This window comes from Pseudonocardia alaniniphila, from assembly GCF_022524485.1.
Classification (GTDB): domain Bacteria; phylum Actinomycetota; class Actinomycetes; order Mycobacteriales; family Pseudonocardiaceae; genus Pseudonocardia; species Pseudonocardia alaniniphila.
The window spans coordinates 1-57671 of the sequence record NZ_JAKXMK010000007.1; the positions used below are offsets into that span (position 1 = coordinate 1).

Consider the following 57671-nt stretch of genomic DNA (forward strand, 5'->3'; position numbering starts at 1 on the left):
GTGCCGCGCGGACCACACGGGAGTCCGTCATCGCCCAACCTCCGCCGTACTCGCCCATGAGGGGAAGTGGACACCTTCGAACGCCGAAGGGGCCTGTCGCAAGACCCGTTCCGGGTCGTCACCACCTCGTCGCATACCGCTTCCGGGTGCCCCCTACCCCTGGACGGTATAGATCGGCAGGCCGTTCCTCACCTAACGTCATGCCTCGATCGGGTGCGCTGCCGACGGCAGGAGAACGCGCATGGGGTGGGGTTCCGGAGTGCTGGCGATGGCCTGCCTCGCTGTCGGTGTGCTGCACGCCGTGCGGCTCGCCGTGGTGCGGCGCGACGTCGTCGGCGAGGCCTCCCACGTGGCGATGGCGCTGGGCATGGCGGCCATGGCGTCGCCGTTCGGCAACCCGGTGCCGGAACCGGTCTGGACCATGGTGTTCGTGGTCATCGCCACCTGGTTCGCCCTGCTCGTGGTGCGTTCCGGCGGCCTCGGCGGCGAGCGCGGGCACCATGTCGTGGGCAGTGTGGCGATGCTGTTCATGCTCGCCGTCGAGCACGGGAGCGCCTCCTCGGCAGGAGGGCACATGGCCGGCATGGGAGGCGCATCTCACGGCTCGGGCTCCGTGGTCGTCATCGCTTCGGCGGTCGCCATCGCATTGGCCGGGTATTTCGGCTGGCACACGCTCCGATGTGCCGATCGGTGCCGGCGGACGGAGTGCGCCGACCAGCCGCCCTCCGTCACGGTCGGGAACGCGACATCCGGCGCATCCGTCGCCGTGCGTCCTGTCTGGTCGCTCCGCACTCCGCAGACCGCCGCTGCGGGGCACCTGGTGCTGGCCGTGTCGATGTCGGCCATGCTCCTGACGATGGTGTGAGCCCTGCTCGTCGAGGTGTCACTCGACGGCGTCGAGGCGGTCGGACCAGTTGCTGCGGGTGCGCTCGATCCACGCGCCCGCCTCGGCCAGCGGTGTGATGTCGAGCCGGTACAGCCGCCGCTGGGCCTCACCCCGCCAGACGACGAGTCCCGCGTCCCGCAGCACCCGAAGGTGGCGGGACACCGCGGGCCGCGACGTCGAGAACTCAGCGGCCAGTTCGCCTGCCGTGCGCTCGCCGGAGGCGACCAACTCGAGGATGCGTCGCCGGGTGGAGTCGGCGAGTGCCTCGAAAACGGCGTTCGACATGAGAATCCGCAACTGCTCCCGTACGTGACCGTCGACTGACGAAGGCGGACCAGCCCGGGCGCGAGGGGGGTACGCCCGGGCCGGTCCTGGACGGGCGGCGCGGTGGCCGCCCTGGTCGGACGGGTCAGCCCCCGCTGCCCGTGCTCTGTTTGTCGGCCACCACCGCGCCGGTGGCCGCGTCGAGCGTCAACGGGCGTGCCCTGTCCTGGCCCGTGAAGTCGAACATGTTCGACAGGTCGCCTGCGCGGTCGTCGTACGAGGAGTCACCGATCCGGCCCGTCGACCAGTTGTCCTCGATGAACTTCAGGATCGAGGTCTGGTCGGTGCGGGTGTGGTCGACGAAGTTCACCTTGCTGAAGGGCGAGATCACCTCGAGCGGGAGCCGCGGGCCGTAACCACAGCGGTCGGCGTACCCACCCGGCCCTGCCGCCGCCGCGGTGCAGATTTCCGAGTCCTGCCCCGGGTCGTTCGAGCCGCTGACGACGGCGTGGGCGTGGTCGTACCAGCCGTCGGAGTCGTCGTAGGCCAGCACGATGGCGGTCGAGTTCCACTCCGGCGACCGCTGGATCTTGTTGACCTCCTCCACGACGAACCGCTGCTCGTCGATCGGGTCGGAGTTGGCAGCATGCCCGTCCTCGTAGGCCGGGGCCTTCAGGAAGCTGACCGCCGGCATGCTGCCCGCCTTCAGCGCGTCGTCGAAGTCGGCCGTGTCGTACTGGTGGTTGGCCTGGTCGGTCCGCCCGATCGCATCCACGGAGGACGGCGGGAGGTGCTTCGGGTTGGCCGTCGACTCGTAGTACTGGAACGGCTCATGGTGCGGGCTGTAGTCGGTGACGCTGACGCCCCCGACGTTCTGGTGCGACTGGCCGCACACCGCGAACCCGTTGGCGTTGCCGGTGGGGCGGAAGCCGCCCTGGAACCAGCCCCAGGTGACGCCCTTGTCGTTCAGCAGGTCACCGATGTTCTTGCCGTCCTGGAACGCGAGGTTGTCGGTGGCCGTGTGGTTCTTGTCGGAGCAGTCGTCGTACGCCGGGTCGGGATCGGTGGTCACGGTGCCGACCCCCTTCGCGTCCGGGGAATTGACGAAGGAGTCCGACGCCGGGTCGTGCGTCACCGACGTGACCGCGTGCGTCCCGTGCGTCTGGCCGGAGATGAGGTTGATCGCCCCGGGCGTGGACGGACCGAACGTCGTGTTGTACGAGTTGTCGCTCATCGCGTAGTGCTGCGCGTAGTTCCACATCGCGGTGACGGTGTTGCCGTCGTAGTAGTCCATCACCAGGCCCGGCTGGCCGAACAGGATCGGCTGGCCCGTGCACTTGTCGGCCTCGGTCTTCTCGACGAACTGATCCATCTTCCCGCCGTCGAACGCCGCTTGCTCGGCGTCGTACCCGTGGTTCTGGTCGCAGGTCAGAGCCTGCGACGGCGAGAGGCGCTGCGGGTTGTAGGCGTTGGGGTTGTGCTCCAGGAGATCGGGTGTGAGCTCGTCGACCTTCGGGGTTTTCTCGTCGGCCGTGAAAGGAGTGCCGTCGGCGTTGGTGGCATGGGGGTAGGTGCCGAAGTAGTGGTCGAACGAGATGTTCTCACCGAAGATCACCACGACGTGCTTGATCGGGGTGGCCGTGTCGTGCTGATCGCCGTGGTCGCCGGCCGGTGGTGGCGTGTCATTGGCGTTCGCCGTGGTCCCGCCGCACGCGGCGAGCACGGTGACCATGGCCAGCGCGCACGCAGCGAGTAGTGAACGCTGTAGGCGCCACCTACTGGCTCTGCTTCCCACTTGTCCTCCTGTTTCGAGAATTCTCCTGAGGGGAGAATCAGGCGAGCAATGCACGGCCGTAGTGATCCGTCGGGCCGGTCACGCCGGGCAACGCGAAGAAATAGCCACCGCCGAACGGCGAGATGTAGTCGACGAGAGGTTCGTCAGCCAGCCTTTCCTGCACGGCCTCGAACTGGCGCCGGAGATCCTGCTGGTAACAGGAGAAGACCAGGCCCATGTCGAGGTTCCCGTTGCTGTCGATTCCGCGGTCGTAGTTCGTCGCGCGGCGCAGTATTCGGCTCGCATCGGTTTCCTGCGTGCGTGGGTTCGCCCGGCGGATATGGCTCGTCAACGGGATCACGGTGCCCACCGGATCGTCCGCGTACTTGGGGATGTCGGTCTCCGCCGCGCCGTCGAGCGGGGCGCCGGTGTCGCGACGGCGGCCGAACATGTTCTCCTGCTCGCCCAGCGACACGCGATCCCAGAACTCCACGAGCATGCGGATCACGCGGACCACCTGATAGCTGCCGCCGGCGGTCCAGGCCGGCTCGCGCGGTTGCCCACTGCCCACCCACACCAGCCGGTCCATCTCGGCCGCGTCCTCCACGTCGGGGTTCGCGATGCCGTCCTTGAAACCCATGAGGTTGCGGGGGGTGCCGGACGGGCGGGGCGGCGAGGTGAATCCGTCGACGCGCCAGCGCAGCTGCATGCCCCCGCGGGTGGCGCGGGCGATGTCGCGCAGGGCGTGCGCCACCGTGTCGCGCGAGGACGCCGAGAGCGTCAGGCTCAGGTCGCCGTGGCACTGGGCCTGGTCGAGCGCGTCGTTGGGGAACGTCGGCATCGTCGTCAGCCGCGCAGGCTTGCCGGCGGCGAGCCCGAAGCGGTCGTCGAAGAGCGACGCCCCGACACCGACGATCACGGCCAGGTCGCCGGGTGGCACCACCGGTCCGAGCACGCCGGAGTCCGGCGGGGGTGCCGTGATGCCCACTGCAGGCGGGTCGCCGCCCGCGGTCAGGAACCGGGCCCGATCGGTGACGGCGCGCAGCAGGTCGGTCAGCTCGGCGCGGTTCGCGGCGATGACGTCGAACGCCGCGACGGTTCCCGCGTCGGCAGGCGGACGCAGGATCGCCGCCTGACGGGGGCCGTGGAACGGCACCGCTGGGGTCCCGCTGCCGCCATCGGCGGCTGCGGCCACTCCGCCTCCGGCCACGGCGGCAGCCGTGAACCCGGCCCCGACCAGCGCCCGGCGCAGGAACGAGCGGCGCGGCAGCCCCGCGCTCACGAGACGCGCCTCGGCGCGAGGATGTCGGCGATCGGTGCGAGCTGTTCGGTCAGCTCCGCGATCGTGCCGTCGATCTTCTCCCGCTCGCCGCGGTCGAGCGCGCCGACCGGCGTCCAGGTCCCGTCGGGACGGCGGGCGGCCTGCACGGCCGCGGTGGCGCGGTCCAGCCACGAGTCCACTGTGGGGAGCGCGGGCATCCGCGGCTGGAGCACGGGCCGCAGTACGTCCAGCACGGTCCGGGTGCCCTCGATGTTGGCGAGGGTGGTGGCGAGGCTGGTGCCGCTGCCGTAGTCGGTGCGGCCGGTGACCTCGAACTGGAGCGCGTCCTCCATGATCTCGTGGGCACGCAGCGCCATGTCGTTCGGATCGATCTGCGCGGCGGGAAAGGTCTGCTGGAGGTCGCGTACGTCGGCGTCGAGCCGGTCGGCCACCGCGGCCAGCGCGCCCATCGGTTCGTCGTGCCAGAGCCCGAACTCGAGGCGGTGGAAGCCGGTGAACCCGGGATCCGCCGTGCCGCCCGCGAGACCGGCGGCGGTGCCGTCGATCGCTGTGGCGGCGTCGTCGAAGGCGCCGTAGGCGGCACCGAGACGTTCGTAGGACAGGTGGGCCGTCAGCCAGGCCGTCTCGCTCGCTTCGCGATCCCCGCGGCGCACAGCTGCGGCGAGCCGGCCGGAGTCGCGGACGAGCGCGTCGATCCCGGTCAGAACCCGCGTCTCGTAGGCCTTCGTGGGGCCGTAGAGGTCCTCTTGCGTCACCGGCACGACGGCAGGGTTCGACGGCAGGCCGCTCCCGCTGATCCGGACCGTCGGTCCCACCACGGCGTCGGCCTCGTCCGGGATGCAGCGGAAGGCGTACTCGCCGTCGCCGAGGCTCACCGGCAGGGCCCGGGTGGTGCCGGAACCGACCCCCTCGACCTCGCCGACGACCGCGCCCGTGGCCGGTTCGATCAGGTCGACGGTGGTCGTGACCGCGCCGGTGTTGTGCACCTGGAACGTCTGCGGCCCCGGCCGGGGACGGGTCCAGTCCCGGCCGCACGACGACCGCGACACGGAGACCACCGGATCGGACGTCGGAGGCTGGGCAGGCGAGGCGGAGGGTGCGGGCCACAGCGTGGCTGCCCCGGTCACGACGAGTGCGACCACTGCGAGCCCGGCGAGTGGCCAGCGGGCCTCTCGTGAGGCAGGCACCGTCTCTGCCCTGCTACGCGTTCGGTGCGGCGAGAGCGGTATGGAACGGAAGAGTGCGCGAAGCGAACCCGCCGAGTGTCCAGCGGGCCTCTCGTGAGGCGGGCACGGTCGTTCTCCTGCTACTCGTTCGGTCCGACGAGAGCAGTATGGAACGGAAAAGAGCGGGAAAACGGAGAGAATAAGCCGCTTTCCCTGTGAGTTCATCAATCATTCGACTGAATGTCGGCGAGGGTTGGCGATCTACGGTGCGATTGCCTGCAATATGGTATTTCGTCCGTATCGAGTATTTACTCCGCTTTTTCTGTCGTCATCCGAAGCGGTTCACCAGGTCCATCACCAGAAGTACGAAGAACAGCGCTGACGCTGCGGTGAGCATGATGTTCGACAGCCATCCGGAGCGGCCCTCAGGGGTGACGAGCTTCGAGTTGAGCAGCAGGATCAGGGTGACGCCGAGGAACGGCATGAAGGCGGCCCCCATCACGCCGTAGACCAGCGTCAGGGTGAAGGGCCGGTCGAAGAACAGCAGCGCCATCGGCGGCAGGGTGAGCCAGAGCAGGTACGCGCGGAACGGGAGGCTCTTCTCGGCCGCGGCGGCCTGGTAGCCCGTGGAGGTGACACTGGCGGCGGCCGCGCCGGGAGAGTCCGCGCTCGCGCCGATCCGGGCCTTCGCCCCGTGTGGCAGCCGGATCGTGCGCGTCCAGTCGGTGAACAGCAGGCTGACCCCGTTCCACGTGCCCAGCAGCGACGTGCTGGTGACGGCCAGGAAGCCGACGAGGAACAGGATCCGCGCCCACTCGCCGTACCGGGCGCCGAGTTCCGTGCCGAGGGTGAGCAGCCCCGTGTCGCTCTCGGTGAGATCCTGGCCGAGCAGGATCTCCGCTCCCACGATGAGCATGGCGATCACGAAGATCGCCGTCATGATGTAGCCGATCGCGTTGTCCAGCCGCATCGTCGCGAGCCAGCCGGTGCCCTTCCAGCCCTTCGCGATCATCCAGTAGCCGTAGGCCGCCATCGTGATCGTGCCGCCGACCCCGCCGATGAGGCCGAGCACGTAGATCAGCGAGCCCTCGGGAAGGCGGGGGACCAGCCCGTTCGCGAGCTCGCCCAGGTCGGGGGAGACGAGGAAGGCGATCGACACCACGGAGACGAACTTGATCAGGACGAGGACGGTCATGAACTTCTCGAAGACGTGGTAGCGCTGCGCCCACACGAGAACGAGGCCGACGACACCGGCGATCATCGCCCAGTACCGCACCGACAGCCCACCGAACAGGGCGTTGAGCGGCAGGCCGACCGCGGACATCGCCGTGGCGCCGTAGACGAAGCCCCAGATGACGATGTAGATGCCGAAGAAGACGGTGGCCCAGTACCCGAGGCGCCGCCAGCCGTCGAGCAGGGTTGCTCCCGAGGCGAGGTTCCAGCGGCCCACACCCTCTCCGAGCGCGAGCTTCAGCGCCGCCCCCAGGACGGCGGCCCAGAGCAGTACCGTGCCGAAGCGGGCGCCTGCCACCATCGTGGCCACCAGATCACCGGCACCGACACCTGTGGCCGCTGCGAGCAGACCCGGTCCGACCTGTTTGACCCTGGCCCCGAATCCAGTAGGCGGCGTCGTCGTTGTGGCGATGTCGGATGCCATGCGCGTCTCGCCCTCTCCATGCCGGAACTTCTCGTCAGGAGGTTTTGGGACGACCGTACGGGTCCGAAGCGATCGCGACCAGGGCCGAGACCGGTCACAGCCCGCACGCGCCCGGTAGCGGCCGCGCGACTAGATTTCTCGGTGTACAAGCAGTACAGGCACGACGGGGAGTGCGGTCATGGCGAGCATCGAAGAGGTCCGAGCCGGCATTGCGCTGGCCAACGACAAGGCCTCGGAGAGTCTCGGTGCACTGCAACAGGCGCATTCCTCGCTGGAACAGGCACAAGGCGCGCTGCTGCGGGTCACCGAGGGCAGCGCGCAGGCCGATGTGTCGGAGGCGAACGGGCTGCTGGCCCAGGCCGTCGGCAGCATCAGCGACGTGCAGCAAGCAGTTCACGCAGCGATCCAGGCCTCCGAGGGCGTTGCGAACCGTCTGTGACGATGCCGTGAGTAGAACGCCGTGAACGAGATGACGCCCGACATCGGGGCCGATCGCGATGAGTGAGCTCGGCGAGATCCGTGCCGCCCTGGCAGGCGTGGCTGCGCAGATGACGAGCGCCTACGAGCAGGCAGGCATCGCACGCACCCGGATCGCCGACGCCGTCGCTGTGCTCTCGGAACTCGGTGAGCAGCACTCCGAGCCGTTGGTCCCCGACGAGCTCCGGCGCGCTGCCGACGAGCTGGAGCGCGGGCTCGGGCTGATCTCCACGGGTGCTGCGGTCGTCGCCGACATCGACGCACGGCTGTAGGCCGGCGTGGCACGTGGGCTGAACCGGCGCCAGCAGCGGATCACCGAGGCCTTCGACGCGCTGTGCGAGGCGGTGGCGGCTGCACTCGGCGCGGCTGAGGGCCGTCGCGACTCCACCATCCGGGCGCACGCCGAGGCCATCGTGGAGATGTGGCTGCGCACCGACGGCCTCGACGCCGTGCAAGCCGACGCGGGGATGCGACCGCTGCTCACCAACCCCGCTTTGTCCGGACCCCTGGAACGTGTCCGGGCCGACCGCAGGGAGGCGTTCGCCGGGTGGCTCGAGGACGGGCCGCGGCGGCTCGCCGACATCCTCCAGGAGGCCGCGCCCGGTGCGGCCGGTCTCGCGCCCGAGCACTGGCTCGCCCGGGTCGGTGCGGTGGACGGCTCGGGGCCGGTGCCCTCCCTGTGGTCGATCGGTACCGGCCGGATCGAGGACGCGGCGCCCGTCGACTTCCCCGTGGCGGTTCCGCTGCTCGACGAGTCGCACCTGCAGGTCAGCTCCGGCCATGAGGGCCGTGCGCGAGCGGAGGCGCTGGTCGAGGGCCTGCTGCTGCGCGTCATGAGCTACTTCCGGCCCGGGATCGTTCAGCTGCACGTCTGGGACGTCGGGCAGTTCACCGGCGCCCTGCCGGGGCTGTACCCGCTGACCCGCACCGGACTGCTCACGGTGCACGACCCGGCCATGCTGCCGCAGCTGCTCGACGAGCTCTCCGACCGCATCCGGCGGGTGCACACCCGTCTGCTCGTCGACGGTCACCCCTCGCTGCGGGCCCTCGCCGAGTCGACGGGCGCGCGCAACGAGCCCTGGATCGTCGCGGTGCTCGTCGGCAACCGGGCACCGCTGAAGGACGACGAGCACCGCCAGCTGCAGCGTGTGGCCCGTGGCGGGCTCGCCTGCGGAGTGCAGCTGGTGCTGCTCGACGTGCCGATGACGATCAACGCGCCCGTCGAGAGCGTGCGCGTGGACGACGCCGGCACGGCGGTGTCGTCGATGACGGGGCCGCACGTCACCGTGGATCTGGAGCCGCCGCTGCCGCCTGCCGAGGTCACGCGCGCGAGTCACGCCATCGCCGACGCCTACGAGAGCTGGCGCAGCCGGATCGGCACCTTCGCCGACGTGCTTCCGCGGCCCGCGCAGTGGGGGAAGGTCCGCTCGGTGTCGAGCCTGCACGCGCCGGTCGGGTTCGCCGACGGGCTGCCCGTGGAGATCGCGCTCGCCGACGCCTCGCCGCACGCGCTGATCGGCGGTCCGAGCGGCTCGGGCAAGACGAACCTGCTGCTCACGATGATCAGCGCGCTCGCTACCCGGTACGACCCTGACGAGCTGGAGTTCTACCTGCTCGACTTCAAGGAGGGCGTGTCCTTCGCCCAGTTCGCGCCCGGTCGGCGCGACCGCACCTGGCTGCCGCACGCCCGGCTCGTCGGCGTCAACATCAACACCGACCGCGAGTTCGGTCTGGCGTTGCTGCAGTTCCTCGCCGACGAGATGCGCCGCCGTGCTGAAGCCGCGAAGGCGTACGAGGTCACCAAGCTGGAGGAGCTGCGCGCGGCCGATCCCGAGGGGCGTTGGCCGCGGATCGTCGCCGTGATCGACGAGTTCCAGTACCTGTTCGCCGAGCGCGATGCCGTGACGCGGGCGGCGACGCTCCTGCTGGAGGACGTCGCCCGGCGTGGGCGATCTCAGGGGATCCATCTGGTGCTGGCGAGCCAGGACGTGTCGGGCATCGAGGCGTTCTGGGGCCGCCCCGCGATCTTCGAGCAGTTCGTGCTGCGGATCGCCCTGCCGCGGGCCCGCCGGGTGCTCGCCGAACTCAACGACGCCAGCCTCGACTTGCCGCGCTGGCACGCGGTGATCAACCACGAGTCCGGGATCAAGCACGGCAACGAGATCGTCCGGCTCCCCGACGCCTCCGGGCAGGGCGCTTCGGGCGACGAGGCCGCCACGTCGAGCGTCGGAGCGGTGCAGCGCGTGCTGCACGAGCGGTACGCCGAGGGCCGCCCGCAGCCGCGTCTGTTCGACGGGAGCAGCTCGCCGCGGTTCAACGACCTCGCGGCGGGGCTCCCGCGCGACGGCGTTCCCCGTGCACTCGTCGGGCAGAACATCGACGTCGCCGGCAGCGCGGCCGCGGTCGGGCTGCCGGACGCACCGGGCCGCAACCTGGGCGTACTCGCGGCCGTCGGACGCGAGGCGGTGCGGGTGCTCGGGGCGGCGGCGGCCTCGCTGGCGGGGCAGTACCCGGCGGGCGGGGTGGACGTCGTGGTGGCCCCGCTGGTCGCGGAGGCGGCGGAGCCGGCAGCCCGGTTGGCCGACCGGATCGCCGCCACCGGCACGCCCGTCGAGATCGTCGGTCTCGACGGCGTGCGCGCTCGGGTCGAGGAGCTCGCGAAGGGCGTCACCGATCGGCTGAGCGGCCCGGCACCCGGCCGTCCCGTCGTGCTGGTGCTCTACGGCGCCGACGCGGCCGACACCGTGCTGGAACGGGAGGGCACCGAGGCGATGCGCAAGCTGATGCGCTTCGGGCCGGAGACCGGTGTGCACGTGCTGGGGTGGTGGCGCAGCGTGCAGCGGTTGCGGGCGCTGCTGATGATGAGCGCGTCCGTCGACGACCTCGGGGCGTGGGTGGCGCTCGACGTCCAGGGTTCCGAGGTACAGGCCCTCGTCCCCGGGATGCTGGTCAACTGGTCACCCCGGCCCGGCCGTGGGCTGTTCTTCGACCGCGCCCAGCACGCTGCGCCCGAGGTGGTCATCGTCCCGTCCCTTCCGGAGGCCGAGTGAGCGCCGCTCGCGAGTACAAGGAGGTCGTCGCCGGGATCACCGCCGCCGCGGCGGCCCTGCACGAGCGGGACCGGGGGCGGGCAACGGATCTGGCCCGGGAACGCATCCGCCTTCACACCGAGATGCTGGGGGCGGGGGAGCGTGCCGCGCTGACCAGGTTCGCGGTGGAGCTGCACTGGGAGGCGGCGCTCGAGGCGTTGTGGATGGAGTCGTGGATGAAGCTGCGGCCACGCCCGGGCCCCGACCCGGACGCCGACCCGGCCGATCTCGACCGGTTCGACGCCGAACTCGAGCGGCGTTCCGCCGATCTGCTCGACGCGGTCCGGCGCCGCCGCTTCGGCCTACCTCCCCTGCGCTGAGCTCTCAGCTCGCGAGGATCACCAGCACTTCGCCGTCGTCGACGGATTGCAGCAGCACGAGGCGGTTGTCGCCCGAGGCGACGAGCCTGGCGGCGGTGTCGGCGTCGACCGTCCGCTTTGCCTGGACCTCGAACTCCGAGGGGTCACCCGAGGCGTCGGTGAGCTGGATCGTGCCGCCGCGGGAAAGGCCGACCGTGCCCGCGGCCTGAGGCAGCGTGATCGCGGTGGTGCCGCCGGTGCGCGTCACCGACGCCGTCCCTGCCCCCGTCGGCGCGGCCACCGGCCCTCCCGCCTTCGCGGCGACGAGATCCAGCGTCGTGCCGTCCGGCAGGCCGACGGTGTTGGGCGGGAGAGTGTCGGCGGCCCCGGCGGTGTCGTCGTCACCGGGCGGCGTGGTGGCCTGCGCCGGTGTGCTGGTGGGTGGCGGGGTGGTGGTGCGGTCGGCGGTCTCGCGCGGCCGGGTGGTCGAGGCGTCGGCACGCGGTGCGCGCGTCGGCGGAGCGGTCGTGGCCTGCGCCGGTGCGCTGCTCGCCGGTGGCGTGGTGGCTCGGACGTCCGACTCCTCGGGCGCGGCGCTCGGGCTGCTCGCGGGTGGTGTGGTGGTGGCCTGCGCCGGTGCGCTGCCTGCGCGGTCGCCGGTTGCCGGCGCCGTGGATTCCGGCGGCGTGGTCGTTCCACCGCCCGTTTGTGGGTCGGCGGCCTGCCCGGTCGTGGTCGACGCATCGCCTGCCGGCGGGGCGGCACTCCCGGACGTCGTCGCGGGGCCGGCTGTGCCCTGCTCCGCGGCCGGACCGGTCGGCGGCGCCTGCGACACGGAACCGTCCGGGGCAGCAGCGGATGTCGGGGCGTCCGGGGCCGGGGCGGCGACGACGCTGGACGGAGCGGGCGCCTGTGTGCCGGGCGCGGGAGTCACCGGGACGTCGTCCGGTGCGGGTGGGGCGGGGAACTCGGCGGGGCCGGGAGGCGCGTCCGGTGCGGGCTCGGGCGGGACGTCGAACGGGAGGTCCGGCGCCTCCAGCAGCCCGGGCGCGTCACGGCCCGCGGCAGGACGGGTGGCGCCGAGGTAGTCGTCCCCCGGATAGCGCACGAAGGCCGTGCGGACCGGCTTGCCGAAGGTCGGGGCGTTGATCATCCGGCCGTTGCCGAGGTAGAGCCCGACGTGGTGCACGCGCTCCGGCACTCCGTAGAACACCAGGTCACCCGGCTCCAGCGGCGCGTCCGCCGGCACGTGCGGGCCGGCGTAGTACTGCGTGTGCGCGGTGCGGGGCAGGGAGATGCCTGCCCAGTCGTAGGCGGCCGTGGTGAGCCCCGAACAGTCGAAACCCGCCTCGCCGGAGAGCGGTCCGTCCCCGCCCCATACGTAGGGCAGACCGCGTTGCACCATCGCGAAGGCGATCGCGACCGCAGCCGCGGTGCCGGGCTTGGCCGTGGTGGTGATCCTCGGTACGTCAGGAATGCGGGCCGGGGGCGGCAGTGCTGCGGTGGGCACGGCGAGGGTCGCCGGATCGCCCAGGTCGGCGATCGTCAGGCCGAGAACGATCGGGCCCGTGCGGCCGGGGTTGGCCCCGCCGAGCTTCCGGCCGAAGGATGCGGGCCGCACCGGTGCGGTGACCTGCTCCGGCACGACCTCCTCGGCCGCTGCCGGGGCTGCGTCGACGTCCTGGGCCGGGAGAGTCACCAGGACGACACCGACCAACGCGAGGACGGCGACGGCGACCGCGGGCCACCGGGGAATGCGGTGGCGCTCGTTCGTCACGTCGGCACCTCCTCGCCCGGTAGGTAGCCCGATCGTGCCTCTCGTCGCATCCGGACGCTAGACGAGCGGGACGAACCACCCGGGCGTTCGCCCGGCCGTCACCGGCGCGAAAGGAGGACCATGGAGCCGTGATCTTCACCGACGCGCGCGAAATCGCCAGGATGCTGAGGGCCAAGGAAGTGTCGGCCCGTGAGGTGCTCGCGGCGCACCTCGCACAGATCGAGCGCTGCAACCCCGAGGTCAATGCGGTCGTCACGCTCGTCGCCGACCGCGCAGCCGAGGAGGCCGCGGCCGCTGACGAGCGGCTGGTCCACGGCGAGGAGATCGGGCCGCTGCACGGCCTGCCCATCGCGCACAAGGACACCCACGACACCGCTGGGATCCGCACCACGTACGGGTCACCGCTGCTGGCCGACAACGTGCCCGCGCGCGACGCCCTGGTGGTGGAGCGGATCCGGTCCGCGGGTGCGATCACGATCGGCAAGACGAACGTTCCGGAGTTCGCCGCAGGGAGCCACACCGTCAACCCCGTCTTCGGAGCGACGCACAACCCCTATGACCTGGGGCGATCGGCCGGTGGGAGCAGCGGCGGCGCCGCGGCGGCGCTCGCCTGCGGGATGCATGTGCTCGCCGACGGCAGCGACATGGGCGGGTCGTTGCGCAATCCGGCCTCGTTCTGCAACGTGGTCGGGCTGCGCCCCTCACCCGGACGTGTGCCGGTGTGGCCGACCGCGGCGCCGTGGTCGAGCCTCTCGGTGACGGGGCCGATGGCCCGCACGGTCTCCGACGTGGGGCTCCTGCTCAGCGTGCTGGCCGGACCGGACCCGCGCGACCGCTCGGCCCTCGACACTCCCGGATCGGAGTTCGCCGCCGAGCCGCCCACCGACGTCCGTGGCCTGCGCGTGGCCCTGGCGCCCGACCTCGGTGGGAGGGTGCCGGTGGATCCGGACGTCCGCGCCGTGATCGAGAAGACCGCAAGTGTGTTCGAGGGGCTCGGTTGCGCGGTCGAACCCGCCTGCCCTGATCTCACCGGCGCCGACGAGGCGTTCCGGACGTTGCGGGCGTGGCTGTTCGAGCTCGGTTTCTCGGCGTTGCTCGACGAGCATCCCGACTCCCTCAAGGCGACGCTTCGCGAGAACATCCTCATCGGTCGGGGGCTCACCGGTCCGGACGTCAGCCGTGCCCACGCCGTCCAGGCGGCGCTCCACGAGCGCATGCGGGAGTTCTTCGACCGCTACGACGTGCTGCTCGCACCGGTGAGCCAGGTGCCGCCGTTCCCGGTCGAGTCGGAGTACCCCACGGAGGTGGCAGGCGTGCCGATGCGCGACTACCTCGAGTGGATGGGCTCGGCCTACCTGATCTCGGTGACGGGCTGCCCGGCGCTGTCCGTGCCCGCGGGGTTCACGCCGGGCGGTCTGCCCGTCGGCGTGCAGATGGTCGGTCCCTACCGGGGAGAGGCGGGGCTGCTGCGGATCGGGCGGGCGTTCGAGCAGGCCACGGGTCACGGGCTGGTCCGGCCCGCGCTCGCCGTTCCCGCCGCCTGACGCTTTATTACCGGGTCGCGGAACCGCGCGTCACGGTTCCGCGACCCGGAGGGTCGGGGAGCGGACATCTCAGGCTGAGAAACGGCGTTGTCGAGGCCGAACGCCCTCTCGGAGCCGCGCGACCTTCGCCCGCGAACCGGGCGGCTCGCGCACTCAGGCCGGGCGACTCGCGGGCGTCAGGCGTAGCAGGTCGCGGTGGGCGTGCAGGGCGGCGAGCAGCGTCTCCAGGTCCCCGGCCGTGTTGTAGCAATGCGGCGAGACCCGTAGGTTGCCGGCGCGCGACGAGGTGACGATGCCGTCGTTCTCCAGCCGCGCCACGAGCTGCTCGACATCCGTGGACGCAATCGCAACCATCGGGCCGCGGCGGGCCGGGTCCTTCGGTGTGGCGACCACACCGCCCATGGCGACGACCTCGTCGATCAGCCGGTCGTTGAGCCCGCGGACGTGCGCGGCGGTCGCCTCGATGCCGATCTCCAGCATCAGCTCGACTCCCGCGATGGCCGCGTACACCGAGGGGATCGGCGGCGTACCCGCCTCGAACCGCCGCGCGTTCGCCGCCGGGCGGTAGCGGTCGACGCGCATCGCGAAGATGTCCTCGTCCGCGAACCACCCCGTCGAGGTCGGGACGACGTCAGCGGTGGTCGCGGGGTTCGCGTAGAGGAACCCGATCCCGGGCGAGCCGAGCAGGTACTTCAGCGCGCCCCCGGTCACGAAGTCGACGCCCAGCGCGCCGACGTCGATCGGTACCGCGCCCACGGACTGGTAGGTGTCCAGCAGGACGAGCGCGCCGCGTTCGTGGGCGAGCCGCGTGATCGCCTCGACGTCCAGCAGGCTTCCGTTGAGATAGCAGACGTGCGTGATCGACACGATCGCCGTGCGCTCGTCGATCACCTCCGCGAACCGGTCGAGCGAGAGCGTGTTGTCGCCCTCCGCGGAAACGTGCACCACCCGCGCGCCCCGCCGCTCCTGGGCGTGCCAGATCTGCCCGATCGTCGGGAACTCGAGCTCGGTGGTGACCACGGTGTCGCGCTCGCCGAAGTCGAGCGCCGACGCCAACGCGCTGACGCCTGCTGAGGCCGAGGCCGTGACCGCAATGCTGTTCGGGTCGGCGTGCAGCACCCGGGCGAACGCGCTGCGTGCCTGCTCGCTGCGCTCGACCCAGTGGCTCCACAGCGACCCCTCGGCCTCGAGCCCGGCCAGGTAATCGCCGTACGCGGCTCGCACCGCGTCCGAGAGCGCTCCCTGCGAGCAGCTGTTGAGGTACACCCGGTTCTCGAAGATCGGGAACCGGTGCCGGATCGTCTCCGCGAGGGTTCCCCCGCCGGTCACACTGCTCATCTCGTGCCTTTCCACTGCCGGCCTCAGCCGATCCGCCCCGAGCCGACCACCAGCTGCCTGCGCACCGAGAGCGCAGCCTCCCGGTGTCCCTCGCGCTCCGCCGCGAGGTTGCGCTCGGGGCACCAGTGCAGCCGGCCTGCCGCGAGCGTGCAGGCGGGCCGGTGCAGGACGTCGATGCTCTCGGTGGGGTCGCCGGGGACCGCGACGACGTCGGCTGCCAGCCCGGTGGCGAGCTGCCCGGTCACCGCGTCGAGTCCGCACGCCGCCGCCGCTCGGTGCGTGGCCGCTGCGATGATCTCGCGGGTGGACATCCCGGCGTCGGCGAGCACGTCGAGCCCGTCCGCGTAGTTCTCGAACGGGACGAGGCCGATGCCGGCGTCCGTGCCGGCAACCAGCTCGATGCCCGCCTCCCGCATCGCACGCAGGTTCGCGATCAGGGCGTCGCGCTCGTCCCACGGGCAGAAGTAGGGGTCGGGCAGGCATGCGGTGTTCATCGTGGGACAGACGACGATCCCGCGCTCGACGATCCGCCGCGCGATCTCCGGGTCGAACCGGGAGCCGCTCTCGGTGACCCAGCCGCAGTGCTCGATCATGTCGACCCCGGCTTCAACGGCGCGGCGGATGCCTTCCACCCCGAGCGCGTGCGTGGTGACGGGCATGCCGAGCCGATGCGCCTCCTCGACGCAGGCCTGCAGCTCCTCGACGGTGTAGCGGGCGTGCCAGGGGCGGCTGCCTGCGGTCATGAACCCGCCGGTGGACATGATCTTGATGACGTCGGTGCGCTGCTTTGCCCGGATCCGGACCTCCCGCACCACCTCGAGCGCGCTGTCGGCCTCCCCGCCCATCGTCCACGCGTGCCCGGCGGTGACGGTGATCGGCGCGTTGGCCACCTGCAGTCGCGGGCCGGGGACGAGGCCGTCACGCACGGCGTCGCGGATCGTGGTGGCCAGGGCGCCGCGACAGCCCAGGTCGCGGGCGGTGGTGACTCCGGCGTCCAGCAGCCGGCCGGCGCTGTTGACCATCCGGCACGCCAGTTCGGCGTCGGTGGCGGTCAGCTCGCTGACCGTGGACGTCTCGCTTCCGTCCATCGCCAGGTGGACGTGGCAGTCGATCAGGCCTGGCATCAGTGTGTGGTCACCGAGCTCAACCAGGCGGACGTCCGGCGCGGCTTGGAGGGAGACCTCGGCCCACGGGCCGACCGCGGCGATCCGGCCGTCCATGGCCAGCACCGCACCGTCCTCGAGAACGGGGGCGTCCGCATGCGGCAGCAACCGGTCCGCTCGCAGGAGGACAGCTGCGGATCCGCTCCCAAAGTTGCTCATCGAGGGTCGACGGTAGAGCTGGATTTAACCTCAGTCAACGATGTTCAAGCACATTGACAAGTCCGGATCTTGGTTGCAGTGTGTTCACGATCACCGCCAGTGGCGTGCCAGCGCGTGACCGAGGGAGACCACCGTGGCCAGTACGTCGGACGGGCCGCCACCTACGGCCGGCACGGTGCCGGAACCGGGGCGTCGCTGGTACCGCCTGCTCCTCGTGTTGCCGTTCCTATGGTGCATCGCCGCGGTGCCGTGGGCAGGGCACGTGCCCTATGCGTTCGGGCATGTGCCGTTCCTGCTGGTGTGGATGGTGGCGGGCGTGTTGATCGGGAGCGCCGCGATCGGCGTCGTCTACCTGTTGGACGCTCGCCACGGCTGCCTCGACGAGGCGTAGGAGCCACGCATGACGTACCTCATCGCGCTGCTGGTGGGCGTCGGATCGATCGTGGTCGGAGCCGTGCTCGCCGCCCGCGGCAAGCAGCTCGACATCGCCGAGTGGGCGGTCGGTGGCCGCAGCTTCGGCAGCTTCCTCTTCTGGTTCATCCTGGCCGGGGAAACGTTCACGACCTTCGCGCTGCTGGGTGCGTCCCAGAGCGTCTACGTCGACGGTGCGGCCGGCTACTACGTGCTGGGCACCGTGGTGCTGACCTCCGCGATCGGCTACTGGGTGGTGCCCAAGATCTGGCGGGCCGGCAAGACCCACGGCCTGATGACCGAAGGCGACTACTTCACCGCACGGTTCGACGCGCCCTGGCTGGGCGCGGTCCTGGCGTTGTTCGGCATCGTCGGGCTGCTGCTCTACTCCGAGGTACAGCTGACCGGGCTCTCACTGGTGCTGCAGACCCTCTTCGGCCAGGGCCTCTCGGCCACCTGGTACGTCGTGATCGCCGGGCTCGCCGTCGTCGTGTTCATCTTCACGGGCGGAATGCGCAGCGCCGCGTTCGGCGCCGTGGTCAAGGACATCCTGCTGCTGGTGGTTCTCCTCGCCATCGCGTTCACCGCCGCCGAGGCGGCCGGCGTGAACGGCTGGGGCGGGATCTTCGACGCCGTCGCTCGCGAGCACCCGGCCGCGGCGACGCTGCCCGGGATGACGACGGGCACGGCGAGCAACGACTGGTGGTGGATGAGCTTCCTGCTGCTCACCCCCATCGGGGCCTTCGTACTGCCGCACTCGTTCCAGGTGTCCTTCAGCGCGAGGAACGTGGCGACGGTGCGGCGCAACCAGATCGTCCAGCCGCTGTACTCGTTGTTCTACATCCTGATCATCGTGATCGCGCTGGCCGCGCTGCTGACACACCCCGGGCTGAAGGGGTCGCAGGCCAACGGCTCGCTCCTGATCTTCGTCCGGGAGCATTCCCCCGACTGGCTGGTCGGCCTGCTCGCAGGCGCCGGCATCCTCGTGGCGCTCGTACCCACCGCGGTGCTGCTCCTGACCTGCAGCACCCTGTTCACCCGCAACGTCTACGCGCTGGCCCGGCGCACCGCGACCGACCGGGAGCAGCTGCAGGTCAGCCGGATCGGCGTGGTCGTGCTCGCTGCTGTCGCCGTCGCCGTCACCACGACCCAGAACACCGCGCTGGTCAACATCATGGTGAACGTCTACAACGCGATCGGGCAGCTCGCCCCGGCCCTGTTCCTCTCGCTGCTGTGGCGGCGGGTCACGGCGGTCGGCGCGCTGTGTGGCGTGGTCGTCGGAGCGGCCGCCATCGTGTTCCCACCGCTCAACGCCGCCCTGCTGGCTTTGTGCCCGACGGGCACCGTGATCGGGCTGCCCGCCCTCGTCCTCAACATCGTGGTGACCGTGCTGGTGAGCCTCGTGACCCGGCCACCGGGTCGGGCGGCGATCGCCGTCGGCATGCCGGAGGCGGCGCCGGTGGCCGAGGTGCCGGCCGGCAGCAGCCCGCTGCGAGGATGAGGCGGTGATAGGCACCCGGATCCGTGCGCTGCGCACCGCACGCGGTATCACCGTCACCGAGCTCGCGCGCCGTGCCGAGGTGTCCACGGCGCTGATCAGCCAGGTCGAACGGGAGCTCGCCGACCCCAGCCTCGTCACCGTGCGCAAGATCGCCCGCGCACTGGACGTGCCGCTGTTCAGCCTCTTCGAGGAGTCCGAACCCGAGGACGTCGCCGTGGTGAGGCGCGAGAGCCGGATGCAGGTGCAGTCGCCGGGCGGCGTCGCCTACTCCCGCATCTCCCCGGGACGCGGCCGCCTCGAGATGATGCAGGGCGTGCTCTCACCAGGTGGCGCGTCGTCGGCGGAACCGTGGTCGCACCCCAGCGAGGAATGCGCGCTCGTGACGGCCGGCAGGCTGGTGGTCGAGGTGGCCGGCACCGAGCACGCACTCAGCGAGGGCGACAGCTGCTACTTCGACTCCCGGCTCCCGCACCGCTACGTCAACCCCTACGACGAGCCCGCCGAGTTCGTCATCTCGGTCACTCCACCGGGCTACTGACCTCGCCACGCGGGCCGCGAATCGTACGTGGTGCGATCCACGGCCCGCACGGCGGTTCAGTCGTCGAGGTCGTCGGCGTCGTCGCGGGCGAGGAAGCTCGCCAACCGCTCCACGGCGTCCTCGAACGCCGGGTTCTGGTCGACGAACGCCCGCAGCCGGTCGGCCAGCCACTCGACGCTGATCTGCTCCTCGCCCCGGCGCTCGGAGAGCTCCTCGATGCCGCGGTCGGTGAAGTACACGCTCGGTCCTGTTCCGGTGCTCAGTCGGTGAGGGCCTCGTTGATCAGGGCCGTCTGCTCCACCTCGTGCACCTTCGACGACCCGGCCGCGGGGGCGGCCATCCGGCGTCGCGACACCCGCTTGAACCCGACGAGCCGCGGCAGCATCTCCGGCAGCACCAGGCCGAAGAACGGCCAGGCGCCCTGGTTGGCCGGCTCCTCCTGCACCCACCGGATGTCCTCGGCGTTGGGGTAGCGATCCAGCACCGCGGCGAGCTGGCGGTCGGGCACCGGGTAGAGCTGCTCGATGCGCACGATCGCGGTGTCGTCGATCTCCCGCTTGTCACGCGCGGCCGCCAGCTCGTAGTAGATCTTGCCGCTGCACATGAGCACCTTGCGGACGCCAGCGGCAGGCCCGTCGGTCTCGCGGTAGCGCGGGTCGTCGATCACCGACCGGAACCGGCCGCCCGTGAAGTCGGACAGCGGGCTCACCACGGCGCGGTTGCGCAGCATCGACTTCGGCGTGAAGACCACCAGCGGGCGGCGCACCCCGTCCATCGCGTGCCGGCGCAGCAGGTGGAAGTAGTTGGCGGGCTCCGACGGAAGCGCCACCGTCATCGACCCCTCCGCGCACAGCTGCAGGAACCGTTCGATGCGCCCGGACGAGTGGTCCGGGCCCTGGCCCTCCAGGCCGTGCGGCAGCAGCAGGACGACGTCGGCGGTCTGGCCCCACTTGGCCTCACCGGACGAGATGAACTCGTCGATGATCGACTGCGCGCCGTTGACGAAGTCGCCGAACTGCGCCTCCCACGCCACGAACGCGTTGGGGTTGGCCACCGAGTAGCCGTACTCGAAGCCGACGGCCGCGAACTCCGAGAGCGCCGAGTCGTAGGGCAGGAACCGGTCCTGGTCCTCGGCGAGGTTGCGCAGCGGGTAGTACTCCTCACCCGTCTTGCGGTCGATCACCACGGAGTGGCGCTGCACGAACGTGCCGCGCCGGGTGTCCTGGCCCGAGAGCCGCACCAGCTTGCCATCCATCGCGAGCGAGCCCAGCGCGATCAGCTCGCCGAACGCCCAGTCGACGCCGCCCTCGCGCGACATCTGGTAACGCCGCTGCAGCACCGGCTTGACCCGCTGGTGCACGGTGAAGCCCTCGGGGAGCTCGACGTGCACGTCGCCGAGGCGGTGGACCACCTCGAGCGACACCGAGGTGTCGAGGTCGACGGGAACGGACTGCTCCTGCTCGACCGAGGGACTCGGCGCGGCCGGCGTCTTCTCCAGCTCCCTGACCTCGTTGAACACGTGCTCGAGCTGGTTGGAGAAGTCGCGAAGCGCGTGCTCGGCCTCCTCCATCGAGATGTCGCCACGGCCGATCAGCGACTCGGTGTAGATCTTGCGAACGCTGCGCTTGGCGTCGATCACGTCGTACATCGCCGGCTGCGTCATCGAGGGGTCGTCGCCCTCGTTGTGGCCGCGCCTGCGGTAGCAGATCATGTCGATCACGACGTCGTTGTTCCACCGCTCGCGGTAGTCGACGGCCAGCTTGGCCACCCACACACACGCCTCGGGGTCGTCGCCGTTCACGTGGAAGACCGGCGCGTCGATCATCTTCGCCACGTCGGTGGAGTACTGCGACGAGCGCGAGTGCTCCGGGGCGGTGGTGAAGCCGACCTGGTTGTTGATCACGACGTGGACCGTGCCGCCGGTGCGGTAGCCACGCAGCTTCGCGAGGTTCAGCGTCTCGGCCACCACGCCCTGCCCGGCGAACGCGGCGTCGCCGTGGAGCATCAGCGGGAGCACGGTGAACCCGCCCTCGCCCTTGTCGAGCAGGTCCTGCTTGGCGCGGACGATGCCTTCGAGCACAGGGTCGACGGCCTCGAGGTGCGAGGGATTGGACGCCAGCGAGACGACGGTCTCGCCGTCGCCGAACATGCGGAAGTACTTGCCCTCGGCGCCCAGGTGGTACTTGACGTCGCCGGAACCGTGGGCCTGGCCGGGGTCGAGGTTGCCCTCGAACTCGCGGAAGATCTGGCTGATCGGCTTGCCGACGATGTTGGCCAGCACGTTGAGCCTGCCGCGGTGCGGCATGCCGATGACGACCTCGTCGAGCTCGTGCTCGGCGGCCTTGTCCAGCACGGCGTCCAGCAGCGGGATGACGGTCTCGCCGCCTTCCAGGGAGAACCGCTTCTGCCCGACGTACTTGGTCTGCAGGAACGTCTCGAACGCCTCGGCCGCGTTGAGCTTGCTCAGCACGTACTTCTGCTCGGCAGAGTTCGGCTTCTGGTGCGGGACCTCGATGCGCTCCTGCAGCCAGGCGCGCTGCTCGGGGTCGGCGATGTGCATGTACTCGGTGCCGATCGTGCGGCAGTAGGCGTCGCGCAGGACGCCGAGCACGTCGCGCAGCTTCATCCGCTCCGAGCCCGCGAAGCCCCCGACGGCGAACTCGCGGTCGAGGTCCCACAGCGTGAGGCCGTGCGAGAGCACGTCGAGGTCGGGGTGGCGGCGCTGGCGGTAGTTCAGCGGGTCGGTGTCGGCCATCAGGTGGCCGCGCGTGCGGTAGGCGTCGATCAGCTCGATCACCCGGGCCGTCTTGTCGACGGCGCCGTCGGGGATGTCCTGCACCCAGCGGACGGGCTCGTACGGCACCCGCAGCGAGCGGAAGATGTCGTCGTAGAAGCCGTCCTCGCCCAGGAGCAGCGCGTGCACCCGGCGCAGGAAGTCGCCGGACTCCGCGCCCTGGATGATGCGGTGGTCGTAGGTGGAGGTCAGCGTGATGATCTTGCTGACGCCGATCTCGGCCAGCCGCTCCGCGCTGGCGCCCTGGAACTCGGCCGGGTACTCCATGGCCCCGACGCCGATGATCGCGCCCTGGCCCTGCATGAGCCGCGGCACCGAGTGGTTGGTGCCCAGCGTGCCTGGGTTGGTGAGGGTGATCGTGGTGCCACCGAAGTCCTCGGCCTGCAGGTTGCCACCCCGTGCCTTGCGGACCATGTCCTCGTAGGCCGACCAGAACTGGGCGAAGTTCATCGCCTCGCAGCCCTTGATCGAGACGACCACGAGGGACCGCTGCCCGTTCTTGCCGGCCAGGTCGATCGCGAGCCCGAGGTTGACGTGGTCGGGCTGGACGACGGTGGGCTTGCCGTCCTCCTCGAGGAAGTGCCGGTTCATGACCGGGAAGTCGGCGATCGCCTTCACCAGTGCGTACCCGATGAGGTGGGTGAAGGAGATCTTCCCGCCCCGGGTGCGCTGGAGCTGGTTGTTGATCACCACGCGGTTGTCGGCGAGCAGCTTCGCCGGCACCGCACGCACGCTCGTGGCCGTGGGGACCGTGAGCGAGGCGTTCATGTTCTTGACCACGGCACCGGCGGCACCGCGTAGCGGCGAGACGCTGCCCTCGCCGCCCGTCGGGCTGGGCTTCGCGGCCTGGGAGGTGGTGCCGGCCGCAGGCTTGTCGCCGCCCGTGGTCGCGGCCGCGCTCGTGGCAGGGGTCCTCTCGGCGGAGGTCCCGCCGCCCTTCGCCGGAGCCGTGGCCTTCGTGGGCGGGGCGCTCTTGGTGGGGCTGCTCGTGGCGGCCGAACCCTTGGTGGCAACGCCGTTGGGGGAGCTCTTCGTGGTGGCGGGCGGGGTCATCGCCTTGCGGTCGCCGAGACGACCACGCTCGCTGGGCTCGGCGGGCTCGGCGCTGGGAGCGGGCGCGGGGGCGACGGTGGTGGCCGATCGCGCGGCGGGACGGGCCTGCGCGCCGTTGCCGTCGGGGCTGGTCTTCTCGTCAGCGGGACGGTAGTCAGCGAAGAACTCGTGCCACGCGGAGTCCACCGAGCTGGGGTCGTCGAGGAAGCGCTGGTACATCTCCTCGACGAGCCATTCGTTGGGCCCGAACTGGCCTGCTGTATTCGAGGTACTACTGCTGGACACGCTGAAGACCGCCTTGATCGGATCGCTTCGTCATCGCCGAGGACTGCACCCCAGGTTAGTCCTCCTGGATGAGGACCGGGTACCGCGCGCCCGGGGGAGGCGGTGTTCGAGTCGCCACTGCCTGTGATCAGCTGCGGGGGATGTCGCCGGGCGCGTCGACCAGGGCTGTGCGTACGGCGGTGGTGCTGATGACGGTGCCCTCGCGCAGTCCGCAGCGCGAGTCGGTGCGGAGGGTGTCGCGTTCGCCTGCGAACTGGCCGTCGGCCGGGTCGATCAACAGCTCGGTGCGGGTCCGGCCCGCGTCATGGACGATGGCGAGGCACTGCACGCCGTCCACGTTCAGCACGTGCTCCTTCAGCGTGACCTCGGGTAGGCACGTGAGGGCGCGGTAGAACGCGGCCCGCAGCTCGGCGGGCACCAGCGCCGTGCGCAGTGTGGTGACGGCGGCGGCGAACGGGCCGAACCAGCTCCCGGGGTTGTCCTCCTGCAGGCGTGCGAGCAGGGCGGCCGGGTCGGTCGGGAGGCCGAGGATGAACTGCGGTGTGGGGGACTGCCAACTGCCCCGCCGCGGCGTGACCGGGCCGCAGAACTGGTCGAACTCCGCGGGCTCGTCGGTGCGGAACTCGCCGTAGCGCGCACGGAACCGGCCGACGGGCGCGACGTCCCGCAGATCGAAGCCGTCCTCCGCGGCCTCCTGGGCGGAGCCCATCAGCCAGGTCTGCGCGCCGGTGAGCTCGCGGTCCAGCACCCACTCGCGCTCCGGACGAGCCGGCACCCACTGCCGGACCCGGTGCTCGGTGAGGTGCTGATGCAGGCCGAAGGTTCCGAGCCACCATGCGTGCGTCTCGACATACCTGTACTGGTCAGGTGCCATCGATCGGTCGGACACGGCGATGGCTAGGTCGAGCACGCGCGCTCCTGCGGTCGTTAGGGAGTGTCGACACAGAGTGTGGCTTGGTGACGGTCCGTGGAACGAATCGGCCCCCCTCGGTCAGGAGATCCATTCCTTGACCTGGGCGAGCAGCTTGAGTGGTTCGGTGCCGACCGGATTCACGTGCAGGTGCGTGACGCCGGCCTCGCCCAGGGCGGCGATCCGCTCCCGCACGTGCGACGGCGACCCGATGAGCGTGACCTTGTCGACGAACTCGTCCGGCAGTGCCGCGGCGGCCTCCTCCTTGTGGCCGTCGAGGTAGAGGTCCTGCACGAGCTTCGCCTCGTCGGCGAAGCCCTGGCGGCGGAAGACCGTGTTGTAGAAGTTGCGGCTGCGCGCGCCCATCCCACCGATGTAGAGGGCGAGCATCCCGCGGGCGAGCCGGCGAGCGGGCTCGAACATCTCCTCCTCGAGGGCCAGGATCCCGCCCCCGGTGATCTGCAGCGGGCCCAGCTCGGGAGCGCGCTTGGCATACCCGGCGTCCAGCGCGGGGCCGAAGACCTCACGCAGCTTCTCCGGCATCAGCACGGTCGGCAGCCAGCCGTCCGCGAGCTCGGCCGTCATCTCGACGTTCTTGTCACCCAGTGCGGCCACCCAGACGGGGATGTCGGCCCGGCGCGGGTGGTTGATCAGCTTGAGCGGCTTGCCCAGCCCGGTGCCCTGGTCCTCCGGAAGCGGGATCGGGTACAGACCCTCGTTGGTGAGCCGCTCCCGGCGCCACACCTTCCGGCAGATCTCGATGATCTCCCGCGTGCGGGCGACGGGCTTGTCGTACGGAACGCCGTGGAAGCCCTCGATCACCTGCGGCCCGGACGCGCCGAGGCCCAGGATCATGCGCCCGCCCGACAGCGCGTCCAGACCGGCCGCGGTCATCGCCGTCAGTGTGGGGGTGCGGCTGTAGATGGGAAGGATCCCGGAGCCGATCTGCACCCGCTCCGTCGTGGCAGCGAGGTACCCCATGAGCGACACAGCGTCGAAGCTGTAAGCCTCTGCGACCCAGACGACGTCGAGACCCACCTGCTCCATCGCGACCACGGATTCCGCGTTGCGGATCGGGTCGTCGCCGTACTGGAGTTGAGTCGACAGCAGCATAGGAGTACCCAACACAGGGGTTACTGGGCAGTCAAGAAGCCCGTTCCGATCACACTGCCCGGACTGTCCGTGATGGGGCAATCGACGCACGGCAACGCGCCACGTTGCGAGTCGCCCTTCCCCGCCCGCGAGTTGCCGACCACCCATCGGTGAGATGCCGGTTGATCGTTGGTTGCGGACCGGGGACCGGGCCAGACGCGGTTGTGGGGCCCGAAACGCTGATCATGGCCGCGCGCGGGTCGGGTGCCGGCCGGTTCCCTCGAGCTCGTGTTCCGGCTTTCGGGTCCTGATCGTTGGTTGGGGGCCAGGGGCTGCTCCAGGCGCGGCGCAGGCGCCCGAGGCGGTGATCATGGCCGCCGGCGGCGTGTGCCGGCCGGCGTCCCCATGCGGGTGGGCCCAGGTCTCGGGTCGTGATCACTGGTCGGGGACCCGGGACCGCGCCAGGTGACGTTGCGCGTCCCGAACCGTTGATCACTTCCGATGTGAGCTGCCCGTCGCGGATGCCGGGCAGCCGGGCCCGGCCGCGTGATGACGGCCTCGGTCAGGCGCGCAGGTGATCGTCCAGGAACTGGATGGTGCGGTCCCAGGCGACCCGGGCCGAGGCCTCGTCGTACATCGACGGGGCGTCCCAGTTGGAGAAGGCGTGGCCCGCGTCGTAGCGGTACACGGTGGCGTCCGGTCGCCCGGCCATCGCCTGCTCCACGGCCTCGATGTCCTCGGCCGGGATGAACGGGTCGCGGTCGCCGTAGTGGAAGAGGATGGGGCACTCGATCTTGTTCGCCATGTCGAGCATTCCGCGGATGGCGGAGCCGTAGTAGGACACCACCGCGTCCGGCCCGTGGCCGTCCACACGGGAGTTGGCGGCGAAGAGGTAGGCGAGCGCGCCGCCGAGGCAGAAGCCCACGCCGCCGACCTTGCCGTTGCAGGCGGGCATTGCGCGCATGTGGGCGAGCGTGGCGGTGATGTCGGAGCCGGCCAGCGGGAAGTCGAGCTGCTGGACGCGCTCGATGCCCTCGGCCATGCCCGACTCGTCCTTGCGCTCGAACCTGGGCTCGATCCGCCAGAACATGTCGGGAGCGAGCACCAGATAGCCGGCGGCCGCGAGCCGTTCGGCGAGCCCGCGGATGTTGTCGTTGATGCCGAAGATCTCCTGGAAGATCAGCACGCCCGGTGCTGAGTCGGAATCCGGGACGGCGCAGAACGCGTCGAAGACCCCTCCGTCGGCCGCGGTGATCTTCTCGTAATGGGTGCTGACCATGGATGGAAGCGTAACTAGGCTCTGGTTGTGAGGTTCCGAGTCGTCCCGGCTGCGTACGTTCTACCCCTGCGGCGGGTCGGTCAGATTGACGAAGTGCTCCTGCAGTTGCGCCGCGGCACGGGTTACATGGACGGGCACTGGGCTGCTGCCGCCGCCGGTCATGTGGAGGTCGACGAGTCCGTGCAAGCGGCCGCGTGCCGCGAGGTCGCGGAGGAGCTCGGCATCGCCGTCGAGCCCGCCGACCTCGTGCCGCTCACCACGATGCACAGGACGCAGGGCAACCACAACGAGATCGACGAGCGGGTCGACTTCTTCTTCGCCTGCCGGAGCTGGACCGGCGAGCCGCGCCTGATGGAGGAGGCGAAGGCCGCGGACCTGCGCTGGTACAGCCTCGACGACCTGCCCGAACCGCTCGTGCCGCACGAGCGGTTCGTGCTGGCCGGGATGCGGGGAGCGGACCTCCCCGCGATCGTCAGCTACGGCTTCTGACGGGCTGCCCGCGCTAGACCAGCTTGCGCTCCCGCCCCTCCCAGTACGGCTTGCGCAGCTCCTTCTTGAGCACCTTGCCGGTGAGGTTGCGCGGCAGCTCCTCGCGGATCTCCACGGACTTCGGGCACTTGAAGCCGGCGAGCCGTTCACGGCAGTACTCGAGCAGCGCCTCGCCGTCGATCTCCGTGTTCGGCGCCGCGACCACGATCGCCTTGGGGACCTCGCCCCACCGGTCGTCGGGCACGCCGATCACCGCGACGTCGGCGACGTCCGGATGCTCGGCCAGCACCCGCTCGATCTCGGCTGGATAGATGTTCTCCCCGCCGCTGATGATCATGTCCTTGATCCGGTCGGTAACGTAGACGTAGCCGTCGGCGTCGACGTGACCGCCGTCGCCCGAGCGCAGCCAGCCGTCGGACGTGATGGCGGCCGCGCTCTCGTCCGGCTTGCCCCAGTACCCGCTCATCAGCTGTTCGGTGCGCACCCAGATCTCGCCCGGCTCACCGGTGGCCACGGGCTCGCCCGTGGCGGGGTCGCGGATCTCGATCTCGACGCCGTGGATCGGCGTGCCGGCCGAGACGAGGCGGTGCGCCGCGGACGGGTCGTCGTGATCCTCCGGACCCAGCGAGCTCACCACCCCGCAGGCCTCGGTCATTCCGTAGACCTGGTGCATCACGCCGGGGAAGAGCTTCAGGCAGGCGCGCATCACCGGCAGCGGCATCGGGGACGCGCCGTAGGACAGTGCGGCGAGCGAGGAGAAGTCGCGGTCGGCCACCCCCGGCACCTGGCTGATCGCAGCGAGCAGCGCGGGCACGAGGAACGTGTGCGTGATCCGCTCGGACTCGAGCATCTCCACCACGGCGCCCGGATCGGGCAGCCGCAGCATCATGATCTGCGCCCCGGCGAGGATCGCGAGCAGCGAGTAGCTGGTGCCGCCGACGTGGAACAGCGGCATCGCCACCTGCACCCGCGCATCGATACCGATCTCGAAGTCGACGGCGACGTTGCGGGCATGGGCGAGCATGCCGCGGTGGGTGAGCATCGCGCCCTTCGGGAACCCGGTGGTGCCCGACGTGTAGAGCTGTACGAAGCAGTCCTCCGGCTTGGAGGGGTGTACCTGCACGTCGGGCTGCTGGGCGGCCAGCCAGGCCTCGTACTCGTCGTCGGGCCCGCCCACCCGGATCACGCGCTCGACGGTCGGCAGCCGGTCGCGCACCTGCTCGACGGCCGCGGCGAACTCGGGCCCGACGAACAGGATCCGGGCCGCCGCGTCGTTGACGACGTAGACGATCTCCGGAGGCGCCAGGCGGAAGTTGACCACGGCGTTGGCCGTGCCGATCTGCGCGCAGGCCAGTGTGAGCTCGATGCAGGACGGGTGGTTGAGGTCGAGGACCGCCACCCGGTTGCCCGGCAGGAGCCCCTCGGCGCGCTGTGCCGCCGCGTTCTGCCGTACCCGCCGCGCGAGCTCCGACCAGGTTCGGGCGACGCTGGTGCCGAAGCGGATCGCGACGGCGTCCGGACGCTCCGTCTCCCATCGCGCGAGCGTCGAGGTGACATCGGTGAGCTGGCTGGTCATGCGGCCTCCCGGCGACGGCGACGGCGAGCGGGGCTTGGGGATAGCGGAGAACAATCACAGCGGCGAGCCGCATGCTAGCCAGGAGTGAGCGCCGCGAGAACCCGATCGCGGGGAACCAGGGGGCCAGTCGGTGAGTGATCGCCGCTGCTGACTACGGTGACGACAATCGCCCCCCGTGTCGCCCCCAGCAGGCGCCGACCGCTCGGAGTCCCGGCATGAGTTCTCCACTGCAGGTCCCACGCATGCGTGCCACCGCGCGTCGGGTCAAAGCGGGAGGTGAACGGTTCCTCGGCGGCGTGTTGCCCGGGGCGTCGTCCCGGAGACTGCGGGAGGCCGCGTTCGCCGATGACTGGGCCGCCGCCAACATGGAGGCCCGAGCCGCCACCGGGCCGCTGTGGGTCGTGCTCGGCGACTCGGTGAGCCAGGGGATCGGCGCCACCACCCGCGAGGTGGGCTATGTCGGCGTCGTGCACGAGCTGCTGCGCCGTCGCGACGCCTGGCGTGTAGTGAACCTGTCGCGCGCGGGCGCCGGCGTCGCGGACGTTCTCGGCCGCCAGCTGCCCGAGCTGGCCGCGCTCACCGCCGAGCAGCCTGCCGCGCTCGTGAGCTGCATCATCGGCATCGAGGACGTCGCGCGCCGCACATCGGGCCTGGACACCTCACTGCGGCAGGTGATCGCCGCCCTGCCCACGGGCTCCGTCGTCGGCACCATCCCGCGCATCGGGAGCGGCCGGCCGAACCCGGCCCTCGACTCCGTGATCCGCGAGGAGGCGGCGCGCCACCAGCTGCGCATCGCCGAGCTGCCTTCCAACCCCGGCCGGGGTCGCGACCACTCGATCCTCGGCGACGTCGGGCACTCCGCATGGGCCAAGGCCATGATCGCCGCGATCGACGGGCCGCCGGCCGAGATCGCCTCGACCACCGACCCCGCCATCCCCGTGGTGCCCGCTGTGCCCGACCCCAGCTAGCCCGCTCCGGTCGCATGAACGATCGGAGCGGCCGCATCACCGTCCATGAGCTGAGCAAGCAGTTCGGGTCGGTCGTCGCGGTGGACGGTGTGAGTTTCTCCGTGGAGCCCGGGGCGGTCACCGGCTTTCTCGGCCCCAACGGCTCCGGCAAGACCACGACCCTGCGGATGATCCTCGGCCTCGTCACGCCCACCGCGGGTGGCGCGCAGGTCAACGGCGGGCCGTACGCGGAGCTGCCCGAGCCGGCCCGGGTCGTCGGCGCGGTGCTGGAGGCGCAGGGGTTCCACCCGGCCCGCACCGCACGCAATCACCTGTTGGCGTGCGCGGCCGCGATCGGGGTGCCGGACGCCGCTGTCGACCACGTGCTCACCTCCGTCGGTCTCGGCCAGGACGCCGATCGCGCCGTCCGCGGCTACTCCTTGGGGATGCGGCAGCGGCTCGCCCTGGCCGTGGCGCTGCTCGGTGACCCGCAGATCCTGATCCTCGACGAGCCGGGCAACGGGCTCGACCCCGAGGGCATCGCGTGGATGCGGGCGTTCCTGCGCGGCTTCGCAGGCCAGGGCCGCACGGTGCTCGTGTCGAGCCACGTGCTCGCCGAGGTCGAGCAGACCGCCGACCACCTCGTGGTGATCAGCAGGGGGCGCTGCGTGTTTCAGGGGCCGCTCGCGCAGCTGCGGGGTTCGCGCCGCGCGCGCGTCCTGGTGTGGTGCTCCTCGCCCGTGCAGCTGGCGGAGGCGCTGGCCCGCACCGGGATCCTGGAGATCGACACCCTCCCTGACGGGCGGCTCGGGGTGGCGGGAGCCGACCCTGTGCACATCGGGAACGTGGCGCTGGGCGCGGGCGTGGCGATCTACGGGATGGTGGAGGAGAAGATCGACCTGGAGCAGCTGTTCTTCCAGCTCACCGCCACCCCGTGGGGGGCGGGCTGATGGTCCGGCTGCTGCGCGCCGAACTACGCAAGGTGCTCTCCACGAAGCTGTGGTGGGCGCTGCTCGCGCCCGCGGTGCTGCTGTCGATCATCATCAACGTGTTCGGTGGGTTGTTCACCGCCGCGATCCCCGCCGAGGACGGCAGGCTGCCGCTCCTGCTCGGGTCGCTCGCCTACGCGCTGGGCCTGACGGGCGTGTTCGCGGCCTGCTACGGGGTCGTCGCCACGGCGGGGGAGTTCCGCCACCGGACGATCACCACCACCTACCTGCTCGGTCCGCGGCGCGGGCAGGTGCAGCTGGCCACCATGGCCTCCTGCGCCGCGGTCGGGGCCGTCTACGGGGCGGTCGTGGCGGTGTTCGGTGTGCTGGCCGGGCTCGCGGGTGATGCGGGGACAGCGTTTCCCGGCGGGGCCGAACTGCTCGCGGTCAGCTTCATCGGCATGGCCGTGGCCGCACTCTGGGCGGCGCTGGGATCCGCTCTGGGTGTGCTGATCGGCAACCAGGTGGGCGGGCTCGTCGGGATTCTCGTGTACCTGCTGCTCGGAGAACTGCTGATCTCCGGCCTGCTCAACAGCTCCGACTCCGACACACTCCCACGGCTCACGCCCTACCTGCCGGGCAACGCCGGTGACGTCGCGATCTACGACATTCCCGCTCACGTGCTCGGGGGCGACGAGATCGCCGACACCGTGGTCGAGGGCCTCGCCGGTGTCACGGACCCACCGCCGTGGTGGGGTGCTCTGCTCGTGCTCGTGGTGTGGACGGCCGCGGTGGCGGCGACGGGATGGGTGGTAGGCGGCCGTCGCGATGTGACGTGATCTTCCGGGCGTTGGCGCGAGAGTGTCGGCGACGCGTCATACGGTGTGTTCGTGCTCGACACTGCTTCCCCCGGCTGGATCCGCCGGCTTGTCCGAGCCTCCTTCCGCCACCGCGGCATCGCGATCGGCGCATTGGTCGCATCGGTGTTCGGCGTCAGCCTGGACGCCATCGGGCCACTGCTCACCCGTGTAGCCGTCGACGACGCGGTGGTCGGATCCACCGCCGTGCTCGGTGCGGTGGTGGTGGCGTACCTGGTGCTGGCGGCCTTCCGCTTCGGCGCGGCGTTCCTGCGCCGCTATCTGGGCGGCAGGCTCGCCCTCGACGTGCAGCACGACCTTCGCCGGCAGGTCTTCGACGCCGTGCAGCGCCTCGACGGGGAGCGCCAGGACGCCCTGCGCACCGGCCAGGTCGTCTCCCGGGCCATCACCGACCTGCAGCTCGTGCAGTCGCTGCTGTCGATCGTGCCGCTCTCGATCGGCAGCGTCGTGCTGGTGGTGGTGTCGATCGGCGCGATGCTGTGGCTCTCACCGCTGCTCACGGTGGTGGCGCTCGTGATGCTGCCCGGCGCCACGTGGATCGCGCTGCGCAGCCGCACGAAGCTGTTCCCGGCCACCTGGTCGGCGCAGCAGCGTGCCGCCGACATCGCGCAGCACGTGGAGGAGACGGTCACCGGCGTCCGGGTCGTCAAGGGCTTCGGGCAGGAGGGCCGCGAGGTCCGCGCGCTCGAGCGTGCCGCGGTCCGGCTCTTCGGCGAACGCATGCGTGCCGCGCGGCTCACCGCCCGGCTCAACCCCACGCTGCTCGCGCTGCCCACGCTCGGCCAGGTCGGGGTGATCGGCTTCGGTGGCTGGCTCGCCTTGAACGGCTCGATCAGCCTCGGCACCTTCCTCGCCTTCACCACCTACGTCGCGCAGCTCGTCGCGCCCGCGCGCACCCTCGCGGCGCTCGTGGTGAGCGCGCAGCTCGCGCGCGCCGGGGTCGAGCGCGTGTACGAGCTGGTCGACTCCCGCCCCGACGTCGTCGACCCGCCCGATCCCCGGTCGCTGCCCGAGGGCCCGCTGTCCGTCGAGCTCGATCACGTCCGGTTCGGCTACGGCAGGCGCGAGCCTGTGCTGAACGGCGTCTCGCTGCGTGTCGAGCCGGGCGAGACCTTGGCGCTGGTGGGCCCCGCGGGATCAGGGAAGTCCACAGTGGCGCTGTTGCTGCCACGCTTCTACGACCCCCAGGACGGCGAGCTGCGGCTGGGCGGGGTGTCGCTGCCGCAGCTGCGGCTGGGCGACCTGCGGCGTGAGCTCGGCGTGGTGTTCGAAGAGGCTTTCCTGTTCTCCGACACCATCAGGGCCAACATCGCCTACGGCCGTCCCGAGGCGAGCGACGAGGAGGTGCAGGCGGCGGCGCGGGCGGCGCAGGTCGAGTCGTTCGTGGAGACGTTGCCCGACGGCTACGACACCCTCGTCGGCGAGCGCGGGCTGACACTGTCGGGTGGGCAGCGCCAGCGCATCGCGCTCGCCAGAGCCATGCTCACCGAACCGCGCGTACTCGTGCTCGACGACGCCACCTCCGCCGTCGACACCGCTACCGAGGCGGCCATCCACGAGACACTGCGCACCCTCACCGCCGAGCGCACCACGCTGCTGGTGGCGCACCGTCGTTCCACCCTCGCCCTGGCCGACCGGATCGCCGTGCTCGACGGCGGCCACGTGGTCGACGTGGGCACGGAGGCCGAGCTGCTGCAGCGGTGCGCGCTGTTCCGGGAGCTCCTCGCCGTGGGTGGGCCATCGCTGGACGAGACGGCCGCCACCGCCGCGGCGAGTGCGCCCCCTGCGCCCTGCCTGCCGCGGCACGTGGGTGCCACGCCGGAGCTCTGGCCAGAACCCGACGCCACCGCTTCGGCCGCCGCGGCATCAGGAGCGGCTCTCCGCGCGGCTGCCGCGGCGGCCGGTGTGCCGGGGGGCGGCCTGCGCGCGGGAGGTGGCGCGGGCCGCGGCGGTGCAGGCCGGGGCGGTGGCATGGGAGGCGGCGGATCGGCCGCGATGGCGGGCGCCATGCCCGCCACACCGGAGCTGCTGGCCGCGGTACAGGCGCTGCCGCCCGCCACCGAACAGCCGCGCCTCGGCGACCTCGACCCCGCCGCGCCCGACCCTGGCTTCCGGCTGGCGCGGCTGCTGCGCCCGGTGCGCGCGCTGCTCGTCCTCGCGATCGTGCTCGTGGCTCTCGACGCCCTCAACGCGCTCATGTTCCCGAGCGTCGCGCGCCTCGCCGTCGACGGCGGGATCTCCGCACACTCGCCGGGCGTGCTGCTCACGGCCACGCTGGTGGGAATCGGGCTGGTGGCGATCGGGTGGTTCGTGGTGGCCGCGCAGACCGTCGTGGCCTCGCGGGCCGGGGAGAGCCTGCTCTACCTGCTGCGGGTGCGCAGCTACGCCCACCTGCAGCGGCTCGGGCTCGACTACTACGAGCGCGAGCTGTCGGGCCGGATCATGACCAGGATGACCACCGACGTCGACGCGCTCTCGACGTTCCTGCAGACCGGGCTGGCGCAGGCGGTGGTCAGCCTGCTCACGATCGTCGGGGTGGCCGTGGCGCTCCTCGTCACCGATGCGGAGCTGGCGCTCGTGGCGCTCGCCGCGCTGCCCGTGCTGGTGATCGCCACCGTGGTGTTCCGCAGGCTGTCGTCGGTGGCATACGCCGACGCCCGCGAGAAGGTCAGCATCGTCAACGCCGACCTTCAGGAGAACGTCTCGGGTGTGCGTGTCGCGCAGGCCTACGTCCGGGAGGAGCACAGCGCCACCACCTTCGGCGAGCGCAGCCTGGCGTACCGCCACTCACGGCTGCGCGCGCAGCGCTACATCGCCATCTTCTTTCCCTTCGTGGCGTTCCTTTCCGACGTCGCGCAGGCGGTGGTGCTGGGCGTCGGAGCGGCCCGCGTCGCGTCCGGTGAGCTCACTCCGGGCGTGCTCACGGCGTTCCTGCTCTACCTCGGGCTGTTTTTCGCTCCCGTGCAGCAGCTCTCGCAGGTGTTCGACGGCTACCAGCAGGCCCGTATCGGGCTCACCCGCATCTCCGGCCTGCTGCGCACGCCCTCTTCGGTGCCCCCGGAGCCCGTGGGTCGCCCGGTGCCGGTTCCCCCGCGCCTGCGCGGTGAGGTGGAGCTGCGCGACCTCGGGTTCTCCTACGCCGGGGCCGAGCGGCCGGCCCTCGAACACGTGTCCCTGCGGGTGGCGCCCGGCGAGACGATCGCGCTGGTCGGAGCCACCGGCGCGGGCAAGTCCACAGTGGTCAAGCTGCTCGCCCGGTTCTACGAAGCCGGCACGGGCGCGGTGCTCGTCGACGGGGTGGACGTGCGGAGCTACCCGCTGGGCGAGTATCGGCGCAGGCTCGGCATCGTCCCGCAGGAGCCGCATCTGTTCACCGGTGACGTCGCCGCCAACATCGCCTACGCCCGCCCGGACGCCACTCCTGCCGAGATCGAGGCCGCGGCCCGCGCCGTCGGAGCGCTGGACCTGGTGCGCAGCCTGCCTGCCGGGTTCCGGCAGATGGTCGGGGAGCGCGGGCAGGGGTTGTCGGCCGGGCAGCGACAACTGGTGGCGCTCGCCCGAGCGGAGCTGGCCAACCCCGACCTGCTGCTGTTCGACGAGGCCACTGCCGCGCTCGACCCTGCCACCGAGGCCGCTGTGCTCGCCGCGAGCGACCGCGTGACGTCCCGGCGCACCGCGTTCGTGGTCGCACACCGGCTGGCCACGGCCGCACGGGCCGACCGGATCGTGGTGCTCGACGGCGGTCGCATCGTCGAGACGGGGACGCATGCGGAACTGCTTGCCGCGGGCGGCTACTACGCCCGGCTGTGGCAGGCGGGAGAGCTGGAGCCCGCGGCATAGACCCGAGCGGGAACCGCGGCCCGGCCGAAACGGAATCGGCGGGCGGCGCCCGGCCGGTTGGAGAACTCGATTTCGTAAAATCGTCGGCGGAGAATACCCGAACATGCTCGTCCGTGATTTCCGAGTGTGCGGGGTGATCCGGCCATGGCTGATGACTACCCTCGGAGTAGTCGAATTCGGTCCGACCGGTGGCGGCCGGAGAATGGCGGAAGGAACCTGGCGCGATGGTGGTGCAAGGTGATCTTGTGGCGCTGACGGCTGCGGAAGCCGCCCGGCGCATCCGTGCCGGGAGCCTGACATCGGTGCAGCTGGTCACGGCCTGTCTGGAGCGGATACAGGAGCGCGACCCCGATCTCGCGGCCTGGGTCGACGTGGATGCGGAGTCTGCGCTGGCGGAGGCCGCGGTGCGTGATGCCGCAGCGCCGCAGGGCGCGCTGCACGGCGTTCCGGTCGGTATCAAGGACAACGCCGACGCCGTGCCCTTCTTCACCCGTTTCGGATCGCCGATCTACCGGAATAACAAACGCTGCCGGGATGCGGCACATGTGGCGAAGCTGCGTGCCGCGGGTGCGGTGATTCTGGGGAAAACGGTCACCACGGAATTCGCCACCTTTCCGCCCGGCCCCACGCGCAACCCGAGGGCACCCGGCCGCACCCCGGGCGGTTCCTCTTCCGGTTCGGCGGCGGCGCTGGCCGATCACCATGTGCCGCTCGCGACCGGAAGCCAGACCGTGAGTTCGCTCGTTCGCCCTGCCGCTTTCTGCGGCGTGTACGCCTGGAAGGCGAGCTTCGGCCGTCTGCCACTGGAGGGCGTGCTCGCCACCTCCGCCACGCTGGACACGTTGGGCTTCCTGGCGCGCTCGGTCGACGACTTCCTGTTGCTGCACGAGATCTTCCTCGGCGAACTGCCTCGGCCGCCCGCGCGTACGAGCCTGCGCATCGGACTGCATGCTGGTCCGACCTCGAACGACTGGCACCCGGAGATGCAGGGTCTGCTGGCCCGGGCCGGCGAGACGCTGCGGCAGGCGGGGATGTCGGTGGTCGACGTCGATCCGATGCCCTTCTCGGTGGACGCGGGCATCGAGCGTCACTGGCAGATCATGACGCACGAGATCGCGGCGCTGCTCGCGCCGCGCATCCAGGGTGAGGAGTCGCAGGTCACCGCCGCGCTTCTCGACATGCTGGAGGAGGGTCGTCGCGTCAGCCGGGCGACCTACGTCGAGGCCATGGAAGGTCGCGAATCCGACCGGGCGGCCCTCGCCGGGATGTGGGCGGACTGCGATCTGCTGCTCACCCCGGCGGCACTGGGCCCTGCCACGCCCGGCCTGGACAGCACGGGTGACCCTCTGTGCGGCAGGTTGTGGAGTTACCTGGCGGTGCCCAGCATCGCTTGCCCGATGGGGGCCACCGAGGCCGACCGCCTTCCGCTGGGCCTGCAGACGATCGGCCCGGAGGGCCAGGATGGCGCCACGATGCTGGCCACGAAGATCATCGCCGACATCGTCGGCTCGCCCTTCGCTCCCTGACCTCACGAGCCGAACGGCCACCGTCGTCGAGCCGTACCGGGCATTGTGTCCCACGAAACGGTCGAATCCTGCCCGATGTCGGGCAGGAAAGTTGGGTTTCCACCCCTGCGCAGGGCACTATCTCCTCTCGTGCCCGCCGGACCATACGACGACCTGATCGCCCACCTGGTTCGTAGCACCCCGCTCAATGCGAGCGAGGCGGCGCGGGTGGTGGCTGAGGTGGTCGGGTACTTCGCCGAGCAGCTGCCGGATTTCGTCCGGCGGCGGCACGCGGAGCTGAAGAACCGCGGGCTCACGAACGACCAGATCTTCGCAGTGCTGGGAGCCGAGCTGGCGTCACGGCGGGTCGCGCCACCGCCGCAGTCGGCCCGCCAACTGCGGCGGATGGTCTACGGCTAGTCGACCGGGAGGAACTGTATGTGCGGCATCGTCGGTTACGTGGGGCCCCAGGACGCTGCTCCGATCCTGCTGGAGGGGCTAGGGCGGCTGGAGTACCGCGGCTACGACAGCGCCGGGCTCGCACTGAGTGCCAAGGGCGGGCTGAAAGTACGCAAGGTGAGCGGCCGGGTCGCCGACCTCGCGGCCGATCTACCGGCCCGGTTCAAGGGGGCGCCCGGCATCGGGCATACGCGCTGGGCCACGCACGGCGAGCCGAGCGAGACCAACGCCCATCCGCAGCTGGACACGGCGGGCCGGATCGCCGTGGTGCACAACGGGATCATCGAGAACGCTGACGAACTCCGTGCCAAGCTCACCGCCGACGGCGTCGAGTTCGCCTCACAGACCGACACCGAGGTCGTGGCGCACCTGGTGGCGGCGGCGTTCGCGGCGGGGGCGGGCGACCTGGAGCAGGCCGTGCGGCAGGCGCTGCGTCAGGTCGTCGGGGCCTACGGGCTCGCGGTGCTGGACGCGGAGCACCCGGACCGGATCGTCGTCGCCCGCAACGGCAGCCCGGTGCTGCTGGGCGTCGGCGAGAAGGAGATGTTCGTGGCGTCCGACGTCGCCGCGCTGATCGGGTACACCCGCCAGGTCGTCTACCTCGACGACGGCGAGCTCGCGACGATCACCGCGGGCGGCTACCGCACCTACACCCTCGACGACCGGTCCACGGCGAAGAGCCCGTCCACCATCGACTGGGACGTGGTCGGGGCCGAGATCGGCGACCACGCGCACTACCTGATCAAGGAGATCCAGGAGCAGCCGAGGACGATCGAGCGGGCGCTGAAGGGCCGTATCGACGAGCGGTTCGCCACCGCGCACCTCGGCGGGCTCAACCTCACCGTGCGCGAGGCCCGGGAGATCCGCCGTGTGAAGATCCTCGGCTGCGGCACGGCGTGCTACGCGGGCGAGCTCGGCGCTCAGCTGATCGAGGACCTGGCCCGCGTGCCGGCCACGGCGGAGGCGGCGTCGGAGTTCCGCTACCGCAACCCGGTGGTGGAGCCCGACACGCTCTACGTCGCCGTCAGCCAGTCAGGGGAGACGATCGACACGCTCGCCGCGGTGCAGGAGCTGCAGCGCAAGGGCGGCCGCGTGATCGGGATCGTCAACGTCGTCGGCTCCACGATCGCCCGCCAGGTGGACGGCGGCATCTACCTGCACGCCGGCCCGGAGATGTCGGTGGCCGCCACAAAGTCGTTCACCTCCACGGTGGCCGCGTTCGCGCTGCTCGCGCTGCACCTCGGGCGGATCCGGGACCTCTCGCCCGAGCAGGGGCGCCGGATCATCGCAGGGCTGCTCGCGCTGCCCGGTCAGGTCGCACAGATCCTCGAGCAGGAGGACGCGATCGCCGAGGTGGCCCGCGGGATCGCCACGAGCAACAGCATGCTGTTCGTCGGCCGCAGGCGGGGATGGCCGGTGGCTCGCGAGGGCGCGCAGAAGCTCAAGGAGATCTCCTACGTGCACGCAGAGGCCTACCCCTCGGCCGAGCTCAAGCACGGCCCGCTCGCGTTGGTGAGCCCCGAGATGCCGACTGTCGCGATCGTCCCCGACGACGATCTGCTCGACAAGAACACCTCGACGCTGTCGGAGATCAAGGCGCGCAAGGGGCCGGTGATCGCGATCGCCCACCGGGAGCTGCCCGACCTCGCCGACCGCACCCTGGTGATCCCGAGGAGCGAGCCCGAGCTCGATCCGATCCTGCTCTCGATCCCGCTCCAGATCCTCGCCTATCACGCCGCAGTGGCGCTGGGGCGCGACGTGGACAAGCCCCGCAACCTCGCCAAGAGCGTCACCGTGGAGTAGTTCCGGCCAACCACGGACAGAGGGCGGCCGGCTCGATGCACATGGGCACGTGCGGGTGGCCGACGTAGGTCTCCACCGGCCCGTCGGTGCGCCAGCCCAGGCGGTGGAAGAACCGTTCGTTGGCCACCTGCACGTGCGCTCGCATCAGCCGTGCTCCGCGAGCGCCCGCCGCGGCCACGGCGCACCGCACCAGCGGGGCGCCGATGTTCGCAGCCCGGAACTCCGGAAGCACCGCGAGCCGGTCGCCCAGCCACTCACCCGGCCCCGTCGGATAGAGCCGGACCGCGCCCGCCGGACGCCCGGCGTGCAGCGCGAGCACGTGGATCACGTCGGTACGTGCGTCGTGGGCGTCGGCGTCGGAGCCGGTGAACAGGCCCTGCTCCGCCACGAACACGGCGTGCCGGATGCGGTGGTGTGCACCGAGACCGGCGGCGTCGTGGGCCGGGCGACAGTGCACGGGGTCGATGCCGACCAGCACGTTCACCGGCGGGCGTGGGCGTATCCGCGGCACACGCGGTAGCACCGGTGCGCTCATCGTCGGTCCTCGCCGCGCAAGGAGCGCCGCTCGTCCAGGCGGTCCGCCGATGCGCTCGCGCCCTCGCTCACGCCGGGCGCCTGCCGATCTGCAGCAACGGGGCCCCACCCGGTGCGCCGCTGCCGGTCGGCCCGCACGGTGCGGGCGCGCCGGCGTGCTGCACGAGGTTCAGCGAGGAGCAGGCCTGGCACCGGGCACAACCGGCGACAGCCGTCTCGGCGCCGAGCCCGCGCTCGGCGAGGAAACCGGCGACCTTGCGGTAGATCGGCTCGGTGTACTCGCGCGACGGCGCGGGCACATCCTGCATGAGCGACCCGGACACGGGCCGCAGCGGCACCACGAACGGGTAGACGCCGATGTCGACGGCGCGCTTGCACATCTGCACCGTCAGCTCGGGGTCCTCGCCCATGCCGAGGATGACGTAGGTGGAGACCCGGCCCTCGCCGAACAGCGCGACGGCGTGCTCCCACGTGCGGAAGTACGTCTCGATGCCGGTGCGGAACTTGCCGGGCGCGACGCGGGCGAGCACCGCCGGGTCGAACGACTCGACGTGGATGCCGAGCGCGTCCACGCCCATGTCGTGCACCTGGTCGATGGTCGTGAGATCGCGCGGCGGCTCGAACTGCACCTCCACCGGCAGCCCGGCGGCCTCCTTCACCGCCTGCCCGCACCGGGCGACGTAGAGCGCCCCCCGGTCGGGCGCGACCGACGAGCCGGTGGTGAGGGTGGCGTCGACCGCGCCGTCCAGTTCCTTGGCGGCGACGGCCACCTCGGCGAGCATCTCCGGCGTCTTCTTCGCGATCGTGCGGCCCGCGGCGAGGGAGAGCCCGATTCCGCAGAAGCCGCACTGGTCGGAGTTGCCCCAGTAGTTGCACGCCTGCACGACGGTGGATGCGAGCGAGTCCAGGTGCAGCAGCGCGATCTGGTGGTAAGGAATGCCGTCGGCGGTGGTGAGGTCGTAGAACCGGGGTCTGGCCGTGCCCGAGACGGAGGCGAGCTTGATCCCGTCGCGGTAGATGCCCTGGCCGTCGTCCTCGGCCCGCAGCGAATAGGGCGATGACTCGCTGGGCGGCACGGTGACGGGCACGCCCTCGATCCACAGCATGCCCGAGTCCGACGGGCCGGCCCCGCCCTGGCGGGACGTCTCCAGCCGGGTCTCCAGCCGAAGACCCAGGCTCTGCAGTTCCATGATCAACCCGGCTACCCCGAGAGTGGTGCCGTCGTCCACCGCGGTCATGCGGCCCCCTGACGTTTACTAGAGTGGGTGATCGTGTCCTATAGGAGACCGACGGCCCGTGCCGTGTCAAGCGAAGGTGTCGCAGTGCCACGGGTGGCGCTCGTCAGCCACTCGACGACCCCGCGCGGTGGGCACGTCCACACGCTGGGGCTCGCGGAGGCGCTGCACCGGGCAGGCCACCCCGTGCACCTCGTGGCGCTCGGCGACCCGGCCGCCGGGTTGTACCGGCCCACGGTCGCGCCGCACACCGTGCTTCAGGGACCGTCCCGTGCGGGGACCACGCTGGAGGAACGCGTGCTCGCCGCCATCGACCTGCTCGCGTGGGGGCTGGCCGGGCGCATCGGCGAGTTCGACGTCCTGCACGCCCAGGACTGCATCGCCGCCCGCGCAACGCTTCGAGCCCGCGAGGCGACGGGCGCGCCCGTCCGCGTCCTGCGGACCGCGCATCACGTCGACGACTTCACCACGCCCGTGCTGATCGACTGTCAGCGCCGGGCGATCACCGAGCCGGATCGGGTGTTGGTGGTGAGTGAGCAGTGGCGGACGATCCTGCGGGGGGAGTTCGGCGTGGCAGCCACCGTGGTGCCGAACGGCGTCGACGCCGCGCGGTTCCCCGCGGTCCCGGTGGTCGACCGGGCGGCGTTGCGCGAGCGGGTGGGCGCCCACGGTCCGTTGCTGCTCGCCGTGGGCGGCATCGAGCCACGCAAGGGGAGCGTCGTCGCGTTCCGGGCGCTCGCGCAGCTCGCCGCCGAGGCCGACGCCGATCGCTCGCCGCGCCCGCTGCTCGCCGTGGTCGGGGGCCACTCGTTCCAGGATTTCGCGCCGTACCGCGAGGCCGCGCTCGCCGAGCTGCCCGCACTCGGGCTGCAGGCCGGCCGGGACGTCGTGGAGCTCGGCACCGTGAGCGATGCGGATCTCGGTGCCTGGTACGCCGCCGCCGACGTCCTCGCGTACCCGTCGCTGAAGGAGGGGTTCGGGCTGGTCGCGATCGAGGCGATGAGCCAAGGGCTCCCGGTCGTCGCCAGCGACGTGCCGGTGTTCGGCGAGTATCTGACCGGCGGCGTGGACGCCTTGCTTCCGGCCGCGGGCGATCCAGCCGCGCTGGCCGCAGCCCTGCACGCCGTGCTGACCGACGACGGGCTGCGTGAGCGGTTGCGCGTGGCCGGTGCGGCGGTGGCGGCGCGCTTCACCTGGGACGCCGCGGCGGCGCGGCACTCCGCGATCTACACCGAGCTCGCCGCAGACACCCCTCCGGTCCAGGTGTGACCATCGCCGCACGCAACCGGGCCATGCGGCGCGTCGCCTCCGCAACCTCGCAGGTCGGTAGGTGCCCGCCACTACCGTGTTCCCCCATGCTGTCTCTGCTCCCCAGCACAGCTCGTACGCTGCTCGCCCGCACCGCTCGCGCCCAACGTGACGGCCGCGTCCCGTCCCTGGTCGCGGGTGTCGTCCGCGGGCGAGATCTCGTGTGGTCAACCGGACGCGGCGAGATCAGCGAGCCGCACGACGACGTCCAGTTCCGCCTCGGTTCGATCAGCAAGGTCGTCACCGCCATCACCGTGCTACGCCTGCGTGACGAGGGCAGGCTCAGCCTCGACGACCCGCTCGACCGGCACCTGCCCGGCACGCCACTGGGCGGCCGGACCGTGGGTCAGCTCCTCTCGCATCTCGCCGGGGCGGGCTCGGAGAGTCCGGGGAAGTGGTGGGAGCGCACTCCGGGCACCACGCTGAAGGGCCTCGGGCTCTCGGACGCCGACGTGGTGCTGCCCGCGGCACGCCGTTTCCACTACTCGAACCTCGGGTTCGGCCTGCTCGGAGCGCTCGTCGCCGAGGTGCGCGAACGTGCGTGGGAGGAGGTGGCCCGTGACGAGGTCCTGATCCCGCTCGGCATGCGGCGCACCACCCCTCGGCCGTGCGGGCGGGCCGCACAGGGTTATGCCGTGCACCCGTGGGCCGACGTGATGCAGATCGAGCCCGAGCACGACGCGGGGGTGATGGCACCCGCAGGCCAGCTGTGGTCCACCGCCGCCGATCTCGCCCGGCTGGGTTCGTTCCTGCTCGGTGACACCCGCGGTGTGCTCTCGCCCGACACCGTCGAGGAGATGACCGTCCCGGCGGGAGTCGACTCGTCGGCCCTGACCTGGTCGGCCTACGGGCTGGGCGTGCAGGTCCAGCGGGTCGGCACCGACCCCGCTCGGCCGGGCCCGGTCCTGGTCGGCCACGGCGGTTCGATGCCGGGCTTCCTCGCAGGCCTCTGGGTGGACCGCGAGGAGTGCTCCGGGGCGCTCGCTCTGGCCAACACGACCGCGGGCATGGACAGCGGTCTGACGACCGGGCTGCTCGCCGATCTGCGCGCCGCCGAGCCCCGGATCGTCGAACCGTGGAAGCCGGACAGCTCGCCGGTGCCGCTGGACATGCTCGGACCCTGGTTCTGGGGCCCGATGCCCTACGTGCTGCGGGCGATCCCGGGTGGACTGCTGCACCTGGGTGGCCTCGGCAGGCCGGGTCGCAGCAGCCGGTTCCGCCCCCGCCCCGACGGCACGTGGGTGGGTCTCGACGGCTACTTCGCAGGCGAGACCTTGCGGCTCGACCCGGAGTCGCTCAACCTCGCGACGTTCGTCTTCACCCGCACGCCCTACGACCCGGCCGCGCCGGTGCCGGGTGGCGTCGACGCGGCCGGGTGGGGCGTGCACCCCTAGGCCGCCACCTCGGATCGATCCGGGGCGTTCAGGGCGATCGGCAGGTGGGCCCGGGTCGACACCGCGATCAGCGTGGTACCGGCCAGGGCGATGACGACGAGGCCACCCAGTAGCACCGGGTAGCCCGCCACGCCGGAGAGCGCGGCGAGCGCGGTGGGCAGCAGGAACCCGACGTAGGCCAGCGCGTAGTAGACGCCGGTCATTCCGGCCAGCTCCGATGGCGGCACGAGCCGCTGGATCTCCAGCAGCCCGGAGACCACGGCGATGCCGTATGCCACGCCGAGGACCACCGCGGCGAGGAGCGCCAGCAACGGCGAGTGCAACTGTGCACCGAGCACGCTGACCACGAGGCCGCAGGACATGATCACCATGGCGATCACGATGGCGCGCGCGTCGGTCATCCGGTCGAGGCGCTTCGCGATCGGCTGCACCGCCGCCCCGGCGCCGAGCGTGCAGACGGTGAGCAGTGTGGAGTAGGCCAGGTCCCAGTGGCCGAGCCGGCCGCCCACGACCTGCGGCATCGTCGCGTAGGCCACCCCGGCGGCCCCGAAGACCCAGGGCGTCATCGGCAGGATGACGCGCAGGAACCGGGGATGGCGCACGGCGGGCACCGCGAACCCGGCCCGCCGGACGTTCGGATCCGCCGCGGCGGCGTGGCGGCGCCGGGTCTCGGGGCTGCGCAGCAGTAGCGGCAGCACCGCGGCCGTGAGCGCGAGGTGCACCACGTAGGGCGTCACCATCGGCCAGGGTCCCCACTGCGCGAGCACGCCGGCCACGCCCGCACCGAGGCCGAAGCCCAGCGTCAGCGCGAGGGCCGCCCGGCGGGCACCCGTGCCGGGATGGGCGGACGGGTCGTAGGGAGCCTCGGACAGCTCCTTGACCCACGTGGTGCCGACGGCCATCGCGATCGCGACCGCCACACCTGACACGAGCCGGCCGAGGAAGATCGGCAACGGGCCGGACTCGCCGAACGCCAGCAGCGCGCTCGCCAGCACGGAGCACACGACGCCCGCGACGAGCAGTGGCCGGCGGCCGAACCTGTTAGAGAGCCCGCCGACGATCAGCAGCGCCGGTGCCAGGCCGACGACGTAGGCGCCCAGGAACTCGTCGACCGTGAGCACCGAGTACCCGGCCGTGTCCCGGTACATCACCAGGAGCGGGGTGAACTGGTTGCCACCCCATCCGCAGCAGAACATCGCCGCGGCAACCGCGATCCACGAGCGTTTCATCGCGACGACCCCCACCACACCCCGCCCGGACGCATGCGCTCCGGCCGGTGGGTGCCGTCGAGGTGGGAGCGCAGCAGCTCCGCGAAGTAGTCCGCGTCCCCGTCGGCGACGGCGTCGGCGAGTGCCTCGTGCTCGCGCAGCACGATCGCGACGTGCTGGAGGTTCGGGCCGAGGGCGTGGATGTTCATCCGGCGCTGGCGGTCGGCGAGCGTCGCGTAGAAGCGAGTGGTGATCGCGTTGCCCCCGTCGGCCACGATGGCCCGGTGGAAGGCCTCGTCGGCCTCCGCGAAGGCGACGAGGTCGCCGGCGTCGGCGAGCTCGTGCTGCCGCTTCAGGATCGCTCGCAGACCGGCGGCGGCCTCGGTCAGCGACGCCGCGGCACCGATCCCACGCACCAGCCGGCGCACGGCGGCGGTCTCGAGCGCCTCCCGCGCGTCGAGCACGTCGTCGGCCTCGCCGGGCGGAACCGGCGCCACGACGGCACCGCGCTTGGGGATCAGCTGCAGCAGCTCCTCTGCCTGTAGACGCAGGAAGGCCTCCCGCACGGGGGTGCGGCTCATACCGAGCCGCTCCGCGATGTCGCCCTCGCTGAGCAGGTGCCCGGCGGGGAGTTCCCCGGAGAGCACGAGTTCTTTGGTGGCGAGGTAGGCCCGGACGGCTGCAGGAGGGTCCTTCGGGGTCGGCGGCATGCCTCGACAGTAGGCCTGAGATACAAGCTTGTATCTATGATGTAGGTCTATGAGCTGCATCTCCGGACGTAGCTCATCCCCGCCGAGGTCAGCTCAGAAGTCGGCCAGCAGCCGGTCGCGGCGCGACTCGATCCCCGGGAGGCGGGCGTCACCTGGCGCCAGCCGGTCCACGAGCCGGTCGTGCACCTCGATGTCGCCGCGACCCAGCGGGTGTGCCGCGAACTCCGCGAGCAGGTCGACGTCGTCGGCGTCGAGCACCGCGCGGCGCATGGACACCTCGAGCTCGTCGCGCAGATCCCGGATCTCCGGGGCGTCCGACCGTGGAAGCAGCGGCCCCGGGCACGACCGGAGGGCCTCGGTGGCCCGGCCTGCGCGCAGCGCGCGTCGTACGGCCGCGAAGTCGGCGTCGACGGTGGCGTCGAGCCGGTAGGGCCGCGTGCGCAGGACGTCGGAGCCGATGAGTGTGCGCAGCCGAAGGATCTCCCCGCGGACAGTGGTGGGGTTGCCGTCGTCGCCGTAGAGCAGCAGCGCGAGCCGCTCGGCGGTGAGCCCGTCCGGATACAGGGTCAGCGCGGTGAGCAGCTCGGCGGGCCGCAGCGTGAGCGGGATCGGCTTGCCGTTCAGCAGCATGCGGGGCGAGCCGTGCCCCAGGAACCGCAGTGAGAGTGCGCTGCGGCTCGCCCGGGCGGCCGTCGGACGCGGAGCGCGCAGGAGGTAGCCCTCGGCGAGCGGCTCGACCATCATCTCGCGGCCGTCGTCGAGCTGGATCCGGTCGGCGCCCGGTGGGAGCGCGACGCGCTCGGGCCACATGCCGTACGGCTCGCCCGCCACGATCCGGCCGGTCGAGGTGACCAGGGCGCCGGCCCCGCCGCGCAGGCTCGTCAGGTGAGGCATGTTGCGCACGCGCAGCCGTTCGTCGGCGATGGCCAGGCGCACGCGCAGCTGGTTCTCGGCGAGCTGGGCGGTGGCCGACACGAGCTGGACCATGGCCGGATGCACGGTGTGCAGGGGGCCACTGATGTCGATCGCACCGAGGATGTCGCCGGTGTCGGGGTCGTGCACGGGGGCCGCGGCGCAGGTCCAGGTGTGATAGGCGCGGACGAGGTGCTCCGCCGAGTGGATCTGCACCGGCGCGTCGACGGCGAGCGTGGTGCCCATCGCATTGGTACCGATCGCGTCCTCGGTCCAGCGCGTGCCCGGTGTGAGACCCACCTCGTCGGCCGAGTGCAACAGCCGGGCCGCACCCTCCCGCCACAGGATGGTGCCGTCGGCGTCGGTGACGAGCATGACGTGCATGGCCTCGTCGGCGATGCTCACGAGGGTGCTGTGCAGCAGCGGCATGACCTCGCCCAGCGGATGTGCCGCGCGTAGGTCGGGCAGGTCGGCGTCCCCGACCACCACGGGGGGCGTGCGGCGGTCGGGGTCGACCTGCGCGGCCAGGCTGCGTCGCCATGACTCCGACACGAGAGAGCGCGCAGGAACCGGACCGGACCCGCCCGCCAGCACGGCATCGAAGACCTTGTGAAGAAGGCGGGCGTGCTCGGCGGAGTCATGTACATCATGAGTCGTCATCAGCACTCCGAGCATCATCGCCCCAGGACAGGCTCATCATCACGCAGTGATCCGGATGGAGCAACACAGGCCCGTTGCGCGTGCAACGTCCAGGCAACGTGTGCACTCATAACGTCGCTTGACCATCGACGACGAGGGCAGAGAGGTATCCCGTGACGACGGACGCCGTACTCGACATCCGCCCCGCCGTGCTCGAACCCGCGGCGGGACGTACACCCGCGCCACGGCGGACGGCGCGCATTCTCGTCGTGGACGGCGAGGGGATCGTGCGGTTCGGCCTGCGCCAGCTCTTCGCTTCCGACCCGCACCTCGCGGTGATCGGCGAGGCCGCCACACCGCGCGATGCGCTCGTGGTCGCCGACCGCTGCCCACCCGACCTCGTGATCCTCGACGTCGACCTCGGCCGGGGTGGCGCCGCGGGCGTGGAGCTCGCCCGGATGCTGCTCGAACGCCACCGGGGTGTGCGGATCCTGGTGCTCACCGGCTGCCGTGATCGCGAGATCATGCTGAGCGCCGTACGGCTCGGGGTGCACGGGTACGTGCGCAAGGGCGCCGACACCAACGACATCCTCCGCGCCGTGCACACGTTGCTGCGCGGCGAGAGTGTGTTCGACTCCGGTGGGCACAGCGCATCGGTCTCCCCGGACGTCCCGCGTGACGACCGCCCGCCTGCCCGCGCATTCGGCAGCGCGATGCTGACCGAGCGCGAGAACCAGGTGCTCCGGCTGCTGGCGATGGGTATGTCCAACCGTGAGATCGGGCGCACGCTGGTGATCAGCGAGGCCACGGTCAAGTTCCACGTGCGGAACCTGCGCGACAAGCTCGACGTGCGCCGCCGCACGGAGATCGTCTACACGGCCACTCGCCAGGGCATGGTGTAGCGCTCGGCAAGACGGCGGGCCGCCATCTTGTCCACCATGGGCTGTGTCCGTTTACGATGCTGTACGTGGATGCAGCCGAGCGGGGTTCGTGGGAGCCGATCGTCGGTGCGATCGGGCCCAAGCTCCGTGAAGCCCGTCAGCAGCTCGGCCTGTCGCTGCAGCAGCTCGCGGCACGGGCCGAGGTGTCGGCCGCGGCCATCCACAAGGTCGAGCGTGGCGACATGGTGCCCACGATCACCACGCTGCTCAAGCTCGCCGGTGCAGTCGGGCGGCCCATCGGGCACTTCGTCGACGACGGTGCACCGCCTGCCCCGGTCGCCACGCTGATCACGGCCGACGAGCGCCCGGCGGCTCCGCCGGAGTGGGCGCCCGCGGCCGACGGCGTCGACGCGGCAGCCATCGCCCTGCCGACGGCTCGGCTGCCGGCGAGCGGGGTGATCGCCGAGGTCGATCCCGGGGGCGGCAGCGGCGACACCAGGCCGCAGCGCCCGGGGGAGGAGGTGGTGTTCGTGCTCGACGGCACGTTGCAGGTCGAGGTGGCGGGCGAGCGGTATCGGCTGCGCACCGGCGATGCGTTGCACTACCCCACCGACCGCCCGCACCGCTGGCACAACGCCGAGGCGCACCCCGCCCGCGCCGTCTGGTTCTCGGTGCGGTCGTGACGAGCGCACCCGAGACCGCATCCCTCGCCGAGATCGTCGACGCCGTGCTCAGCCACCCGGGGCTGCGGGCGAAGGCCGAGATCGGGCTCGTTGCGGAGGCCCTCGGCGCGGAGGTGACGGGCGACGCCGACTGGTTGGGCGGCCCCGGCGACGACGGCGCGGTGGTGGAGGCAGGCGGCTCCCGCGTCGTGGCTTGCGGCGAGGCGATCTTCCCCCCGTTCGTCGCCGCGGATCCGCACGGTGCCGGGTTCGCCGCGGTGCTCACCAACGTCAACGACCTGGCCGCGATGGGCGCCGAGCCGCTCGGCATCGTCGACACGGTGGCGGCGACGGAACCGGTGGCACGCGCGGTGCTGGCCGGGATGCGGGAGGCCGCGCTGCTCTACCGCGTGCCGATCATCGGCGGCCATCTCACTCTGCACGACGGACCGCCCGCGGTGTCGGCCTTCGGGGTCGGGCACGCGCCCGTCCCGCTGTCCGTCACGCGCGCCGAGCCGGGCCAGTCGCTCGTGGTGGCGGCCGCGCTCGACGGCGAGATGCGCGCCGACTTCCCGTTCTTCCCCGCGTTCCGCAACCGGGGTGAACGCTGTGCGGGGGACGTGCGGCTGCTCGCCGACCTCGCCCGGGCAGGCACGTGCGTCGCGGCGAAGGACATCAGCATGGCCGGGCTGATCGGGTCGCTCGCGATGCTGCTGGAGTGCGATGGGCTGGGCGTACTGGTCGACCTCGACGCCGTGCCCGCTCCGGCCGGTGTGCCGCTGGCCCGTTGGCTGAACTGTTTCCCGAGCTTCGGCTTCCTGCTGTGCGTGCCCCGTGGCCGCGAGGACGAGTGCCTTGCCGCGTTCGCCCAGCGGGATCTCGCCGCCGCCGTGGTCGGAGTTCTGGACGACACCGGCGAGCTCGCGATCGGCTCGGGCGATGAGCGGGCGACGGTGCTGCGGCTCGACGAGTTCCGGGTGACCGGCCTGCCCCGCTAGCTCGCCGGGTGCGTAGCAGGCGTACCTATCGGCCCAGTGCCTGCGTGAGCTTGTCGAGGAAGGTGGCCACCGGCCCCAGTGTCATCAGGCCGCTCCCCGCGCCGGCGAGTTCCGCGGCGGCAGGTGCGAGGGCGTCGAGCGCACGCTGCATCGTGCCGTGATCGTCCAGCGCGAGGGCGGCGCGGGCGATCACGCACCACAGCGCTTCCTGGAGGTGGTCTCGCGGTGGGTCGGGCAGCGTGCGCAGTGCCGTCGTCGCGTCGTCGAGGTGGCCCTGGGCGATCAACGTGAGCGGCCGGACCCAGGGCGCATACGGCCCCCAGCCGATGTCGTCGTCGGCAGGCGCGGGTAGCCGGAGCCGGATGCGGACGGCGAGGAGGGCGAGAGGAAGCAGCCCCCGTTCCAGACCGGGCATCCCGGCACCGTCCAGGGCACGCGCTGCGCTGCGGTAGGTGGTGGCCGCTGACGCGAAGTCCTCGGTATCCGCTGCAACCCGGAGCGCGCGGTACCAGGTGGTGAAGACGGCGATCAGCGGTGATCCGTAGCGTTCCGCGAGACGGTCGGCCGCGAGCGCGTGGACGTCGGCACCCGCGAGATCACCAAGACCGCTGAGTGCCTGCATGCGGATCAGCCGGCCCAGCAGCTCGTAGGTCTCCAGTCCGTGCGCGGTCGAGATCTCGATCAGCTCGGCGCCGATCGCATCCCGCTGCGTGGCGAGCCCCGTGCGATGAAAGGTCTGCATGAACAGGCCGTTAAGGGCGAAGGCGAGCAACGCTGGGTCGCCCGATCGGCGAGCTCTCGTCACGGCCTGCTCCGCGGCGAGCCGGCCTCGGCGGTCCGTCACGCCGCGCGATTCGAGGGCGATCGTGGCCAGCAGTCTCGTCCGCTCCGGTCCTGGTGCGTCAGCCGGAAGCGCAGTGAGTGCGCGTTCGGCCGCGGCCACGACGGCCGCCGCCTGCTCCGGGTCGTCGGAGCGGCTCCAGATCGCCGGGACGTCGTACGCGCCGATGACGCGGGCGGTCAGATCGGCGTCTCCCAGCTCCTCGGCGGCGAGAATGCTCGCCATCCGCTGGTGGCGCGCGGCAACGAGCCCGCTGCCGCCGGTGACGGCGAGGCTGCGCAGGAGGTCGACGGTGGACCGGAGGCGAGCACGGGAGTCGACGGTGACCGGCCTGCTGTAGGCCGCGATGGTCTCGGACCAGACCTGGCCGGCCGCTGTGCCGACGACGGGCGGGGCGTCGAGGTGGACGGCCTGCTGGAGTATGTCGATCTCCGTTTGGCGCAGCCGGGGGCCGGGGGCGAGACCGAGGTCCTCGCCCAGTCGCGAGCGCGCGCGACGGACGACCTCGAGCGCGTCCTTCTGCCGTCCGGCCCGGTACAGCGCGATCGCGAGGAGGCGCCATCCCTCCTCGCGCCAGGGATGCTCGGCCGTGTGGGCGTCCAGGTCGGGCACGGCGGCGTCGACGTTCCCGGCGTCGAGCAGCGCGCGGGCGCGGAGCTCCACGGCGCCCAGCCGCAGCTCGGCGAGCCGGGACCGCTCGGCGCGTGCCCAGAGATCGTCCGGAAGATCGGCGTAGGCCGGTCCACGCCACCAGGTGAACGCATCGTCGAGCACCTGCACGGCCCGGCTCGGGGGAAGCGCGCGGGCGGCGACGACCGCTTCCTCGAAGCGCCGGGCATCGACAGAATCCGGCGTCGCACGCAATGCGTACCCCGAGCCCTCGGTGACGAGGAGCCGGGCGGGCGCGCGCGGAAGGCGATCGGGTTCGAGCCCGCGGCGCAGTGCGCTGACGAACGTCTGGATCACACCCGGAGCGTCCGCGGGGGGATCGCTCCAGAGATCGTCGACCAACGTCGCGAGCGGAACGATGTGCCCGCGCGCCACGATCAGCCGGGCGAGAACGGCCCGATGCCGGGGGCCCTTGAGCGGGATCGTCGCTCCCGCGTCGTTCCACGCGGTCACCGGCCCGAGGACACCGAACCGGACCCGCACCCCGCCTCCGTCCCGTGCTGACCGGTTGCTCAGTCGTCCGGCCCAGGCTGGTGCCATCCCATCAGACGAGGAAAGGACCTGACGATGGCTCCTGTCATCCCCGGATTCACCCACCGGCGAGTGGGCGTGGCCGACGGCGTCGCACTCTCCGTCGCTGTCGGCGGCGCCGGCAGTCCCGTCGTGCTGCTCCACGGCTTCCCACAGACCCACCTGATGTGGCGCCACGTCGCCACCGACCTGGCGGCCGACCACACGGTCATCTGCCCCGACCTGCGCGGCTACGGCGACAGCGACAAGCCGGCCGAGACCGATCCCGGCGTCTACTCGAAGCGGACCATGGCTGCCGACGTGGTTGCCCTGGCCGCCGAGCTCGGACACGACCGGTTCGCCGTCGCCGGACACGACCGCGGCGCCCTCGTCGCTGTCCGGGCAGGGCTCGACCACCCCGACGTCATCACCCACCTGGCCGCTCTCGACGTCCTGCCGACCCTGGACACCTGGGACGTCCTGCACGGCACATCGGCCGCGGTTGCGTTCCACCTGTACCTGATGGCCCAGCCGCCCGGTCTGCCCGAGGCCATGATCGCGGCGTCGCCTGACACCTTCTTCGGGCACTTCCTCGACATCTGGACCCAGGACCCCGCCGCCATCCCCGGCGACGTCCGAGAGGCCTACCTCGCGGCTTCCCGCAACGCCGTCCCCTCCATCGTGGCCGACTACCGGGCCTCGGCAGGGATCGACGTCGACCACGACACGGCCGACCGGAGCTCCGGCAACACCCTCCGGATGCCCGTGACGGTGCTCCAGCAGGACTGGGGCGCGGCCCTGGCCTATGACGCGGCAGGCCGGTGGAAGGCGTGGGCGTCGGACCTGCACCACGCCACCGTCACGTGTGGCCACTTCATGGCGGAGGAGGCGCCCTCGACCGTCTGCGCGATGCTCCGGGCGCTACTGAACCGCTGACGCGGCGTCGGTGCGGGACGGTCGCTCAGGCGCCGGCGACCCGCAGGTGCCGCCGCGGCTCCACCGGATCGAGCGTCGGGCAGATCCCGGAGCCGGCGGCGAGCCCCAGCGCGGCGGGCTCACGATCGGCCGCGAGCGTGCCGCGCAGGGCCATGTCGGTGGCGAGCCCGAAGATCCACAGCATCCGGTCGGCGTCGTGCCAGCGGTGACGCTCGGCGAAGTCGATCCATTCGTGCGGCGGGATCGTCGTCGTCGGGGAGTACTCCAGCTCGGCCCAGGTGACGGCCGTCTCGAACAGGTCGACCATGGCGTCCGGGTCGGACTCCACCTGGAGAAGTCTGTCGTGGTGGGCCCGACGTTCCGGATCGGGCCGGCACTGGCCGTGGCAGGCGAGCCGGGCGAGCCGCTCGGAAGGGTGCATCAGCGACACGGTGGCCTCCGCAGGAGAAATGGAGACCCCGATGCTGACCCTTGCGCGATCCCGGCCGGTTGCCGACATGTTTCGCAATGGTGAAAATCCGCGCGGGTGTCAGCCGAAGAAGACCTCGGCCTCGGCGTAGAGGGTGGGATCCACCAGTTTCAGCTCCTTCGTCGCTTCCGACAACGGGACGAGCTCGATGTCGGTGCCGTGAAGGGCGGTCATCATGCCCCACTTGCCCGCGTGGACGGCGTCGATGGCGTGCAGGCCGAACCGGGTGGCCAGCCAGCGGTCGCGGGCGGTGGGCGTGCCACCACGCTGGACGTGCCCGAGCACGGTGGTGCGGGCCTCCTTGCCGGTGCGCGCCTCGATCTCGCGGGCCAGGAAGTCTCCGATGCCGCCCAGCCGGACGTGCCCGAACGCATCCTTCTCGCCGGTGCGCAGCACCTCGTCGCCGTCCTTCGGCTTCGCGCCCTCGGACACGACGATGATCGGCGCGTAGTCGAGTTGGAACCGCGACTCCACCCACTTGCAGACCTGGTCGATGTCGAACCGCACCTCGGGGATGAGGATCGCGTTGGCGCCGCCCGCCATTCCGGAGTGCAGCGCGATCCAGCCCGCGTGACGACCCATCACCTCGACGATGAGCGCGCGGTGGTGCGACTCGGCCGTGGTGTGCAGCCGGTCGATGGCCTCGGTGGCGATGTTGACCGCCGTGTCGAAGCCGAAGGTGTAGTCGGTGCCCGCGAGGTCGTTGTCGATCGTCTTCGGGACGCCGACGACGTTGACCCCGATCTCGTGGAGCTTGGTGGCGACGCCGAGCGTGTCCTCGCCGCCGATCGCGATGAGGGCGTCGACGCCGAGGTTCTGCAGGTTGCGCCGGATCTTCTCGACGCCGCCCTCGATGGCGAAGGGATTGGTGCGCGACGACCCGAGGATCGTGCCGCCCCGCGGTAGGAGGCCTCTCACCGCGGGGATGTCCAAGGGTTTGGTCAGTGCCTCGAGCGGGCCTCGCCAGCCGTCCCGGAATCCCAGGAAGGTGTAGCCGTACTCCGGGACGCCCTTGCGGACGACTGCTCGGATGACCGCGTTCAGTCCGGGGCAGTCGCCGCCACCGGTGAGTACGCCGACGCGCATCAGCAGCTCTCCATCGATGCAGAAGCTCAGGGACGGCTCACGCTAGTGCCATCCAGCCGCGTTGTCGCGCCGCCACCCGGTCGGCCTCCTGAAGCTTGCCGACGTGGGTGATCAGCCCGCCCGGGAACGGGGTCAGGTTCCGGCGACGTGGTCGACGATCCCGTAGTCACGTGCCTCCTGGGCGGTGAACCAGCGGTCGCGGTCGGCGTCCGCGGTGATCGTCTCGACCGACTGCCCCGTGTGCCGGGAGGTGAGCTCGGCGATCTCACGCTTCATCTGGCCGAACACGCCCGCCCTGATGGCGACGTCGGTGGCGTTGCCCCCCACTCCGGCTGAGGGCTGGTGCATGAGGATCCGCGCGTGCGGCAGCGCGAACCGCTTCCCCGGCGTACCGGCCGAGAGCAGGAACTGGCCCATCGACGCCGCGAACCCGACGGCCCAAGTGGTGACTTCCGGCGTGATCAGCTGCATCGTGTCGTAGATCGCCATCCCGGCGGTGACCGAGCCGCCGGGAGAGTTGATGTACAAGGTGATGTCGCGGTCCGGGTCCTGGGCCGAGAGCAGCAGCAACTGGGCGCTGATCCGGTTGGCGATCTCGTCGTCGACCTCGCGGCCGAGGAAGACGATGCGTTCCTCGAGCAGGCGGTCGAGCACGGGATCGAGGCCGCCGGGGACCGGTGGGGCGGCACGCAACACGGGGCCGTGCAGCGCGGGCGGCAGCGGTTGAGGTGGCGGGGTTGCCGGCCGGTGCGGCCGTTCGGGCTCGGGCGGCGGTTGTGGGGCCGGAGGTTGCGGCTTCTGTCCCGCTCGGTGCTCCAGGGACGGGATCGACGGTGACGAGATCAACATTGCGGTCCTTTCGCAGGCGGGTGCGGCACCTGACGGTAGGGCCGCGCAGCGCCATATCGGCCCGTGTTCGCTGGTAGCGGGATGTTCGCTGGGAGCGATGGCGTTTGACCGCTTCCGACGCGGGGTAAAGGGCCGCGTGCAGAACGACCCGCGGTCCGTCGACGCCGAGCACCAGCGTCCGTCCGGCACGAGCGACGAGCTGGTCGCGGCCGTGGGCAGGCTCAGCGAGGCACTCGAGTACATCGAGCGCGCGCGAGGGCATCTCTACACCCACCACCAGCTGGTCGGCCATGCCGACAAGCTGCTCGACGACGTCGTCGACGGGCTGCGGGCGGCCGGGCAGGACCACCTGGCCAAGCACGTGCAGGACGAGCTCATCGGCGCCAATGTGCTCGCAGGCCGTTGGACGTTCCAGGTCGTCGAGGAGTTCGACGACGGCTACTACGCCGCCTTCAGGTCGGTCGAGAAGCGGATCCGCGACGAGACGATGCAGGGCCGCAGGCACGTGTTCGAGGCGGAGCTGAAGGAACGGCGACGTACGCACGGCCGTCCGGGACACGAGGCAACCCCCGACGAGGCTCGCTGACGGCGCCCACTCTTTGGAGTTGATTCACGGGGCGCATCAACCGGGCCTACCCGCGGCGGCCCCGACAGGTTCATCCTGTGGTCATCTTCGTGCTTCCTCTCCTGAGTTCGATCACTTAGGTTCGTCGCGTTTGTCCGATATCAGGAGGATGACCTGTGGTTCAGCCCCGCCCGGAGCGACCTGGCCCCGTCGCGCTGCCGATGCCCACCGAGCGGCACGCGCGCAGGCAGGGCCTGACCTGCCTCTACCGGTGCGGGAACGCCTGCGCGCACGACGAGCCGAACCGGTCGGGCAACGAGTACTTCGGCGACGTCCTCGCCCGGGCGGTCAGCCGGCGTGGTGTGCTGCGGGCCGGCGCGGTGCTCACCCTCGTCGCCGGTGCCGGCACCGCGTTCGCCGGCAGCGCTCCGGCTGCCACGGGTGCGGGGTCGCCCGCGGGCTCCGATGATCTCCCGCGGGGGCTGTCCTACAAGCCGGTGACGCCTGGCACCGCCGACGCCGTCACCGTGCCGGCGGGCTACCGGAGCGAAGTGGTGATCCGCTGGGGCGATCCCGTCGTGCCCGGCGCCCCCGCGTTCGACTTCGAGAACCAGACCGCGGACGCCCAGGCAGGCCAGTTCGGCTACAACAACGACTTCTGCGGGCTCGTCCCCCTCCGCCGCGGCGGTGGCGAGAGCTACCTGATGTTCAACAACCACGAGTACACGATCGAGCCGCTGATGTTCCGGGGGTACGACCCGGACAACCCGACGGAGGAGCAGGCCCGGGTCGGGATCCAGGCGCACGGTCTGTCGGTCCTCGTGGTGGAACGCGACCGGCGTACCGGCCGGATCGCACCCGTGCTCGACAAGACCTACAACCGCCGCTACACGGGCACTGCGGAGTTCGTGCTCGACGGCCCGGTCGCCGGCTCGGATCTGCTGAAGACCTCGGCCGACGACTCCGGCACCCGCGTGCTCGGCACGTTCAACAACTGCGCCGGCGGCGTCACGCCGTGGGGCACGTTCCTCACCGGTGAGGAGAACGTGAACCAGTACTTCGCGAACGCCGACGCCGTGGGTGACCGCGTGGCGAGGGAACGCCTCGCGCGGTACGGCTTCCCGGAGGGCGAGTCGGAGCGCAAGTGGGAGCGTTTCGACCCGCGGTTCGACCTGGCGAAGGAGCCCAACGAGGCGAACCGGTTCGGGTGGATCGTCGAGGTCGACCCGTACGACCCGCAGGCGCCGCCGGTCAAGCACACCGCGCTCGGCCGGTTCAAGCACGAGGGCGCCACGATCCGGCTCACCCCGGACGGGCACGCCGTGGCCTACATGGGCGACGACGAGCGCTTCGAGTACGTCTACAAGTTCGTCTCCGACGGGATCATGAAGGACGGCAACAGCCGCCGCGCCCGCGAGCACAACCGGCGCCTGCTCACCTCGGGCACGCTCTACGTCGCGAGGTTCGCGGGGAACAGCCCCGCTGCCGAGATCGACGGCAGCGGCACGCTCCCGGACGACCGTGCGTTCGACGGTCGTGGCGAGTGGATCAAGCTCGCGGCGGGGAACCAGTCGTTCGTCGAGGGGATGACGGCCGAGGAGGTATACGTGTTCACGCGCCTGGCCGCCGACAGGGTGGGCGCCACCAAGATGGACCGGCCCGAGGACGTCGAACCCCACCCACACACCGGCAAGGTCTACCTCGCGCTCACTAACAACACCGACCGCGGCAAGTCGGGTGCAGCGCGCGTCGCCCCCGCCGACGAGCCCAACCCCCGCAACAGCAACGCGCACGGCCACGTGATCGAGTTGGTCGAGGCGGAGAACGACGCCAGGGCGGAGCGGTTCGGCTGGTCGATCCTGCTGCTCTGTGGCGACCCGAACGACCCGAGCACCTACTTCGGGGGCTTCGACAAGAGCCAGGTCAGCCCGATCACCTCGCCGGACAACCTCGCGTTCGACGGCCACGGCAACCTCTGGATCGCCACCGACTCCGGTCAGGCGCTGTCGATCAACGACGGTCTCTACGGGGTGTCGCTGGAGGGCCCGACCCGTGGCCGCACCACCCTGTTCGCGAGCGTCCCGGTCGGCGGCGAGTGCTG

At 71.3% G+C, this 57671-nt stretch carries 47 protein-coding genes and 1 pseudogene (1 of these 48 running past the window's edge); 25 read left to right on the forward strand and 23 right to left on the reverse strand.

Annotated elements, in window-relative coordinates:
* Positions 1–241 precede the first annotated feature (241 nt).
* Entirely contained in the window at positions 242–865 is a 624-nt protein-coding gene (locus MMF94_RS08475; RefSeq protein ID WP_241035752.1) for a DUF5134 domain-containing protein, read from the forward strand.
* Positions 866–883: 18 nt separating this feature from the next.
* Here MMF94_RS08475 and MMF94_RS08480 read toward each other — a convergent pair whose 3' ends face one another.
* The 5 genes from MMF94_RS08480 to MMF94_RS08500 form a co-directional block, all read right to left on the reverse strand.
* Positions 884–1171: a metalloregulator ArsR/SmtB family transcription factor gene (locus MMF94_RS08480; RefSeq protein WP_241035753.1), complete on the reverse strand. Its 288-nt coding sequence runs from the start codon at positions 1169–1171 to the stop codon at positions 884–886.
* A gap of 124 nt (positions 1172–1295) precedes the next feature.
* A complete protein-coding gene (locus MMF94_RS08485; RefSeq protein WP_241036018.1) occupies positions 1296–2882 on the reverse strand; it encodes a phospholipase C in 1587 nt (528 codons plus the stop codon).
* A 100-nt stretch (positions 2883–2982) separates the two neighbouring features.
* Positions 2983–4206, reverse strand: coding sequence for a Dyp-type peroxidase (locus tag MMF94_RS08490; protein WP_241035754.1), 1224 nt, complete (start codon positions 4204–4206; stop codon positions 2983–2985).
* Positions 4203–5393: an EfeM/EfeO family lipoprotein gene (locus MMF94_RS08495; RefSeq protein WP_241035755.1), complete on the reverse strand. Its 1191-nt coding sequence runs from the start codon at positions 5391–5393 to the stop codon at positions 4203–4205. The genes MMF94_RS08490 and MMF94_RS08495 overlap by 4 nt, the downstream gene beginning before the upstream one ends.
* 307 nt (positions 5394–5700) lie before the next feature.
* Positions 5701–7029 carry an Nramp family divalent metal transporter gene (locus tag MMF94_RS08500; RefSeq protein WP_241035756.1) on the reverse strand — a complete coding sequence of 443 codons (1329 nt, stop codon included), beginning with the start codon at positions 7027–7029 and terminating at the stop codon, positions 5701–5703.
* A 178-nt stretch (positions 7030–7207) separates the two neighbouring features.
* On the opposite strand from MMF94_RS08500, the gene MMF94_RS08505 reads away from it, so the two are divergent.
* Genes MMF94_RS08505 through MMF94_RS08520 form a run of 4 tightly spaced genes read left to right on the forward strand, consistent with a single transcriptional unit; the run spans position 7208 to position 10915 of the window.
* Positions 7208–7468 carry a hypothetical protein gene (locus MMF94_RS08505; RefSeq protein ID WP_241035757.1) on the forward strand — a complete coding sequence of 87 codons (261 nt, stop codon included), beginning with the start codon at positions 7208–7210 and terminating at the stop codon, positions 7466–7468.
* Positions 7469–7526: 58 nt separating this feature from the next.
* Positions 7527–7778: a hypothetical protein gene (locus MMF94_RS08510; protein ID WP_241035758.1), complete on the forward strand. Its 252-nt coding sequence runs from the start codon at positions 7527–7529 to the stop codon at positions 7776–7778.
* Between the two features lie 6 nt (positions 7779–7784).
* Entirely contained in the window at positions 7785–10556 is a 2772-nt protein-coding gene (locus tag MMF94_RS08515; RefSeq protein ID WP_241035759.1) for an FtsK/SpoIIIE domain-containing protein, read from the forward strand.
* Positions 10553–10915 carry a hypothetical protein gene (locus MMF94_RS08520; protein WP_241035760.1) on the forward strand — a complete coding sequence of 121 codons (363 nt, stop codon included), beginning with the start codon at positions 10553–10555 and terminating at the stop codon, positions 10913–10915. Before MMF94_RS08515 ends, MMF94_RS08520 begins: the two co-directional genes overlap by 4 nt.
* 1042 nt (positions 10916–11957) lie before the next feature.
* Here the strand turns inward: MMF94_RS08520 and MMF94_RS43725 are convergent.
* A pseudogene (locus MMF94_RS43725) lies at positions 11958–12335 on the reverse strand (C40 family peptidase); the annotation flags it as partial.
* Between the two features lie 497 nt (positions 12336–12832).
* On the opposite strand from MMF94_RS43725, the gene MMF94_RS08530 reads away from it, so the two are divergent.
* Positions 12833–14215, forward strand: a complete 1383-nt coding sequence (locus MMF94_RS08530) for an amidase (protein WP_241036019.1) — start codon at positions 12833–12835, stop codon at positions 14213–14215.
* A gap of 153 nt (positions 14216–14368) precedes the next feature.
* Here the strand turns inward: MMF94_RS08530 and MMF94_RS08535 are convergent, their stop codons facing one another.
* Complete coding sequence (locus MMF94_RS08535) at positions 14369–15553, reverse strand: aminotransferase class V-fold PLP-dependent enzyme (RefSeq protein WP_241035761.1); 1185 nt, start codon at positions 15551–15553, stop codon at positions 14369–14371.
* Positions 15554–15576: 23 nt separating this feature from the next.
* Positions 15577–16875 (reverse strand): metal-dependent hydrolase family protein, encoded by a 1299-nt coding sequence (locus MMF94_RS08540; RefSeq protein WP_241035762.1) that lies wholly within the window; start codon positions 16873–16875, stop codon positions 15577–15579.
* A gap of 133 nt (positions 16876–17008) precedes the next feature.
* Here MMF94_RS08540 and MMF94_RS08545 point away from each other — a divergent pair, with 133 nt between their 5' ends.
* From MMF94_RS08545 to MMF94_RS08555, 3 genes are read left to right on the forward strand one after another with little or no spacing between them, the layout of a single operon-like run.
* A complete protein-coding gene (locus MMF94_RS08545) occupies positions 17009–17266 on the forward strand; it encodes a DUF3311 domain-containing protein (RefSeq protein ID WP_241035763.1) in 258 nt (85 codons plus the stop codon).
* A gap of 9 nt (positions 17267–17275) precedes the next feature.
* Positions 17276–18787, forward strand: a complete 1512-nt coding sequence (locus MMF94_RS08550) for a sodium:solute symporter family protein (RefSeq protein WP_241035764.1) — start codon at positions 17276–17278, stop codon at positions 18785–18787.
* A gap of 4 nt (positions 18788–18791) precedes the next feature.
* A complete protein-coding gene (locus MMF94_RS08555; protein ID WP_241035765.1) occupies positions 18792–19325 on the forward strand; it encodes a helix-turn-helix domain-containing protein in 534 nt (177 codons plus the stop codon).
* Positions 19326–19381: 56 nt separating this feature from the next.
* Here the strand turns inward: MMF94_RS08555 and MMF94_RS08560 are convergent, their stop codons facing one another.
* The 5 genes from MMF94_RS08560 to MMF94_RS08580 form a co-directional block, all read right to left on the reverse strand.
* The gene (locus MMF94_RS08560) at positions 19382–19564 is read right to left on the reverse strand and encodes a DUF6104 family protein (protein WP_241035766.1); all 183 of its coding nucleotides are present in this window, start codon (positions 19562–19564) and stop codon (positions 19382–19384) included.
* Between the two features lie 20 nt (positions 19565–19584).
* Positions 19585–23391, reverse strand: a complete 3807-nt coding sequence (locus MMF94_RS08565) for a multifunctional oxoglutarate decarboxylase/oxoglutarate dehydrogenase thiamine pyrophosphate-binding subunit/dihydrolipoyllysine-residue succinyltransferase subunit (protein WP_241036020.1) — start codon at positions 23389–23391, stop codon at positions 19585–19587.
* Positions 23392–23584: 193 nt separating this feature from the next.
* The gene (locus MMF94_RS08570; protein WP_241035767.1) at positions 23585–24367 is read right to left on the reverse strand and encodes a hypothetical protein; all 783 of its coding nucleotides are present in this window, start codon (positions 24365–24367) and stop codon (positions 23585–23587) included.
* 81 nt (positions 24368–24448) lie between these two features.
* Positions 24449–25480 (reverse strand): LLM class F420-dependent oxidoreductase, encoded by a 1032-nt coding sequence (locus tag MMF94_RS08575; protein WP_241035768.1) that lies wholly within the window; start codon positions 25478–25480, stop codon positions 24449–24451.
* 541 nt (positions 25481–26021) lie between these two features.
* A complete protein-coding gene (locus MMF94_RS08580) occupies positions 26022–26738 on the reverse strand; it encodes a dienelactone hydrolase family protein (protein ID WP_241035769.1) in 717 nt (238 codons plus the stop codon).
* Positions 26739–26831: 93 nt separating this feature from the next.
* Between MMF94_RS08580 and MMF94_RS08585 the strand changes: the two genes are divergently transcribed.
* On the forward strand, positions 26832–27227 hold the full coding sequence (locus MMF94_RS08585; RefSeq protein ID WP_241035770.1) for an NUDIX domain-containing protein: 396 nt from the start codon (positions 26832–26834) through the stop codon (positions 27225–27227).
* Positions 27228–27240: 13 nt separating this feature from the next.
* On the opposite strand, the gene MMF94_RS08590 is transcribed toward MMF94_RS08585, so the two are convergent.
* Positions 27241–28803 carry a long-chain-fatty-acid--CoA ligase gene (locus MMF94_RS08590; protein ID WP_241035771.1) on the reverse strand — a complete coding sequence of 521 codons (1563 nt, stop codon included), beginning with the start codon at positions 28801–28803 and terminating at the stop codon, positions 27241–27243.
* A gap of 215 nt (positions 28804–29018) precedes the next feature.
* On the opposite strand from MMF94_RS08590, the gene MMF94_RS08595 reads away from it, so the two are divergent.
* From MMF94_RS08595 to glmS, 7 genes are all read left to right on the forward strand, one after another.
* Entirely contained in the window at positions 29019–29771 is a 753-nt protein-coding gene (locus MMF94_RS08595; protein WP_241035772.1) for an SGNH/GDSL hydrolase family protein, read from the forward strand.
* 14 nt (positions 29772–29785) lie between these two features.
* Complete coding sequence (locus MMF94_RS08600; RefSeq protein ID WP_241035773.1) at positions 29786–30700, forward strand: ABC transporter ATP-binding protein; 915 nt, start codon at positions 29786–29788, stop codon at positions 30698–30700.
* Positions 30685–31518: an ABC transporter permease gene (locus MMF94_RS08605; protein WP_241035774.1), complete on the forward strand. Its 834-nt coding sequence runs from the start codon at positions 30685–30687 to the stop codon at positions 31516–31518. Before MMF94_RS08600 ends, MMF94_RS08605 begins: the two co-directional genes overlap by 16 nt.
* Positions 31519–31569: 51 nt before the next feature.
* On the forward strand, positions 31570–35397 hold the full coding sequence (locus tag MMF94_RS08610; RefSeq protein WP_241035775.1) for an ABC transporter ATP-binding protein: 3828 nt from the start codon (positions 31570–31572) through the stop codon (positions 35395–35397).
* Between the two features lie 224 nt (positions 35398–35621).
* Complete coding sequence (locus MMF94_RS08615; protein WP_241035776.1) at positions 35622–36923, forward strand: amidase; 1302 nt, start codon at positions 35622–35624, stop codon at positions 36921–36923.
* Between the two features lie 129 nt (positions 36924–37052).
* Positions 37053–37322, forward strand: a complete 270-nt coding sequence (locus tag MMF94_RS08620) for a hypothetical protein (RefSeq protein WP_241035777.1) — start codon at positions 37053–37055, stop codon at positions 37320–37322.
* An 18-nt stretch (positions 37323–37340) separates the two neighbouring features.
* Positions 37341–39164, forward strand: a complete 1824-nt coding sequence (glmS, locus tag MMF94_RS08625) for a glutamine--fructose-6-phosphate transaminase (isomerizing) (protein WP_241035778.1) — start codon at positions 37341–37343, stop codon at positions 39162–39164.
* On the opposite strand, the gene MMF94_RS08630 is transcribed toward glmS, so the two are convergent.
* Both MMF94_RS08630 and MMF94_RS08635 read right to left on the reverse strand, forming a co-directional pair.
* Positions 39151–39699: an MSMEG_0567/Sll0786 family nitrogen starvation N-acetyltransferase gene (locus tag MMF94_RS08630; RefSeq protein WP_241035779.1), complete on the reverse strand. Its 549-nt coding sequence runs from the start codon at positions 39697–39699 to the stop codon at positions 39151–39153. The genes glmS and MMF94_RS08630 overlap by 14 nt on opposite strands.
* Before the next feature lie 67 nt (positions 39700–39766).
* On the reverse strand, positions 39767–40936 hold the full coding sequence (locus MMF94_RS08635; protein WP_241035780.1) for an MSMEG_0568 family radical SAM protein: 1170 nt from the start codon (positions 40934–40936) through the stop codon (positions 39767–39769).
* 84 nt (positions 40937–41020) lie between these two features.
* On the opposite strand from MMF94_RS08635, the gene MMF94_RS08640 reads away from it, so the two are divergent.
* Both MMF94_RS08640 and MMF94_RS08645 read left to right on the forward strand, forming a co-directional pair.
* Positions 41021–42202, forward strand: a complete 1182-nt coding sequence (locus MMF94_RS08640) for an MSMEG_0565 family glycosyltransferase (RefSeq protein ID WP_241035781.1) — start codon at positions 41021–41023, stop codon at positions 42200–42202.
* Positions 42203–42288: 86 nt separating this feature from the next.
* The gene (locus MMF94_RS08645; protein WP_241035782.1) at positions 42289–43635 is read left to right on the forward strand and encodes a serine hydrolase domain-containing protein; all 1347 of its coding nucleotides are present in this window, start codon (positions 42289–42291) and stop codon (positions 43633–43635) included.
* Here MMF94_RS08645 and MMF94_RS08650 read toward each other — a convergent pair.
* The 3 genes from MMF94_RS08650 to MMF94_RS08660 all read right to left on the reverse strand — a co-directional run bounded on the left by MMF94_RS08650 (position 43632) and on the right by MMF94_RS08660 (position 47125).
* A complete protein-coding gene (locus tag MMF94_RS08650; protein ID WP_241035783.1) occupies positions 43632–44864 on the reverse strand; it encodes an MFS transporter in 1233 nt (410 codons plus the stop codon). The two genes, MMF94_RS08645 and MMF94_RS08650, sit on opposite strands and share 4 nt — an antisense overlap.
* Entirely contained in the window at positions 44861–45553 is a 693-nt protein-coding gene (locus MMF94_RS08655; protein ID WP_241035784.1) for a GntR family transcriptional regulator, read from the reverse strand. Before MMF94_RS08655 ends, MMF94_RS08650 begins: the two co-directional genes overlap by 4 nt.
* Positions 45554–45646: 93 nt before the next feature.
* Entirely contained in the window at positions 45647–47125 is a 1479-nt protein-coding gene (locus MMF94_RS08660) for a helix-turn-helix domain-containing protein (protein WP_241035785.1), read from the reverse strand.
* A 152-nt stretch (positions 47126–47277) separates the two neighbouring features.
* On the opposite strand from MMF94_RS08660, the gene MMF94_RS08665 reads away from it, so the two are divergent.
* From MMF94_RS08665 to MMF94_RS08675, 3 genes are all read left to right on the forward strand, one after another.
* Positions 47278–48006 (forward strand): LuxR C-terminal-related transcriptional regulator, encoded by a 729-nt coding sequence (locus MMF94_RS08665; RefSeq protein WP_241035786.1) that lies wholly within the window; start codon positions 47278–47280, stop codon positions 48004–48006.
* A 65-nt stretch (positions 48007–48071) separates the two neighbouring features.
* Entirely contained in the window at positions 48072–48668 is a 597-nt protein-coding gene (locus tag MMF94_RS08670; RefSeq protein WP_241035787.1) for a cupin domain-containing protein, read from the forward strand.
* A complete protein-coding gene (locus MMF94_RS08675; RefSeq protein WP_241035788.1) occupies positions 48665–49645 on the forward strand; it encodes an AIR synthase related protein in 981 nt (326 codons plus the stop codon). The genes MMF94_RS08670 and MMF94_RS08675 overlap by 4 nt, the downstream gene beginning before the upstream one ends.
* Positions 49646–49670: 25 nt before the next feature.
* On the opposite strand, the gene MMF94_RS08680 is transcribed toward MMF94_RS08675, so the two are convergent.
* Entirely contained in the window at positions 49671–51608 is a 1938-nt protein-coding gene (locus MMF94_RS08680; RefSeq protein WP_241035789.1) for an AfsR/SARP family transcriptional regulator, read from the reverse strand.
* Between the two features lie 114 nt (positions 51609–51722).
* On the opposite strand from MMF94_RS08680, the gene MMF94_RS08685 reads away from it, so the two are divergent.
* Positions 51723–52601: an alpha/beta fold hydrolase gene (locus MMF94_RS08685; protein ID WP_241035790.1), complete on the forward strand. Its 879-nt coding sequence runs from the start codon at positions 51723–51725 to the stop codon at positions 52599–52601.
* A 25-nt stretch (positions 52602–52626) separates the two neighbouring features.
* Here MMF94_RS08685 and MMF94_RS08690 read toward each other — a convergent pair whose 3' ends face one another.
* The 3 genes from MMF94_RS08690 to MMF94_RS08700 form a co-directional block, all read right to left on the reverse strand.
* Positions 52627–53022, reverse strand: a complete 396-nt coding sequence (locus MMF94_RS08690) for a hypothetical protein (protein ID WP_241035791.1) — start codon at positions 53020–53022, stop codon at positions 52627–52629.
* Positions 53023–53130: 108 nt separating this feature from the next.
* Positions 53131–54156 (reverse strand): 6-phosphofructokinase, encoded by a 1026-nt coding sequence (locus MMF94_RS08695; protein WP_241035792.1) that lies wholly within the window; start codon positions 54154–54156, stop codon positions 53131–53133.
* A gap of 132 nt (positions 54157–54288) precedes the next feature.
* Complete coding sequence (locus MMF94_RS08700) at positions 54289–55005, reverse strand: ClpP family protease (protein WP_241035793.1); 717 nt, start codon at positions 55003–55005, stop codon at positions 54289–54291.
* Positions 55006–55141: 136 nt separating this feature from the next.
* Here MMF94_RS08700 and MMF94_RS08705 point away from each other — a divergent pair, with 136 nt between their 5' ends.
* Both MMF94_RS08705 and MMF94_RS08710 read left to right on the forward strand, forming a co-directional pair.
* Entirely contained in the window at positions 55142–55591 is a 450-nt protein-coding gene (locus tag MMF94_RS08705; RefSeq protein WP_241035794.1) for a hypothetical protein, read from the forward strand.
* Between the two features lie 200 nt (positions 55592–55791).
* Positions 55792–57671, forward strand: partial view of a PhoX family protein gene (locus MMF94_RS08710; RefSeq protein WP_241036021.1) — the 5' portion only. The gene runs 184 nt beyond the window's last position; 1880 of the gene's 2064 nt are visible here — the first part of the coding sequence; it begins with the start codon at positions 55792–55794; the stop codon falls past the right edge of the window.

Coding starts and splice junctions, on each gene's coding strand:
- MMF94_RS08650 (WP_241035783.1), bottom strand. CDS start 44,864: ATGAAACGCTCGTGGATCGCGGTTGCCGCGGCGATGTTCTGCTGCGGA.
- MMF94_RS08480 (WP_241035753.1), bottom strand. CDS start 1,171: ATGTCGAACGCCGTTTTCGAGGCACTCGCCGACTCCACCCGGCGACGC.
- MMF94_RS08535 (WP_241035761.1), bottom strand. CDS start 15,553: ATGAGCAGTGTGACCGGCGGGGGAACCCTCGCGGAGACGATCCGGCAC.
- MMF94_RS08510 (WP_241035758.1), top strand. CDS start 7,527: ATGAGTGAGCTCGGCGAGATCCGTGCCGCCCTGGCAGGCGTGGCTGCG.
- glmS (WP_241035778.1), top strand. CDS start 37,341: ATGTGCGGCATCGTCGGTTACGTGGGGCCCCAGGACGCTGCTCCGATC.
- MMF94_RS08580 (WP_241035769.1), bottom strand. CDS start 26,738: ATGGTCAGCACCCATTACGAGAAGATCACCGCGGCCGACGGAGGGGTC.
- MMF94_RS08690 (WP_241035791.1), bottom strand. CDS start 53,022: ATGCACCCTTCCGAGCGGCTCGCCCGGCTCGCCTGCCACGGCCAGTGC.
- MMF94_RS08655 (WP_241035784.1), bottom strand. CDS start 45,553: ATGCCGCCGACCCCGAAGGACCCTCCTGCAGCCGTCCGGGCCTACCTC.
- MMF94_RS08565 (WP_241036020.1), bottom strand. CDS start 23,391: ATGTACCAGCGCTTCCTCGACGACCCCAGCTCGGTGGACTCCGCGTGG.
- MMF94_RS08615 (WP_241035776.1), top strand. CDS start 35,622: ATGGTGGTGCAAGGTGATCTTGTGGCGCTGACGGCTGCGGAAGCCGCC.
- MMF94_RS08700 (WP_241035793.1), bottom strand. CDS start 55,005: ATGTTGATCTCGTCACCGTCGATCCCGTCCCTGGAGCACCGAGCGGGA.
- MMF94_RS08600 (WP_241035773.1), top strand. CDS start 29,786: ATGAACGATCGGAGCGGCCGCATCACCGTCCATGAGCTGAGCAAGCAG.
- MMF94_RS08505 (WP_241035757.1), top strand. CDS start 7,208: ATGGCGAGCATCGAAGAGGTCCGAGCCGGCATTGCGCTGGCCAACGAC.
- MMF94_RS08695 (WP_241035792.1), bottom strand. CDS start 54,156: ATGCGCGTCGGCGTACTCACCGGTGGCGGCGACTGCCCCGGACTGAAC.
- MMF94_RS08595 (WP_241035772.1), top strand. CDS start 29,019: ATGAGTTCTCCACTGCAGGTCCCACGCATGCGTGCCACCGCGCGTCGG.
- MMF94_RS08550 (WP_241035764.1), top strand. CDS start 17,276: ATGACGTACCTCATCGCGCTGCTGGTGGGCGTCGGATCGATCGTGGTC.
- MMF94_RS08660 (WP_241035785.1), bottom strand. CDS start 47,125: ATGACGACTCATGATGTACATGACTCCGCCGAGCACGCCCGCCTTCTT.
- MMF94_RS08500 (WP_241035756.1), bottom strand. CDS start 7,029: ATGGCATCCGACATCGCCACAACGACGACGCCGCCTACTGGATTCGGG.
- MMF94_RS08575 (WP_241035768.1), bottom strand. CDS start 25,480: ATGCTGCTGTCGACTCAACTCCAGTACGGCGACGACCCGATCCGCAAC.
- MMF94_RS08540 (WP_241035762.1), bottom strand. CDS start 16,875: ATGAGCAACTTTGGGAGCGGATCCGCAGCTGTCCTCCTGCGAGCGGAC.
- MMF94_RS08475 (WP_241035752.1), top strand. CDS start 242: ATGGGGTGGGGTTCCGGAGTGCTGGCGATGGCCTGCCTCGCTGTCGGT.
- MMF94_RS08685 (WP_241035790.1), top strand. CDS start 51,723: ATGGCTCCTGTCATCCCCGGATTCACCCACCGGCGAGTGGGCGTGGCC.
- MMF94_RS08485 (WP_241036018.1), bottom strand. CDS start 2,882: ATGGTCACCGTGCTCGCCGCGTGCGGCGGGACCACGGCGAACGCCAAT.
- MMF94_RS08645 (WP_241035782.1), top strand. CDS start 42,289: ATGCTGTCTCTGCTCCCCAGCACAGCTCGTACGCTGCTCGCCCGCACC.
- MMF94_RS08530 (WP_241036019.1), top strand. CDS start 12,833: ATGCTGAGGGCCAAGGAAGTGTCGGCCCGTGAGGTGCTCGCGGCGCAC.
- MMF94_RS08630 (WP_241035779.1), bottom strand. CDS start 39,699: ATGAGCGCACCGGTGCTACCGCGTGTGCCGCGGATACGCCCACGCCCG.
- MMF94_RS08590 (WP_241035771.1), bottom strand. CDS start 28,803: ATGACCAGCCAGCTCACCGATGTCACCTCGACGCTCGCGCGATGGGAG.
- MMF94_RS08635 (WP_241035780.1), bottom strand. CDS start 40,936: ATGACCGCGGTGGACGACGGCACCACTCTCGGGGTAGCCGGGTTGATC.